Origin of the sequence: Mycolicibacterium confluentis, from assembly GCF_010729895.1 — a bacterium.
Lineage (GTDB): Bacteria > Actinomycetota > Actinomycetes > Mycobacteriales > Mycobacteriaceae > Mycobacterium > Mycobacterium confluentis.
On sequence record NZ_AP022612.1, the window covers coordinates 3,601,900 to 3,658,807 of the forward strand.

The window sequence follows — 56,908 nt, forward strand, 5'->3', positions numbered from 1 at the left end:
ATCGGTCATGGTGTTCAACTCCGACAAGCTGACGCACAAGTACACCGTCAACGCCGAGGAGAACATCGTCCCGCTGGGACCGGCGACCATCATGGCCGACAAGCTGCTCATCCCCGTCACCGGCGGGGTCGGCGTCTACGACGTGTCCGACGGGCACCTCGAACGCGTCATCGACGTCGAGCGCCGCGGCATGGAGTCCGGTGTCGGAGTGATTGTGCCCACCGTTGTCGGTGCGACGCTGCTCGAGCAGCGCGGACGCACCCTCGTCGCGCTCGGATAGGGCGCTCACACCTCCGGTGTGAAGGTCTCCAGCTTCTTGCCCGACTTCCAGTACTTGAGCAGGCTCGTGGCCAACTCGCGGTAGGCGTGAGCACCCTTGTTCTTGCGCCCGGCGATCACCGAGGACCCCGACGCCGTCGCCTCCGCGAAACGCACGGTGCGCGGGATGGGCGGTGCCAGCAGCGCCAGTCCGTAGCGGTCGACGACGTCGAACAGCACGTCGCGGCTGTGCGTGGTGCGTGAGTCGTACAGCGTCGGAAGCGCGCCGAGCAGGTTGAGGTCGGAATTGGTGATCTGCTGGACGTCGGAGACCGTCCGCAGGAACTGACCCACGCCACGATGCGCGAGCGTCTCGCACTGCAACGGCACGAGCACATCATCTGCCGCGGTCAACCCGTTGAGGGTGAGCACGCCCAGCGACGGCGGGCAGTCGATGATCACGACGTCGAAATCATCGGCGACCTTGGCCAGTGCGCGCTTGAGCGCATACTCGCGACCTGCGCGCATCAACAGCATCGCCTCGGCCCCCGCCAGGTCGATGTTGGCCGGCAGCAGCGTGATCCCCTCGCTGGTCTGCACCAGCGCGGCGTTCGGTTCAACCTCCCCCAGCAGAACCTCATGCACCGAGACCGGGAGCTTGTCCGGATCCTGGCCCAACGAGAACGTCAGACAGCCCTGCGGATCGAGATCCACAAGCAGGACGCGTCTGCCCGCCTCCACCATCGCAGCACCCAACGACGCCACCGTCGTCGTCTTGGCCACCCCGCCCTTCTGATTGGCCACCGCCAACACCTTTGTCCCCACGGCGCCATACTGTCACGTGCGGCATCCGCCCGCCCGGACGACTCCACGGCGTGGCTCCGGCGGCGTCAGGCAGAATCGTCAGTCGTGAGTGTTGGTGAGCATCGGCTGGTCCTGTTGCGCCACGGAGAGACCGAATGGTCGAAGTCAGGTCAGCACACCAGCACTACAGATCTCGATCTCACCGAATACGGCCGTGAGCAGGCCGGATTGGCGGCCCTGGCGGTCGCGCACCTGGGACTCGAGGACGCCGTGGTGTTCTCCAGCCCGCGACGTCGTGCACTGGCGACCGCCGAACTGGCGGGCCTGACGGTATCCGAGGTCCTGCCCGGACTCGCCGAATGGGATTACGGCGACTACGAGGGCCAAACGACGCATGACATCCGCACCCAGACCCCGGGCTGGCTGCTGTGGACTCACGGCTGCCCGGGCGGCGAATCGGTTTCCGACGTGAGCAGGCGTGCCGACGCGGCGATCGAACTGGCGCTGGACACCATGCGCGAACGCGATGTGGTGTTCGTCGGCCATGGCCACTTCTCCCGCTCGATTGTGACGCGCTGGGTTGAACAACCGTTGTCCGAGGGCGCGCGGTACGGCTTCGGCCCGGCGTCGCTGGCCGTGTGCGGCTTCGATTACGGCCTGCGCCAGCTCAAATCGCTGGGGTTGACCGCGCATCGTGTGAACACCGAGACGCCGTGACGCCTCCGTCCTTCGTCCTGAGCGGGCCCGCAGGCACCATCATCGGCTCCGGTGTGCGCACCCCGTTCTCCGAGATCGGTGCGGCGCAGCGCGCGCTGCGCTCCGGCGATGTGCCGATCGTGGTGGGCGCGCTGCCGTTCGACACCTCCGGTGTCGCCGCGTTGCACGAACCCGAGACCCTGTCGCGGGGTGACAGCCTGCCGTCCTGGCCGAGCATCCCCCTGCCCCGCGTCACGGACGTTGCGCCGGAACCGAATCCGGCGGTCCACCGGGATCGGGTGGTGGCCGCCATCGCCCGACTGACGGCCCCCGGCACGGAACTGCACAAGGTGGTGCTGGCCCGCGCGCTGCGGGTGAGCGCCGACGCACCGTGGGACGCCCCGACGGTGCTGCGCCGCCTGCGCGACGCCGACCGGGGTGGGTACGCCTACCTGGTGGACCTGTCCCCCGCCGGCGGCACCTACGCGGGCACGACATTCGTGGGCGCGAGCCCCGAACTGCTGGTCGCGCGCTCCGGCGACCGTGTGACGTGCCGGCCGTTCGCGGGTTCGGCGCCACGCTCGGCCGATCCCGACGTGGACCGCGCCAACGGCCGGGCGCTCGCGGAGTCCGCGAAGAACCGCCATGAGCATCAACTGGTGATCGACGTCATGCGCGCCGCGCTCGAACCGTTGTGCGTCGAGTTGGACATCGCCCCCGAACCCGAGCTGCACCACACTGACGCGCTGTGGCACCTGAACACCCCGATCTCGGCCCGGTTGCGCGAAAGGGACACCACAGCAATGGATCTGGCGTTGGCACTGCAGCCGACCCCGGCCGTCGGCGGGGTCCCGACCGCAGCCGCGAAAGCGCTGATCGCCGAACTCGAAGGCGACCGCGGGTTCTATGCTGGAGCCGTCGGCTGGTGCGACGCCCGCGGCGACGGCCGGTGGGTGGTGTCGATCAGATGCGCGCAGCTGTCGGCGGACGGCCGGACCGCCACGGCACACTCCGGCGGGGGCATCGTCGCCGAGTCCGATCCCGACGACGAGGTCGCCGAGACCACAACGAAGTTCAAGACGATCTTGGCCGGACTGGGAGCGACACCATGACACAGCACATTCGGCCCGCCCGCCCCGGCGATGAGGCGGCGATCACCGCGATGGTCCACCAACTCGCCGATTTCGAGAAGGCCGCGCACGAGGCCACGGTCACCGAGGAGCAGATGCGCACTGCGCTGTTCGGCGACCACCCGATCGCGTACGCCCACGTCGCCGAGGTCGACGGCACAGCCGCGGCCGTCGCGGTGTGGTTCGTGAACTTCTCCACCTGGGACGGGGTCGGCGGCATCTACCTCGAGGACCTGTTCGTGCGTCCGGAGTTCCGCCGTCGGGGCCTGGCCCGGGACCTGCTGGTGACCCTGGCGCGCGAATGCGTGCAACGCGGTTACTCGAGGCTGTCCTGGGCCGTGCTGAACTGGAACGTCAACGCGATCGCACTCTACGACGGCGTCGGCGGCCTGCCGATGAACGACTGGACCACCTATCGGGTGTCGGGGCTGAACCTCACCGCACTGGCCGGCGAGCCGGTGGTGGACCAGCCCTGAGTCAGTCCCGTCGCGAAACCCACTGCACCGCAGAGGGACTGAACAGAAGCCCGAGCGCCACGAGCGCAACGAGGGCCACCGGGACGGCATAGGTGAGCTGGTGGGAGCTGTAGATGTACCAGGCCACCGGGAGCAGCAGCAGGTTGATGAACACCGCGATGCCGCGGCCCCAACGCCGCTCGGTGAGCAGCGCCCACCCGCCGGCCGTCACGCCGCCGCCGACCAACAGGAACCAGATGGCGGTGCCGTACCCGCTGACGATGTGCTGGTCGGCGCCCAGGACCGCACGCACCACCAGCACGGCGGCCACGATCAGCATCAGGATGCCCTCGGCCAGCACGACGAATCCGGCGTAGCGCACTGCCGGCGGCGGAGCCTCGCTCACTTCGCGAGCCTCTCGGCCAGCCAGTCCACCGCGAACCGATAGCCCAGAGGACCGGCGCCGGCGATCACCACTTCGGCGACGGCCGAGGTGAAGGAGTGGTGCCGGAACTCCTCACGGCGGTGGATGTTGCTCAGGTGCACCTCGACGACGGGCAGGTCGGCGGCGCGCAGGGCGTCGGCGATCGCCACCGAGGTGTGGCTGTAGGCGGCCGGGTTGATGATGATGCCCAGGCAGTCCTTGCGTGCCAACTGGATGGCGTCGATCAACGCCCCCTCGTGATTGCTGTGCACCGCGCGCACCACGAAGCCGTGTTCCGCGGCGGCATCGGAGGTCAGCTGCTCGATCTGCACCAGCGTGGTGGTGCCGTAGATCTCGGGCTGACGCGTGCCCAGCAGGTTCAGATTGGGCCCGTTGACGAGGAGCAGACGGCGTTCGGTCACCCCAGTACGGTACCCACGCTGCGACGGCATCGGGCCAGGCACACCGGGACACTGTCATAGGGTGTGTGCGGGCCGGGAGCGAAGGAGGCTGCGGATGTCCGCCAAGGCGTTGATGGCTGCCGCGGGCATCGCGGCCGCGGCCACCCTGGGGGTCCCGATGGCGCGCGCCGACGATGGCGTGGTGACGTTGTCTCCGTTCGACGTCGGGAATCCGGCCGTCGGCGGACTTCAGCCCGAACTGTTGTCGGCGGTCCAGACCGCCGCGAACGCCGCGGCCGCCGAGGGCGTCACGATGACCGTCACCTCGGGGTGGCGCTCGCCGGAGTTCCAGCAGCAACTGCTCGACGACGCCGTGCTCACCTACGGCAGTTATGCCGCCGCTCGGCAATATGTGCAGACCCCGACCGCGTCCAAGCATGTGCTCGGCGAAGCGGTCGACATCGGCGGTCTGGGCGCAGACGAATGGCTCATCGCCAACGGCCCGCGCTTCGGCCTGTGCCAGATCTACGCCAACGAACTGTGGCACTTCGAGCTGGCGGACCCGATGAGCGGCTGTCCCGCGCTGCTGCCCAACGCCGCGGCCTGAACCCGCACGGCGGTTAGGCTCGGAACTCGTGCGTGCCGTGCTGATCGTGAACCCCAATGCCACCTCCACCACCCCTGCGGGCCGCGACCTTCTGGCGCACGCTCTGGAAAGCCGGGTGCGGCTGACCGTCGAGCACACGAATCATCGTGGCCACGCGAGCGAGATCGCCGAGAAGGCCGCCGCCGACGGCGTGGACGTGGTGATCATTCACGGGGGCGACGGCACCGTGAACGAGGTGGTCAACGGCATGCTGGGCAAGCCGGGGCCGCTGCCGCCGCTGCGCCGTGTCCCTGCGGTGGCGGTGGTTCCCGGAGGCTCGGCCAACGTCTTCGCCCGGTCGCTGGGCATCCCTTCCGACCCCGTCGAGGCGACGAACATGCTGGTGGACCTGCTCAGCGAGCACGGCCGCGAACGCAGTTGGCGTCGCATCAACCTGATGGACTGCGGTGAGCGCTGGGCGGTCTTCACCGCCGGGTTGGGCGTCGACGGTGAAGTGGTGGCGGCAGTGGAGGCCCACCGGTCGGGTAAACGCAGCGGTAAAGGCGTCTCGGCGAGCCGCTACATCAGGGTCGCGGTGCCCGCGGTGTTGCGCAGCGCCCGACGGGAGCCCAAGCTCACGCTGCACCTGCAGGACCGCGAGCCCGTCTCGGGCGTGCACTTCGTCTTCGTGTCGAACTCCAGCCCGTGGACATACGCCAACAAGAGGCCCGTCTGGACCAACCCGGACTGCCGCTTCGAAGGCGGCCTGGGTGTGTTCGCGACCACAAGCATGAATGTGTGGCGCAATCTCGGTCTGGTCCGCCAGATGCTGTCAAAGCGCCCGAAGATTGCTGCCAAGCATCTGATTCGCGACGACAACGTGTCCTGGGTCCGAGTGACGAGCGACACGCCGGTTGCGACCCAAATTGACGGTGATTATCTCGGCGAGCGCGAAACTATGACGTTTACGTCAGTCTCTGACGCTTTGAGTGTGGTGGCCCCGCCTGCCGAAACCGCCCCTGAACTGTGATGATGATTTCACTTGCGTTGATTTAGGGCGCAGCTGAGTGTGAGTGTAGTACAACGGGGTGAGGGCGAGGGAAACCGGCCCCGGCAGTGACATTGCCCACGTGTTAACTGAGTCCTATTGACATCTGTCCAGCCTCTGGAACGATCAGATGCAACAGTGCAGAAACATTCGGTGCACGTGTTGACAGCCGAACACAAAAAGATTGGCGCGTTTTGCTGCGCGCCCAAGTAAGGAGTAATTGCCATGGATTGGCGTCACAATGCGGTCTGTCGTGATGAGGATCCGGAACTGTTCTTCCCGGTTGGGAACAGCGGTCCCGCGCTCGCTCAGATCGCCGACGCGAAGCTCGTCTGCAACCGCTGTCCCGTGACCACCGAGTGCCTGAGCTGGGCGCTTGAGTCGGGCCAGGACGCCGGTGTGTGGGGCGGCATGAGTGAAGACGAGCGTCGCGCCCTCAAGCGACGCAACGCGCGCACCCGGACCCGTACTGGGGTCTGACCAGCGCGAACATGACAAAGGGCCCCGGCAGCGCCGGGGCCTTCGTCATGTCCAGGGCGGTGCGCTTTTCGTGTCACCGCATGGGTCACTGCGACAGCCGGGACCGTCGTCCGATCGGCACCCGCAGCGTGACGTCGGTACCCCCGTCGGGCACGTCATGCATGCCCAGTGACCCGTCGAGTTCCGCGGACACCAGGGTCCGCACGATCTGAAGGCCGAGGCGGTCGGACTTCTCCAGGCTGAAACCGGCTGGCAGGCCGCGGCCGTCGTCATGCACCACGACATCGAGCCAGCGGGCCGACCGCTCCGCGCGAATGGTGACCGAACCGCGCGCCGCCCCCGCATCGAAGGCATGTTCCAGGGCGTTCTGCACCAATTCGGTGACCACCATGATCAGCGCCGTCGCACGGTCGGCGTCGAGCACTCCGAGCGCGCCCTCACGGGTGATCTTGATCGGCGCGTCCACCGACGCCACGTCGTTCATGATCGGCAGGATGCGGTCGATCACCTGGTCGAGGTTGACCTCCTCGTCGACCGACATCGACAACGCGTCGTGCACCAGAGCGATCGAGGAGACCCGGCGCACCGACTCCATCAGGGCTTCCCGACTCTCGGCATTGTTGGTCCGACGGGCCTGCAAGCGCAGCAGCGCCGCGACCGTCTGCAGGTTGTTCTTGACCCGGTGGTGGATCTCGCGGATCGTGGCGTCCTTGCTCAGCAGCGCGCGATCCCGTCGCTTGACCTCGGTCACGTCGCGGATCAGCACCGCTGCCCCCGCCGGAGCACCATGGGCGACCAACGGGATGGTGCGCAACAGCACGGCCGCACCACCGGCGTCGACCTCCATGCGCATGCTCGAACCGCCCGCGATCGAGTCGCGGACGTGCTCGGCGAGTTCCTGCGCCTCGAACGGGTCGGAGATCAGCGGCCGGGTGATGGCGACCAGGTTGTGGCCCTCCAACTCCGAGGTGAGCCCCATCCGGTGGTATGCCGACAGCGCGTTGGGGCTGGCGAACGCGATGTCCCCGTTGCCGTCCAGCCGGATGAACCCGTCCCCCACGCGGGGACTCGACCGCGACATGGCCAGGTCACCGACGTTCGGGAACGTGCCCTCCGACAGCATGAGCACCAGATCGCCGGCACAGTCCAGATAGGCCTGCTCCAGCGGACTGGACAGCCGCATCGCTGCCAACGCCGTCTGGTGCGTCAGCACGGCCACCACGGCCTCGCCGTGTTTGACCGGCACGGCCTCGATGTTGAGGCCCATCGGTCGCACGGACAGCGACGGACCAGGGTCGTCCTCGCGGCCGATCACCCCGGACTGAAACGCCGCGACCACCAGCGGAAGCTCGTGGGCCGACGCCGTCGTGCCGACGGCGTCGCTGAGCAGGACGGTCGGTGCGGTGTTCGGCCGGCACTGAGCCACGCACACCAGGTCGCCGTCGTCGCGGCGCACCCACATCAGGTAGTCGGCGAACGACAGATCCGCCAGAAGCTGCCATTCACTGACCACGGCGTGCAGATGATCGACCGCGCCGCCAGGCAGGACGGTGTGCTCGGCAAGAAGCTCACCGAGTGTGGACATGCCTCGGGCTAGCTGATCACGGCGATGAGGTCGCCGGCCTGGATGACGTCACCCACGGCCACGTTGACCTTCGTGACGGTGCCTGCGGCTTCCGCCAGAACTGGGATCTCCATCTTCATGGACTCCAGCAGCACCACGGTGTCGCCCTCGCTGATCTGGTCGCCCTCGCTCACCACCACTTCGAGCACGCTGGCAACGATCTCTGCGCGAACATCCTCGGCCATCTCCACCTCATCACCGATCCAGGGCTGTTGACGCTTTATCGAACCACAACACCGCAGCCGACCGCCTGACACCTGCCCTTGTGTTGCCCGCGGGACAAAGCATCCTCCCCGACATGAGACAATGAGACCAACACTGTTCGGGCCCGGCCCGGATTGGACATCGACACCGGAGGTAATGACATGGCCAAGCGTGGCCGGAAGAAGCGCGACCGCAAGCACAGCAAGGCCAACCACGGCAAGCGTCCCAACGCCTGAGCCTGCTCATATGCAGACCGCCCGAGCTCTTTGAGCCGGGCGGTCTTTTCTATTGCGGGACGTCTGCGGGCCCCTGCGGGGGCAGCAACGCCCCAGCCCGGCGTTGGCACCGGGACTAGGTCACTGCCACGCACTGGTCGTCCCAGTGGGCGCGTAGGCGGCGTTGGGGGCCTCTGAGGCCGTCAGCCGCGGCGGATGATCGTGGTGCGGCTGATCTCCAGCCGCAGTCGCTGACGCAGGCCCTCGGGAGCCTTCTCCCCGCTGCACTTGGTCGCGACGAGCTTTTTGATCCGATCCTCGACGCCGTAATAGCGCAGGCATGCGGGGCACTCGTCGAGATGATGCTGGAGCTTCTCGCGGGTGTCCTCGGTGCATTCGCCGTCGAGCAGCGTCCACACCTCGGCGATCACCGCGGCGCATTCGGGATGCTCAGGGTCGACGGGGCCCACTGGGGGCTGCCAGCGGTCGTTCTCGTCGGCGCTCATGACGACACCTCCTCGGCCTCGTCGAGTTGATGGCCCCGGATGAAACCACGGTCCTTTGCGACATCGGTCAGCAGTTCCCGCAGTTGGCGACGTCCGCGGTGCAGCCGCGACATCACCGTTCCGATCGGCGTATCCATGATCTCCGCGATCTCCTTGTACGGGAAACCTTCGACGTCGGCATAGTAAACCGCCATTCGGAAATCTTCAGGCAGAGCCTGCAGCGCCGCCTTGATCTCGGTGTCGGGCAGCGATTCAAGGGCCTCCACCTCAGCCGAACGCAGCCCCGTCGAGGTGTGCTCGGCGTTGGCCGCCAACTGCCAGTCGGTGATCTCGTCGGTCGGATACTCCGCGGGCTGGCGCTGCTTCTTGCGATAGCTGTTGATGTAGGTGTTGGTCAGAATGCGGTACAGCCAGGCCTTCAGGTTGGTGCCCTCACGGAATGACCGGAAACCCGCATACGCCTTGACCATGGTCTCCTGCAGGAGGTCCTCGGCGTCGGCGGGATTGCGCGTCATCCGCAGCGCACCGCCGTAGAGCTGGTCGAGCAGCGGAATCGCGTCGCGCTCGAACCGCGCGGTCAGTTCGGCGTCGGTCTCCTCGTGCACCGCCGCCGTGCCCGTGCCGTCCACGTCATCCAAGTCGGTCATCGTGCCTGACACAGTCCCTTCCACCGCCGCGTACCCACTGATCCCCACCGGCTCCAATGACCCGAACGTCGCAGTCAACTGTGCCGCTGTCGGAGTATCCAGGCATTGCAATGCCACCAGACTCCCCTATCTGCCCAATCCTAGGGCCGTGTACCGACAAACTCGCCCTTTGCGGGCGGGACTGCAGGTGGGAACAGTATTTTCCGCCGCGATATTTCCGCAGCGGGCCCACCGCTAGCCTTGCGCCGTGGCCAAAGCAGCAACCCCCGCGATCGCGGCCCTTGTGAAGGCCGGCATCCCCCACGAGGTGCTCACCTATCACCACGACCCGCGCACCACGAATTTCGGCGCCGAGGCGGTCGCCGAACTCGCCAAGTCGCACGGCGTGGTTCCCCAGCAGGTCTTCAAGACGCTGGTCATCGCGCTGCCCAAGGGCCTGGCCGTCGCCGTGCTCCCGGTGCCCGCCACGCTGTCGCTGAAAGCCGCGGCGGCCGCGCTGGGGGTGCCCAAGGCCGCGATGGCCGACACCGCCGAGGCTCAGCGGAGCACGGGCTACGTCGTGGGCGGCATCTCCCCGCTGGGCCAGCGCAAGAGGCTGCCGACCGTCGTTGACGCCTCGGCGCTGGAGTGGGATCAGATCCTGTGCAGCGCGGGCCGGCGTGGGCTGGACCTGGCGTTGGCGCCGCGCGACCTGGTCGAGATGACTCAAGCCCTGGTTGCCGACATCCGTACTGGCTAGGGTCTGAACACATGGCTGAGGATCGCCCGCTGCAGGGCAAGACCATGTTCATCTCGGGTGCCAGTCGCGGCATCGGCCTGGCGATCGCCAAGAAGGTCGCCGCCGACGGTGCCAACATCGCGTTGGTGGCCAAAACCGCCGAACCCCACCCCAAACTGCCGGGCACCATCTACACCGCCGCCAAGGAGATCGAGGAGGTCGGCGGGCAGGCGCTGCCGATCGTCGGCGACGTCCGTGACGGGGACTCGGTGGACGCCGCGGTGGCCGCGGCCGTCGCTCAGTTCGGCGGCATCGACATCTGCGTCAACAACGCATCGGCCATCAATCTCGGCTCCATCGAGGAGGTCCCGCTCAAACGCTTCGACCTCATGAACGGCATCCAGGTCCGCGGCACGTACGCGGTGTCGCAGGCCTGCATCCCGCATATGAAGGGCCGCCAGAACCCACACATCCTGACGCTGTCACCGCCGATCCTGCTCGAGTCCAAGTGGCTGCGGCCCACGCCCTACATGATGGCCAAGTTCGGTATGACGTTGTGCGCGTTGGGAATCGCCGAAGAGATGCGCGAGGCCGGCATCGCCTCCAACACGCTGTGGCCCCGCACCATGGTGGCCACCGCAGCCGTGCAGAACCTGCTCGGCGGCGACGAGTCGATGGCCCGCTCCCGAAAGCCCGAGGTGTACGCCGACGCCGCCTACGCGGTCCTGACGAAGCCCGCGAGTTTCACCGGCCACACGCTGCTGTGCGAGGACGTCCTGCTGGACTCCGGTGTCACCGACCTCTCGGTGTACGACTGCATCCCGGGATCCGAACTCGGCGTTGACTTCTGGGTCGAAGGCGCCAATCCCCCCGGCTACACCGGACCCTGAGCCCACCCATGACGTTGTGGGCACAGGGCCGCTATGAGTCGGTGGCCGAACACATCTCCGACATCGCGGTGCAGACCGTCGAGGCCGCAGACCGACGTTCACCGCTGGCCGGCGCCGCGGTGGTGGACCTGGCCTGCGGCACCGGGAGCGCCGCACTGGCCGCGGCCGCGCGGGGCGCTCGGGTCACGGGCGTGGACCTGACACCGGAACTCCTGGATCTCGCCAAGGCCAAGGCCAACGGCACGGACGTGGACATAAGGTGGGTGGCCGCCGACGCGGCCGACACGGGCCTGCCCAGCGCGGCCTTCGACGTCGTCGTGTCGAATATGGGCATCATCTTCGTCGAACCCGACGGGCAGGTCGCCGAGCTGAGGCGCCTCCTCAAACCCGATGGCGTACTGGCCTTCTCAGCGTGGGTTCGCGTGACCGGCAACCCGCTGTCCGACCCGATCGCGGCGGTGTTCGCAGGCGCGCCGGTCCCGGCGTTCACCCCCGACCAATGGGGTGACCCCGAGCAGATTGAACGCCGCCTGGCGGCCGGGTTCGGTGAGCTCACGATCGACACCGGGGTCTACACATGGCGATTCGAGAATCTCGACGCCGCGCTGCGGTTCGTCCAGTATGAGTCACCTCTGCACCTCGCGGCATTCGCCCGCTGTGATACCGCGCAGCGCGAAGCCCTCGCCGAGGCGTTCGCGGCGGCACTGCGGGAGCACATCGACGCCGACGGTGCGGTGCGGTTCGACTCGCCCTACGCGGTGGTCACCGCGCGCCGCGGGGCTTGATCCCCAGACGACGCCAACCGCGGGCCGACATCGCCCGCATCGCGCCGAGCGCGAACTGACGCTTGCGCTTCGAGGCCGGGTACCACAGCAGTTCACTCTTCTGCGTCGGAATCCGCGGCGCCGTGATGGCCTGCTGGCGGCAGTATTTGCGGATTCCGTGCGGCCCACCGGCCCGGTAGCCGACGCCGGACTCCTTCCAACCGCCCATCGGCAGCGTCGGGCAGAACACGTTGGCCAGGGCGTCGTTGACGTTGACGGCCCCCACCTCCAGGCGCCGCGCGATGCGTTCGCCGCGATGGGGATCGCCAGTCCACACCGTGGCCGACAACCCGTAGGTGGAGTCGTTGGCCAGCCGGATCGCCTCGTTCTCGTCGGCCACCTTGATGACCGGGATGGTCGGCCCGAACGTCTCGTCGGTCATGCAGGCCATGGTCTGGTCGACGTCGGCCAGGACCGTGGGTGCGAAGAACGTCCCGACGCCCGTGGGTTTGCCGCCCGTGAGCACCTTGGCGCCCGCCGCGGTCGCGGCGTCGACATGCCTGGCCACGAGGTCGCGTTGCGCTTCGGTGGCCATGGCGCCGGTGTCGTGGTCGGCGCCCTGGCTGACGGCTCGGACCTTGGCCGCAAGTTTGTCGACGAACTCGTCGTACACCGGAGCCTCGACGTAGACGCGTTCCACCGACACACACACCTGGCCCGAGTTGAACAACCCGCCCCAGGCGATGCCGTTGGCCGCGCGCTCCAGATCGGCGTCGGCCAGCACGATCGCGGGATCCTTGCCGCCCAGTTCCAGGCTGTAGGGGATCAACCGCTGCGCGCACGCCACCGCAACCCTGCGACCCGTTGCGGTCGATCCGGTGAACTGGACGTAGTCGACGTTGTCGATGAGCGCGGCGCCGGTGTCGCCGTAGCCGGTGACCAGTCCGAGCACCGGCGGCGCACCGATCTCGGTCCACCCGCGGGCGAATTCGACCGCCGAAAGCGGGGTCACCTCAGAGGGTTTCAACAGCACCGCGGCGCCCGCCGCCAACGCGGGCGGGACGTCCATACCCGGCATCGCCAACGGGAAGTTCCACGGCGTGATCACCCCGACCAGGGGCTGCGGGCGGTAGACCGTGGTGAACCGCTTCACGCGGTACAGCGGGCTGTGCGCCTTGGGGTGCCCGTCGGACAGGTACTCCTCGGCGTGGGTCGCCCAGAAGTTCACGTTGTCGCCCGTGGCGACCGGTTCCAGGCTGGCGTCGTTGCGGGACTTGCCCGTCTCGGACATCAGCACCTCGGTGAGGTGGTCGGCGTTGTCGAGCAGCCAGTTCTGGAACTCCAGCAGCCAGCGTTTCCGCCCGCGCGGCCCCATGGCCTCCCACTCCGGTTGCGCCGCGCGCAGTTCCTCGGCCCTCTTCGCCACGGTGTCGGCATCGTGGATGGGCACGCTGCCCGACACCTGCCCCGTCGCGGGATTGCGGACGGTGATGTCGGTTTCGGTCCTCGGCTGTGTCGCGGTCATGGCCACCCCCTGTGAGTCACCTCACAGCATGGCATCACCGTCAGGACAGCGCTAGCGAGCCTCGTACAGGATCCCCCGGCCGATGCCCTCCCGCACCACGGGCAGCGCTGCCTGCGCCAACGCGTCGGAATCGACGCCATGGTGCGCCGCCAACAGTTGCAGCAGGGTGCCCAGTGCGACCTCGCCACGGCAGCCCGCGAGCAGCGCCTTGGACACCTCGTCGACTCCCAGCACCGCGGCCGGGCCGCCGGGCCTGCGCACCGCGGCGCCGATCTGCTGCCAGCCCTCTGCCCCCGGCAGTGAGTGCTCCTCGAGCAGCACCGGAGCCGTCGACAGCCTGGCCGCCAGCAGAGCCTCGTCACTGGTCTCGCGCAGGTAGGCGCGGCGGGCCAGGAACGCCTCGACCTCCGGGCCCGTCAACGCCTCGTCGGCGCCGGTGATCTCCTCGAGCACCTGATCGCAGGGGCCAGTCTCCCCCGGCCGCCGCGCGCGCAGCGTGATGGTGCCCATTCCGACGCCGCTGATGTCCTCCGCGGCGAACCAGTCGAGCCAGGCCCCGCCGCGCTGCGCGGTCTGCTCCGGGGTCTCCCCCGCATCGGAAGTCCACAGCGCGACGTAGCTGACCGGGTCGGCCAGTTCACGCTGGACCACCCAGGCGTGCAGGTCGGTGCAGGCCAGCCAGCCCTGCACCCGCTCGCGCCAATCGGCACCGGGCCGCACGATCCAGTTGGCCATGATCTGCGCGGTGCCGCCGGGCGCGAGGTGCTCGCCGACCTGTTCGATCAGGCTCTGCGACAACGCATCTCCGGCCATTCCGGAGTCCCGGTAGATGTAGTCGGTGGATCCGGCGCCGACGACGAACGGCGGGTTGGACACAATCAGATCGAACCGCTCCCCGGCGACCGGTTCGAACAGGCTGCCGCAGCGCAGATCCCACGTCATACCGTTGAGCCGGGCTGTCGCCGCGGCCAGGGCCAGCGCCCGCTCGTTGGTGTCGGTCGCGACGATCTGCTCGCAGTGCCCGTCGAGATGCAGGGCCTGGATGCCACAGCCTGTGCCGAGGTCCAGCGCGCGTGTCACCGGCGTGCGGATCACCGCGCGGGCCAACGACATCGATGCGCCGCCGATTCCCAGCACGTGGTCCCGCCGGACCGGACCCGGCCGCATCGCGGCGTCCTGATCGGAGACGACGAGGAAATCGCGCGCGCCGTCACTGTGCGGGCGGATGTCCAGCGCCGCGCGCACAGTCTCCGGCGCGGCGGTCTCGAGCACACCTTGGGATATCAGTGTCCCGACGCCGGTGCCGGGCAGCGCGCGCTGAACCGCGTCGCGGGACTCCTCGGAGCCCAGCAGGAACATCCGGACCAGCAGCGCCAGGGACTGGTGTTCCGCGGACGCGGCGCGGGTGGCCCGCAACGCGGGCCACCACAGCCCACGGTGCAGCGCGGCATCGACCTGCTCGCCGAGCAGTGCGGCCACCCCGTCTGTGCTGTAGCCCGCGGCGCGCAGATCCCTGCCGATCGCATCGATGACGCCGGCGTCGACCAGTGGGGCGCTCAAAACAGTTCGGTCTGCTCGGCCTGCGGATCGACCGCGGCGATCAACTCGGGACCGTTGTTGCGCACGCTGTTGACCAACGTCGAGACCTCGCGGATCGCGATGCGGTCCAGGTCGCCGTGGCCCCGCAGCAGTCCCTCGTCGATCGGGGCATCGGGATCCATCCAACGGTCCCAGTCCGGTGCGCTGATGGTCAGCGGCATCCGGTCGTGGACCTCGGCCAGCGGGCCGACCGCATCGGTGGTGATGATCGTGCAGCTGAGCAGGGGCGCGGCGTCCTTCGGGGCGCCCTTGGGCCGCCATGTGGTCCACAGCCCGGCCATGAACAGCGGCTCGCCGTCGGAGGCGTGCAGGTAGAAGGGGGTCTTCTTGCCCTTCTCACCACGCCATTCGTACCAGCCATCCATGGGCACCAGGCACCTCTTGTTCTTGGCCGAGTTGCGGAACGCAGGCGATTCGGTGACCTTCTCGGCGCGCGCGTTGATCAGCAGCGGGCCTTTGGCGTCGGGGCGGCCGTCGGCCCCGGCTTTGGTCCACGGGGGCACCAGACCCCAGCGCATCGAGCGGAGGCGCCGCGTGGAGTCGTCGTCGGGTTCGGTGTGCCGTTTGACGACGGTGCTGATGGTCGTCGTGGGGGCCACGTTGTAATTCGCGCTCGAGCCCTTGTCCGAAGCCTCGTCAGGGGCCTTGCCCGAAGCCGCCGCCGTCTCGTCCAGGGCTTGGATCTTCTGGGCCAGCAGCGCGGGGTCGGTGGTCACTGCAAACCGTCCACACATAACCTCCATGGTTCCAGAAGCCGCCGACAGGGCAGGATGGAGCCGTGCCGCACCACGAAAGCTGGTCTGCCCCGCAGGCCGGCAGCCCGATCCACGCCACCGTCACCATCCCGGGGTCCAAGTCGCTGACCAACCGCACCCTGGTGCTCTCAGCCGTGGCCGCCGCGCAGGGCTCGGGCTCATCGACCATCAGCGGCGCACTTCGCAGCCGCGACACCGACCTGATGATCGGCGCGCTTCGCACCCTCGGGCTGCAGGTCGACGGCGACGCATCGGAGCTGACGGTGTCGGGCGCGGTGGCCCCCGAATCCGCGGCACGGATCGACTGCGGCCTGGCAGGCACGGTGCTGAGGTTCGTGCCGCCGTTGGCCGCGCTCGGTCACGTGGCGGTGCAGTTCGACGGCGACGAGCAGGCCCGGTCGCGGCCCATCGCCCCGCTGCTGGCCGGACTGCGCACCCTCGGCGTCGACATCGACGCCGACGCGATGCCGTTCCGGGTCGCCGGCGCGGGGTCGGTCAAGGGCGGCACGGTGGCCATCGACGCCTCGGCGTCCTCGCAGTTCGTCTCCGGGCTGCTGCTGTGCGGTGCGGCCTTCGACAACGGTGTGACGGTCGAGCACACCGGAAGCTCGGTGCCGTCGGCGCCGCACGTGACGATGACCGTCGAGATGCTGCGCCTGGCCGGGGTCCAGGTCGACGATTCGACACCGAATCGGTGGCGCGTCGAACCGGGACAGGTGCGGGCCCGACACTGGGCGGTGGAACCCGACCTGTCGAACGCCGTGCCGTTCCTGTCGGCGGCCGCCGTGACCGGAGGCACGGTGCGCATCGCGGGCTGGCCCACCCCCAGCCTGCAGCCCGCCGACACCATCCTGGGCATCCTGGCGATGACCAACGCCGCCGTCTCGCAGACCGACACCTATCTGGAGGTGCACGGGTCCGCCGAGTACACCGGCTTCGACGTCGACCTCCACGACGTCGGCGAACTCGCCCCCGCGGTGGCGGCCCTGGCGGCACTGGCCAGCCCTGGGTCGGTGTCGCATCTGCGCGGTATCGCGCACCTGCGTGGGCACGAGACCGACCGACTCGCGGCACTGACCGCTGAGATCAACGGCCTCGGCGGGCAGTGCGAGGAGACCCCGGACGGCCTGACCATCACCGCGGCCCCACTTCACGGCGGAACGTGGCACTCGTATGCGGACCATCGGATGGCGACCGCGGGCGCGATCATCGGCCTGCGGGTTCCCGATGTCGAGGTCGAGGACATCGCGACGACGGCCAAGACGCTGCCCGACTTCCCGCACATGTGGGCGGACATGCTGGCGGGCCAGGACTGAGCGCCGTGGCGGGCCGCACGTACGACGAGTCGGACGTCCGTATCCGTCCTGGAAAAGGGTCTCGACCCCGGACCAAGATTCGGCCCGACCACGCCGACGCCGAAGCCGCGATGGTTGTGACAGTGGACCGCGGGCGCTGGGGCTGCGTGCTCGGCGGGGACCCCGAACAACCCGTCACGGCCATGCGCGCCCGGGAACTGGGCCGCACCCCGATCGTCGTCGGCGACGAGGTCGACGTGGTCGGTGATCTGTCGGGCCGGCCCGACAGCCTGGCCCGCATCGTGCGCCGCGGTGAGAGGCGAACGGTGTTGCGGCGCACCGCCGATGACACCGATCCGACCGAGCGTGTGGTGGTGGCCAACGCCGACCAGCTGCTGATTGTGGTGGCGCTGGCCGACCCGCCGCCGCGCACTGGCTTCGTCGAACGGGCGTTGATCGCGGCCTACGCCGGCGGGCTGACGCCGATCCTGTGCCTGACCAAATCGGATCTGGCGCCGCCCGAACCGTTCGCCGCCCAGTTCGCGGGCCTCGACCTGCAGGTGCTGACCGCGGGCCGCGACGATCCCCTCGACGTCGTCGAACCGGTGCTGAACGGCAGGCTGACGGTGCTGCTCGGACATTCCGGGGTCGGGAAGTCGACTCTGGTGAATCGACTTGTGCCGCAAGCGGATCGCGCCATCGGCGAGGTGTCGGGCGTGGGCAAGGGCAAGCACACGTCCACACAGTCGGTGGCGCTGCCGCTGCGCGGCGGAGGTTGGGTGATCGACACTCCTGGAATCCGCTCGTTCGGCCTGGCGCACATCGAACCCGACGGCGTGCTGATGGCGTTCTCCGACCTGGCCGAGGCCGTCGAGGACTGTCCGCGCGGGTGCGGACACATGGGCCCGCCAGCCGATCCGGAGTGCGCGCTGGACCTGCTGACCGGCCCGGCCGCGGGCCGGGTCGCCGCCGCGCGGCATCTGCTCGGGGTGCTGCGCGAGGCCGCGGTGTAGCACCGCTGACCGACATACGCGAGCGCCCGGGCCTGCACAACGCCATGCGGCGTGTTGCGTGCAGACCCGGGCGCTCGCGGGTGAAGACTAGGCGGCCAGTTCGGCCTGACCGTCAGCGATCCGCTTGTCGCGGCGCGCATTTCGTGCCGCACGCACCTTGGCGATCGCGCTCTTGAGCCCACGCTTGCGGCCGGTGGTCGGGTCGGTGACCGCGAACTCCGCACCGAGGTCGGCGAACATCCGCTCGCTGCGGGTCTCCGGAGCGTTGTCCGCGGTGTCCCGAAGGTACTTGTCGGGCAGCGACAGCTTGGCGATGGTCCGCCAGGACTTGCCGTACTGCCCCAGGAACGAACCCGTGGTGTACGGCAGGTCGTACTTGTCGCACACCTCGCGCACGCGGAACGAGATCTCGTGCAGGCGGCTGCTCGGCAGGTCCGGGTACAGGTGGTGCTCGATCTGATGGCACAGGTTGCCGCTCATGAAGCGCAGCAGCCATCCGCCCTCGAAGTTCGCGCTGCCCAGCATCTGGCGCAGGTACCACTGGCCCCTGGATTCGCCGACCATGTCGGTCTTGGTGAACTTCTCTGCGCCGTCCGGGAAGTGGCCGCAGAAGATGACGGCGTTGGACCAGACGTTGCGGATGACGTTGGCCACCGCGTTGGCCGTCAGGGTGGACCTGAAGGTCGCCCGCGGCGACAGCGCCGTCAGAGCCGGGTAGGCGACGTAGTCCTTGGCCAGCTGCGCACCGGCCTTGATCGCGAACTCACGGGCGCGGACCTTGCTCTCGTCGCGGTTGTCCCTGCCTTTGAAGATCTTGCCGAGCTCAACGTGCTGCAGCCCCACGCCCCACTCGAAGCCGAGCGCGAGAATGGTGTTGTACAACAGGTTTCCGAGGTTGAACGGCTTCCACTTCTGGTCGCGCGTGACGCGGATCAGCCCGTAGCCGATGTCGTCGTCCATGCCCAGGATGTTGGTGTACTTGTGGTGCATGAAGTTGTGGGTGAACCGCCAGTGCTTGGACGCGCCGCCCATGTCCCACTCCCAGGTGGTGGAGTGGATCTCGGGATCGTTCATCCAATCCCACTGGCCGTGCATGACGTTGTGGCCGATCTCCATGTTCTCGATGATCTTGGCCGCGCCCAGAGTGGCGGTGCCCGCCCACCAGAACGAACGCTTTGAACTCCCAGCCAGCATCAGTCGCCCAGCCAACTCCAAGGCGCGCTGCGCGGCGATCGTGCGGCGAATGTAACGCGCGTCGCGCTCGCCGAGGGAGTCTTCGATGTCCTGCCGGATGGCATCGAATTCGATGCCGAGGTTTTCGATCTCCGTTTCGGTGAGGTGCGCGAACGCCGGAACGTCGGTCACTGCCATCGTTCTCTCTCCCTTCGTCGTACCTACGCTAACGTAACCTACGAACTCGTAGGTTACCAGTCAGTAAATGTTTTAAACGTCGACGACGCAGTCGCCGGATGCCGCCGACACACAGGTCTGAATGCGCGTCCCCGGTTCGTGCTCGTCACCTGTGCGCAGATCCCGTACGTGGCCCTCGACCAGGCTGACCACACACGACTGGCAGATGCCCATTCGGCACCCGAACGGCATCCGGACTCCGGCCTGCTCCCCCGCATCCATGAGGGACGTCGCGCCATCGACTGTCGCCGTCTTACCGGTGCGCCCAAACGTAACCGTGCCACCGGCGCCGCGGGCCGCGGCCCGCGACACCGCGAACTTCTCCTGATGCAGACGGGTACCCACGCCCGCGGCCGACCACACGCGCTCGGCGTCGGCCAGCATCGCCTCCGGACCACAAGCCCAGGTCTGACGCTCACGCCAGTCCGGCACCTCGTCGTCGAGGCGGTCCAAGTCCAGACGGCCCTCCGTGCGCGTGGCACGCAGCCGCAAACGGTAGCTCGGATGGGCCGAGGCGAGTTCGGCGAGTTCCGCCCGGAACAGCGCGTCGTCCTCGGTGGGCGCGGAGTGCAGATGCTCGATGTCGGTGATCTGCTCGCGGCGGGCCAGCGTGCGCAGCATCGACATCACCGGAGTGATACCCGACCCGGCCGTGATGAACAGGACCTTCGGCGGCGCGGGGTTGGGCATGACGAACTCACCCTGGGGCGCGGCCAACCGGACGATGGCGCCCGACTCGACCCCGGACACCAGATGGGTCGACAGGAAGCCTTCGGGCATGGCCTTGACCGTGATGGTGATGGTGCGCGAACCCTTGAGCGCCGGCGAGGTCAGCGAATACGACCGCCAGCGCCACCGGCCGTCGACGAGCACACCGATGCCGATGTACTGGCCGGGCTCGTAGTCGAACGAGAAACCCCAGCCGGGCTTGATGACAAGCGTTGCGCTGTCTTCCGTTTCCCGCCGGATCTCCACGATCCGGCCGCGCAGTTCACGCGCCGACCACAACGGGTTGGCCAACTGGAGGTAGTCGTCCGGAAGCAGCGGGGTGGTGATGCGGGAGACGACGTTGCGCAGCAGATTGAGGCGAGGGTGCTTCTCGGCACCCGCGACCTGGGCCCGCACCGTGTCGACGACGTTGGCACTGACCTTGATCTCGCTCTTGGCCACTTGACGAGCTCCTGCCATGGACGGGCGTATGGGTTGCCCCAACCTGGGACACTGAAACCTACGGTACCGTAACCTACGCTGCCGTATCCACTTTTGCGAAGGGAACTACAGGAGTTCCAGCAGGAACGGAAGTTCCTGGCTCGCATACCAGGCCAGATCGTGGTCCTGCGCGTCGCCGACGGTCAGCTCGGCGTCCTCATCGCCCAGATCCGCATCGTCGATGACCGCCACCGCGGCCTTGACCGCGGATTCCGCGGACGCGTTGTCGACATAGACCGCCACGATGTCCGGTGTCGTCACGGCCGCGCCGACCTTCACCACGGCGTCATCGAGGTCGGGCCGCGGTTTCACCGGTTCGACGTCGGCGACGATCACCGCGCGGCGCAGCGGCAACCCGTCCGCCGGATCCTCGTCACCGGCCAGCAGCCGCATCGACGCCAGCGCGGCTTCGGTGATCGCGACCTCGGCGAGTTCGTCGTCGTCCCCCTCGGCGTAGGACTCGCGCAGCCTGGGGGTGACCGCGAAAGCGGTCCCACCGACCGGAAAGAGTTCTCCCTCGGCGACGAGCTGGCGCAGCATGGCCAGCGTGGCCGGGATGTAGACCCGCATCAGGGCAGACTAGCGATGCGACGGCGGGAACTACTCACGATCCCCGAGCAGAGTCGCCACGTGGTCGTCGACATAGGTGGAATGATCCCGCGGCGGCCGCTGGTAACCGGCGGCCTCCACGGGGCGCTTCGGCAGGTGCACAGTGGGCCGCGCGACGTCGTGGTAGGGAATCGTCGAGAGCAGGTGGCTCATCATGTTCAGCCGCGCGTGCTTCTTGACGTCGGACTCGACGACGTACCAGGGGCTGACCACGGTGTCGGTGTGCGCCATCATCTCGTCCTTGGCGCGGGAGTAGTCCTCCCACCGGTACACCGACTCCAGGTCCATCGTGGACAGCTTCCACTGCCGCACCGGGTCGTGCAGACGCTTGCGGAACCGGCGCAACTGCTCCTCCTCGGACACCGAGAACCAGTACTTGCGCAGCAGGACGCCGTCGTCGATGAGCATCTGCTCGAACATGGGCGCCTGATGCAGGAACAGCGCCCGCTCCTCCGGTGTGCAGAACCCCATCACGGTCTCGACGCCGGCCCGGTTGTACCAGGAGCGGTCGAACAGGACGATCTCGCCTCGGGTCGGCAGGTGTTCGACGTAGCGCTGGAAGTACCACTGGCCGCGTTCCCGTCCGGTGGGTGCGGGCAGCGCCGCGATGCGCGCGACACGAGGGCTCAGGTATTCCGTGATGCGCTTGATCGTGCCGCCCTTGCCCGCGGCGTCCCGCCCTTCGAACACCACCACGATTCGAGCGCCGGTGTGCTTCACCCACTCCTGCAGCTTCACGAATTCGGTTTGCAGGCGGAAGATCTCGGCCTCATAGACATCGTTGGGGATCCGGCCCGATGCCGAGCGGCCGGCGGACTTCCTGGCTTTCGACGCTTTCGAACCCTTGCCCACCGTCGAATCGTACTGCGGCCGCTCAGGATCGCGCGGCGTCGAGCAGTTCGTCCAGCGACTCGCGCAGCAGTCCGGGCAACTCGTCGACGTCGCTCATCGCCTCTCGGTCGGCGTTGATGCCGAAGTGCAGGTTGCCGCAGTACGACGTCACGCCGATGGCCAGCACCTGGTTGTGCAGCAGCGGGGGCACCGCGTAGGTCTCGAGCAGCTTGGTGCCCGCGATGTACATCTGCGACTGGGCGCCGGGCACATTGGTGATCAGCAGATTGAACTGTCTGGCCGGGAAACTGCTGGCCACCCGTGTGCCCATCGCGTGCAGTGTGGGCGGCGCGAACCCCGACAGCGTGACGATGGTGCGCGCGTCCACCAGACTCGCCGCGGTCGAATGGGATTCCGTGGCGTGCGCGATCTGCGACAGGCGGACCACCGCGTTGCCCTCCCCCACCGGCAGGTCGACGAGGAACGGTGTCACCTCACTGATCGCCTGCCCCGCGGACGCGGCGCCGTCTGCGCCGAGTTCGGGATAGACCGACATCGGGGCCATCGCGCGGACCGTCGCCGTGGGTGTCACCGGTTCACCGCGCGACAGCAGCCAGTTTCGCAGGGCCCCCGCGATGACGGCCAGCACGACGTCGTTGACGTCGCAGTCGTAGCTCGCCCGGACCTGGCGGTAGTCCTCGAGGCTGCCGCCGGCCACCGTGAATCGGCGGTTACGCGACACCGTGGCGTTCAACGGACTGCTCGGGGCGGTGCCACGCGCGAACGTGCGTGCCGCGTCGGCGATTCGATGAGCCGTGTCGATCAGCTGGCCCGAGTTGGTGACGGCCCCGGTGACCGCGGATCGCACCGCGCCCAACTGCTGGCGCGGACCGGAGAACCAGTCGCCGACGGCGCCCAGCACCAATGAGGTCGTACCCGGTTCCCGCGCGGGGATCCAGATGTCCTCCCCGAACGCCGGCGGCTTCTGGGTCCGGTCGGCGATCACGTGACCCATCTCGAGTGCCGCCATGCCGTTGACCAACGCCTGATGGGACTTGGTGAAGAGGGCGATACGGTTCTTGGCCAGCCCTTCGACCAGGTACATCTCCCACAGCGGCCGAGACTTGTCCAGCGGCCGGGAGCCGATGCGGGCGATCAGGTCGTGCAGTTGGGCGTCGGTGCCCGGAGACGGCAGCGCGGAACGCCGGATGTGGTAGGTGATGTCGAAGTCGCGGTCGTCGATCCACACCGGGCGGGCCAACCCGAGCTTCACCTCACGGACCTTCTGGCGGTAGCGGGGCACTTGGGGCAACCGCTCTTCGACTGTCGCAAGCAGGGTTTCGTAGCTCAGCCCCGAGCGCGGCCTGCGCAGGATCGACAGTGAGCCGACGTACATGGGCGTGGCCGAGTTCTCGAGCTGATAGAACGACGCATCCGATGCCGACAGTCTAGTCACCATTCGCGCAGCCGTCCCCTCGCCTGACATCCACTGCACGCCACGTTAACCGCCCAAACACCCATCGTGCACAACGGGTGTACACACGCGGGGCACGGGTTGTGTCAGGATCGGCCTCGTCGGGTCCGCCACTCTCCAGCGGGCGAAGTGTTTCGGCCGCGCCTACGGAGGGTTGAGTTTTGACAGCTGCACGATCGACGGCCGTCACCCGCGTCGTCGACTACGAACCAGAGGTCGGCGCCGAACCCGACGTGCCACCGTCACGGCCACGGCGTCCCGCCGCGCTGCGGATCGTCGCGCCACGGCCCGCCGACGGGCCGTCGGCGAGGTTCCGAGAGGCCGCCGCGTTCGCCGACGCCGCATTGCGCACAGTACTGGAGGTGATCGACCGCCGGCGGCCACCGACCCAGCTGCGGCCCCTGATGCCGACTGGGTTGGCCGACACCGTCACCGCGCGCGCCCGGGTCGCACCGGCCGGGCGCGCCGCGGCTGTCCTCCGCGCGACGCGGGTTCAGGCCTGCGGTCGCTGCGAGGATGCGTTCGAGGTCGCCGCGACCTTCTCGCGGCACACCCGTTGGCACGCCATGGCGTGCCGGGTGGAACTGCTCGGGACCCGATGGCAGGTCGTCGCCCTGCACATCGGGTGACCTCGGCTAGTTCTTGCGGGCCGACTTGGCCGCCTTGCGCGCGGCTTCGCGGCGTTCCTTGCGGGTCGAACCGGACGTGTCTGCCTGCGGGCCCGACGAACCGTGCCGCTGCACCTCGGCGTTGCCGTCCTCGGACGGGCCGGTGTACGTCAGCGCGGGCGCCTTGTCGGAGTCGTCGATTCCCTTGGCGCGCAGAGCCGACGGTGCGGCATGACGGCCGCTCGGCGTGGCATCGCCCTGCTCCTCGGCCCCCTTGCGCGCCGCGGCTGCCGCGGCGAACTCAGCCAGACCCTCGGGCGCGGCGACCGGAGCAACGGCGGGCTGCTGCGGCGTGGCCTCGACCTGGACGTTGAACAGGAACCCGACGGACTCCTCCTTCAACCCCTCGAGCATCGCGCGGAACATGTCATAGCCCTCGCGCTGGTACTCGACCACCGGGTCACGCTGGGCCATGGCCCGCAGGCCGATGCCCTCCCGCAGGTAGTCCATCTCGTAGAGGTGCTCGCGCCACTTGCGGTCGATCACGTTGAGCAGCACGTTGCGCTCAAGCTGGCGCATGGCGCCTTCGCCCGCGAGTTCCTCGAGTTCCGCCTCACGCTTGGCGTAGGCCTTCTCGGCGTCCTCGACAAGGGCCGCGAGCAGTTCCTCGCGCGTGAGCTCGCCGGGTTCGCCGACGGCGTCGGAGTCCAGCAGGTCCTGATGGGCGATTCCGACCGGGTAGAGCGCCCGCAGCGCCTCCCACAGCTTCTCCAGGTCCCAGTCCTCGGAGTAGCCCTCGGCGGTGGCACCGTCGACGTAGGCCGTGATGACGTCGACCAGCATGTCGTGCGCCTGCTGCTGCAGGTCCTCACCCTCAAGGATGCGCTTGCGCTCCTTGTAGATGACCTTGCGCTGCTGGTTCATCACCTCGTCGTACTTGAGGACGTTCTTGCGAATCTCGAAGTTCTGCTGCTCGACCTGGGTCTGGGCGCTCTTGATCGCCCGGCTGACCATCTTGGCCTCGATCGGCACATCCTCGGGCAGGTTGATCCTGGTCAGCAGCGACTCCAGCGCGGCCCCATTGAAACGGCGCATCAACTCGTCACCCAGCGACAGGTAGAACCGGGACTCGCCGGGATCGCCCTGACGGCCCGAGCGACCGCGCAGCTGGTTGTCGATACGACGCGACTCGTGGCGCTCGGTGCCGAGCACGTACAGCCCGCCGGCGGCACGAACCTCCTCAGCCTCCTTCTCCACCTCGGCCTTGACCTGCTCGAGCACCTCGTCCCAGGCAGCCTCGTACTCGTCAGGGGTCTCGACGGGATCAAGGCCCTTATCGCGCAGGCGCTTGTCAGCCAGGAAGTCGACGTTGCCGCCCAGCACGATGTCGGTGCCGCGGCCGGCCATGTTGGTGGCGACGGTGATCGCGCCGCGCCTGCCGGCCTCGGCGATGATGTTCGCCTCCTGCTCGTGGTACTTCGCATTCAGCACGTTGTGCGGGATCCGCCGCTTCTGGAACTGCCGCGACAGGTATTCCGACCGCTCGACGCTGGTGGTGCCGATCAGGACCGGCTGGCCCTTTTCGTACCGCTCCACGACGTCGTCGACGACCGCGATGTACTTGGCCTCTTCGGTCTTGTAGATCAGGTCGGACTGATCCTTGCGGACCATGGGTCGGTTGGTCGGGATCGGCACCACGCCCAGCTTGTAGATCTCGTGCAGCTCGGCGGCCTCGGTCTCGGCGGTGCCGGTCATACCGGACAGCTTGTTGTAGAGGCGGAAGTAGTTCTGCAGCGTGATGGTCGCCAGCGTCTGGTTCTCGGCCTTGATCTCGACGCGTTCCTTGGCCTCGATGGCCTGGTGCATGCCCTCGTTGTAGCGCCGGCCGACCAGCACACGGCCGGTGAACTCGTCGACGATCACCACTTCGCCGTTGCGGACGATGTAGTCCTTGTCACGCTGGAACAGCTCCTTGGCCTTGATGGCGTTGTTCAGGTAGCTGACCAGCGGCGAGTTGGCCGCCTCGTAGAGGTTTTCGATACCGAGCTGATCCTCGACGAACTCCACCCCGAGTTCGTGCACGCCGATGGTCCGTTTGCGCAGGTCCACCTCGTAGTGGACGTCCTTCTCCATCATCGGAGCCAACCGGGCGAACTCGGCGTACCAGTTCGAGGCGCCGTCGGCGGGGCCGGAGATGATCAACGGGGTACGGGCCTCGTCGATCAGGATGGAGTCGACCTCGTCCACGACGGCGAAGTTGTGGCCGCGCTGCACCATCTCCTGCACCGAGTGCGCCATGTTGTCGCGCAGATAGTCGAACCCGAACTCGTTGTTGGTGCCGTAGGTGATGTCGGCCGCGTACGCCGTGCGCCGCTGATCCGGCGTCATCTGGGACAGGATCACCCCGACGTCGAGGCCGAGGAAACGGTGCACGCGCCCCATCCACTCGCTGTCGCGCCTGGCCAGGTAGTCGTTGACCGTGACAACGTGCACACCCTTGCCGGACAGCGCGTTGAGGTAGGCGGGCAGCACACAGGTGAGCGTCTTGCCCTCACCGGTCTTCATCTCCGCCACGTTGCCGAAGTGCAGGGCCGCACCGCCCATGATCTGGACGTCGAAGGGGCGCTGCGAGAGCACGCGCCACGAGGCCTCACGGGCCACCGCGAACGCCTCGGGCAGCAGGTCATCGAGGGTTTCGCCCTTGTCGATCCGCTCTTTGAACTCGTCGGTCTTGGCACGCAACTCGCCGTCGGAGAGCTTCTCGACGTCGCCGGACAAGGTGTTGACGTAGTCAGCCACCCCTCTGAGGCGTTTGACCATGCGACCTTCACCAAGGCGCAGCAGCTTAGACAGCACTGATATATCCCCTACAGGATTGGAGTCTTTTCGCGCTCCATCGTAGGTGACGCCTGATCATGCACGGTCCCGGAAACGACTTGTGGAGCCTGGGCGGCGTGCCGCGCCGCCCCAGGCTCCACAATTCGACAGAGGGTCAGGACAAGCGGATCAGGCCGTAATCGAACGCGTGCCTGCGATAGACGACCGATGGTTTGTCGGTCTCCTTGTCATGGAACAGGAAGAAATCGTGGCCGACGAGTTCCATCTCATAGAGCGCGTCGTCGACCGTCATCGGCCGGGATTCGTGCTCCTTGATGCGGACCACCCGACCCGGTTCGTGGTCGTCGACCACCGTTTCGGATGGGCGGGACGACTCCGCGGGGGGCACGAACGCGTCAGGCACAACGGCAGTGGCCTCAGCCAGCGACACCGGGGTCTTGTCCCCGTAGTGGATCTTGCGCCTGTCCTTCTGCCGGCGTAACCGGGCCTCAAGCTTGGCCGTGGCAGATTCAAACGCGGCATAGAAGCTGTCGGCGCAGCCCTCACCACGCACCACCGGGCCACGACCACGCGCGGTGATCTCGACGTGCTGACAGCTCTTGCGCTGACGGCGGTTGCGTTCATGGTCGAGTTCGACATCGAACATGTAGATGGTTTTGTCCAACCGCTCAAGGCGGGCGAGCTTTTCCGAGACATAGATGCGGAAGTGGTCGGGAACTTCGACGTTGCGGCCCTTGACCACCACTTCGGCATGCGACGAGGCGGACTCGTCGCGTTCTGCCAACAGCTGGCCTGAATCCACGGATTGACTTGACATGCTTGACAACTCATTTCTGTCGCGTCGAACGCGCGCATGCGCGTGTGGCCTGTTGAGACGTGCGCTGCGGGGGTCGTTCAGATCCGCGCCACCCCGCGGCGCCAGGGGTCAGATATCACCTCCTACGCACCGGGGTTCCAGTTGAAACCGGGTGGCGGGCCTCGTTGCTGAAGCCCGTCGTGGCAACCTGCGGTGTGCTCACGATGTTGTCACCGAAGGTAGTCCGAGTTCACCTGAACGTGCCACCCTTTTCGCGCACCTGTTGCCAGAACTTTCGACCCTCGTTACGAGGACCTGGGTCCCTTGTGGGGTTTCAGGCGTGCGCGAGCGCCAGAATCGCGACGACGTCCACGCCCGCGGCGCGCAGCACACCCACCGATTCCCGCGCGGTCGCCCCAGTGGTGACGATGTCGTCAATCAACAGCGCGGGCGTTCTGGGCGGCACCGTCCGCAGCCGCACCCGGCCCGCAACGTTGCGCTCGCGGCCACGGCTGTCCAGGCCGACGGAGTCGCGGACGAACGCCCGCATGGCCAGCGCGGGCACGACGGCGACCCCACTGTGGCCCGCAACGGCCGCCCTGGCCAGGCGCGTCACCGGATCACCGCCGCGCCGGCGCGCCGAGGACCGGCGGGTGGGGGCAGGCACCAGAGACAGCGGTTCCGGCACCACGCCCCACCTGATGAGCCGGTGCACCCCGAACGCCAGCGCGCGCGCCAGCGGCGCGCACAGGTCGGTGCGACCGTGTTCCTTGAGCGCGACGATGGCCTGCCTGCGCGGCCCGGCATAGCGGCCGAGAGCAAACGCCGGGACGCCCGGGTCCAGGCGCGGTGTGAGGACGTGGGGCGCGCCCTCGCCGACCTCCAGCGCGGCCGCGCAGGCGGCACACCAGGGGGTCGCGGGTGCGCCGCATCCGCCGCACTGCAGCGGCAGGATCAGATCGAGCATGTCAGGAGTGTGCCGCCGGGCACTGACACATCGTGTCCCGCGGCGGGCGAGATCGGGGTCAGCCCGGCAGCACCGGCACGGCGCCGGGAACGTTGAAGGCCCGCACCTCCGCCCACACCCGGTCGGCGGCACCGGAGCCCGACAGTTGCTGCACACCGCCCTGGTCGGCCACGTACACCGTCGAGGGGTTCGCCGCGACCGTCCCGACGGGCATCCGCAGGCCCCGGCTGGGCCCGTCGGAGTTGACGCCGTCGAGGTTGACGTAGGACACGGGATGCGCGGGATCGTTGCGGCTGACGACGATGTCGTCACCGGTCCGCCATGACAGCGACACCACCGAGGAGCCCAGCCCGAAGCCGAGCCGCCGGGGATACGTCAGCGCGAACTCCCCGCCCGGTGTCTGCTCCACGCCGGCGAGGATGACCTGTCCTTCGATGACCATCGCGGCGCGGGTGCCGTCACGGGACAACTGCAGTTCGCTGATCGCCCCAGGGAACCGGTTGGTCACGGTGATGGGATCGACGGGGACACTGGCGGGTTGACCTGTGGCGGCCTCCTGGGTCACGCGCAGCACCACGTTGCCGTCCACCACGACCCACACCGCGCCGTCGAGCCCCCACGTCGGCCGGCTCATGCTCCGCCCGTCGGCAGCCTCGACCGCGTCCTGCCCGTTGTTGCCGATCCAGAGTTTGGCCGCCATATCCGGGGCGCCTGCGCGTTCGGTGACCACCGAGGCCACGCCGTGTCCGTCGCGGGACAGCGCGGCCGCGGTCTGACCGGGCATCGACCCGAACGCCCCCGGCACACGGGTCGAGCGCTGGCCGTCGAGGAACACCAGTGACCCGCCGACCAGGGCGTGCACGCCGGCCGAGGCGCCGTCGGCCACACCCGGGTCCGTGGCCGCGACATCGGAGGCCTCCCAGCCGTCGGCGAACCGTTCGTCGAGCGGCAGTCCGTCGGCGTTGATGACGTACGGTCCGCGGATGTCGGCTCGGGCCAACGTCCAGACGATCTGCGCGGCAAGCAGAGCCCGGCTCTGCGGATCGGCGGTCTGAAGGTTCTCCAGCTCGATGCGGGCTCCGCCATATCCCTGGCCGACGCCGGTCTTGCCCCCGTCGGCACGCGTCACCGGTCCGCGCAACCGCACCGGCGGGCCCAGCATGTTGCGCACCGAGTTGGCCAGTTCGGGACGTGGTCCGGTGATCAGTTTGGAGACCAGTTCGGTGGCCAACTGATCGGCTTCGGCGACCGCGACGTAACGCGGATCGGGCACCGTGGTCTTACCCGACGGCGACACGAAGTACAGCGGGTGCCGCTTGTAGGTCTCCTGAAACTGCTTCCAGTCCAGGAAGACTCCGTTGGGAAGCTTGTCGATCCGCCAGCCCTCAGAGGTCTTGACCAACTCGATCGGACCCGGGTCGGGCAGCGCCCCCTCGGCCGTCTCGAACACCCCGAGATCAGACAGCGAGCCGAGGATGTCGGCCCGCATCACCGCCGTCACCCGGTTCGCGCTGCGCGTCTCGGTGAACACCACGCGGTCGATCAACAGCGCAGAGCCCGCGTCATCCCATGCGCGCGAGGCGGATTCGGTGAGGAACTGACGAGCCGCCAGATGCCGGTTGGCCGGGTCGGCGGTGGCCTTCAGGAACTCCCGCAGCAGCAGATCCGGCTCCATGCCGGGAGTGGGCTTGGGCAGGTTCTGCGGAGCGGGCCGCTCGACGGTGCCGATCGCCTGCGGCGCAGAGGAATTGGGCACCCCGGCGCAGCCAGACACCAGGGCCGCGGCCATCGTGAGCACCGAGAGCAGCGCACCGAGGCGTTTCACGCATTCTCCCCGGCGTGTTCACGCTGACGGGCCTGCTGCTGCCGGTCCCGACTCTCGGCGCCGACCGGTTTCAGGGGCAGCGGACTGGTGGTGACCTTGTGGCCTCGCACCAACGGCAGCGTCAGCCGGAAGCAGGATCCCTTGCCGGGTTCACCCCACGCCTCCAATCGGCCCTGGTGCAGGCGCGCGTCCTCGATGCTGATCGCCAGGCCAAGGCCGGTGCCGCCCGAACGACGCACGCGGGACGGATCGGACCGCCAGAACCGGCTGAACACGAGCTTCTCCTCGCCGGGTCGCAGGCCGACACCGTAGTCGCGGACCGTGACCGCCACGGTGTCCTCGTCGGCGGCCATCCGAATCCGCACGGGTTTGTGCTCGGCGTGGTCGATGGCGTTGGCGATCAGGTTGCGCAGAATCCGCTCCACGCGGCGGGGGTCGACCTCGGCGATCACCCCGTCGGCAGGCATGTCGACCAGCAGTTCGATGCCCGCGTCGTCGGCCAGATGCCCCACGTTGTCCAGGGCGCTGTTCACGGTGGACCGCAGGTCCACGGCCTCGACCGACAACTCGGCGACACCCGCGTCGTGCCGCGAGATTTCGAGCAGGTCGCCCAGCAGCGACTCGAACCGGTCGAGTTCGTTGACCATGAGTTCGGTCGACCGGCGCAACGCCGGATCGAGTTCGTCGCTGTTGTCGTGGATCAGGTCGGCCGCCATCCGCACCGTGGTCAGCGGTGTGCGCAGTTCGTGGCTGACGTCGGAGGTGAACCGGCGCTGCAGGTTGCCGAACTCCTCGAGTTGGGTGATCTGCCGGCTCAGGCTCTCGGCCATGTCGTTGAACGACACCGCCAGGCGCGCCATGTCGTCCTCGCCGCGCACCGGCATCCGCTCGGTCAGATGCCCCTCGGCGAACCGTTCCGCGATCCGCGAGGCCGACCGCACAGGCTGCACGACCTGACGGGACACCAGCCACGCCACGCCGGTCAACAGCAGCAGCAGCACGATGCCGCCGGTGGCCATCGTGCCGCGCACCAACGAGATCGTGCTCTCCTCGCTGGTCAGCGGAAAGATCAGATACAGCTCGAGGTTGGTCACGCGCGAGGACGTCGGACTGCCGATGATCAGTGCCGGACCCGAGAAACCATCGGTGTGCACGGTCGCGTACTGGTAGCTGACCTGCCCGGCCTTGACGAACTCCCGCAGCGCCGCGGGCACCTCGTCGACGGGTCCGGCCGCGGTCGCGGCACGCGGGCCGTCACCCGGCACGACGAGCACCGCATCGAAGGTGCCGGCCAGCCCAGCCCCGGCGCGCGGATCGGTCTTCGACGTCAGGGTGTTGCGGGCCAACTGCAGGCTGCTGTCGAGCGAGCGGGTCTCCTCACCGCCGACGATGCCCGCGACGGTCGTGCGCGCGCGTTCCATCTCCTCGCTGGCGGCCCGCACCTTCACATCAAGGACGCGGTCGGCGATCTGGCTGGTCAGCACGAAGCCGAGCACCAGAATGACGGCCAGCGACAGCCCGAGCGTCAGCACGACGACCCTCAGTTGCAGCGACCGCCGCCACACCACGCCGACCGCTCGACTCAACGCCCGAAGACCGCGCAACAGCGGCCCCGTTCCACCCCAGCGGCCCCGAATGCGCCGCTTGGAGCGCAGGATCATCGGTGCCGCTCCTCCACGGTGCTACAGCGCGAGGCCGCCGCGCCGCGGCGCAGAATCACGCCGTTACGGCGCAAGATCACGGCGGTCCGGCCTTGTAACCCACTCCTCGAACGGTGAGCACCACCTGCGGGTTCTCCGGGTCCTTCTCGACCTTGGCGCGCAGGCGCTGGACATGCACGTTCACCAGGCGGGTGTCCGCCGGGTGGCGATAGCCCCACACCTGTTCGAGCAGCACATCCCGAGTAAACACCTGCCGCGGTTTGCGGGCCAGCGCGACCAGCAGGTCGAACTCCAGCGGGGTCAGCGACATCTGCTCACCCTGGCGGGTGACCTTGTGCGCGGGCACGTCGATCTCGACATCGCCGATCGACAGCATCTCGGCCGGCTCGTCCTCATTGCGGCGCAGGCGGGCACGCACGCGCGCCACCAGCTCCTTGGGTTTGAACGGCTTCATGACGTAGTCGTCGGCGCCCGACTCCAGGCCCAGCACCACGTCGACGGTGTCGGTCTTGGCAGTCAGCATCACGATCGGAACGCCGGAGTCGGCGCGCAGCACACGGCACACGTCGATGCCGTTCATCCCGGGCAGCATCAGGTCGAGCAGCACCAGGTCTGGACGCAGTTCTCGCACGGCAGTCAGCGCCTGGGTGCCATCCCCGATGACCGCGGTGTCGAAACCTTCGTTGCGCAAGACGATCGTGAGCATCTCTGCCAACGAAGCGTCGTCATCGACGACAAGGATCCTTTGCCTCATGACACTCAATGGTGTCACCACTGGGCGGCAAAACAGCGCTGCCACACGCAGCCGTGTCCGGGTAATCCTGGCGAAAAGGTCACACCGGCCGAACTTGCTGCCGGAAGACCGCCGCCCGCGGGCTTAGGATTCTGCTGGACGACACAGTGCGCAGCAAAGAGTCTAGGGGGGACATGGCGCATCCGGACCACCTGTCGATGTCGACGTCCGACGTCATCTACTCGGCCGACCACCTCGACTCGATCGCGTTCCGGGCCTCGGCGGAGCGGCGCGCGCTCGCCGTCGAACTGTCCGGGATGGCGCAAGCGTGGCAATCCGAGGGCAGGCCCGGATTCGTCGCGTTCACCGAGGCCGTGCACCGACAGTCGCAGCGGATCCAGGATGAGGTGACCGACGTCGCCGACAAGCTGAGGCACGCCGCGCGCGAGTACACCGCCACGGCAGGCGAAGGCGCCGGGCTTCTCCGCTACCACCACAGCGGGCCCCCGATCCCGTGACGATGTGGCTGCGCCAGATCGAGTCCTGGGACGTCGGTGCGCTCCGCTCGATCGCCGAGGAACTCGACACCGAACTCGAAGCGGCACGCAGCGCGGCCGACGAACTCGCCCACGTCGCGCTCCTGCCGGGCTGGGACTCCCCCGCCGCAGACATCGCGCGCGAACGGGTCCGGACCGCGCGGGCCAACGTCCTCGACGACGCGGCCGTCATCGGCGCCGTCGCGCAGTTGGCCGACGAGACGGCCCAGTCGGTCGCCGAACTGCAGCGCGAGTTGGTCGGCATCCGCGCCGACATCGCCGCCAGCGACGGGCATCTGCTGCTGTCGGATTCGGGTGAGGTGACCGTCATCGGCTCCGCGGGAGAGATCGCGCAGTGGCGAGACGACGCCGAGGAGATCGAGGCCCGCGCGAAGGCGCTGCTGCGACAGGCCGACGACATCGACGCCGACTGTCGCGAGGTGTTCGCCAACATCGCCAAGGGCGAGGTGACCGCGCAGGGCGCCTCGGACCCCGTGGGCGCCCGCCGTGCGGGTGAACAGCAGTCCGGTCTGTCGGCGCCGTACCCGCCCGAGGGCGACGGCACCCGCCCGGTCGACGTCACCGCGTGGTGGGAGGCGCTGACGCCCGAGGAGCAGCAGAAGGTCACCCTCGAACACCCCGACTGGCTCGGCAACCGCGACGGGGTGCCCGTGGCTATCCGCGACAGCGTGAACCGCGGCCTCCTCGACCAGGAGATCGCGGCCGCGCAGGCCGGCGTCGACACCATCCCGACCCGCGAGGAGTACCGGCAGCAGCATCCCGGGATGAACGCCGCACAGTTCAACAGCGCGTACTCCGCTCTGGTCTCGGACCGCAGGAGACGCCTGGACGAGGCGCTGGGCGTCAAGTCCGCGATGTCCTCGCTGGGCCAACTCGACAAGGGCTACGACGACAACCGCTATCTCGTGATGTTCCGGCCGACCGACACCGAACTGCTGGCCGCGGTCGCGATCGGCAACCCCGACACCGCCACGCATGTCGCCGTCACCACGCCGGGCATGAACACGCATGCCACCTCGCTGCCGGGGATGGCGGCCGAGGCCGTGGCGCTGCGCGCCGAGGCCCACTTCCAACTCAGCAAGACCGGTTTCGGTGACGAGTCGGTCGCGACGATCGCCTGGTTCGGCTACGACCCGCCCGACGTCGACGAGACCGTCGGCGGGGCGGCCCTGGAGAACCGCGCCAACGCGGGCGCGGTGGACCTCGCGCAGTTCTACCGCGGCATCAACGCCACCAACGTCAACGGATCCGATGTGCACCTCTCGGCCTTCGGCCATTCCTACGGTTCCACCACCACCGCCCAGGCGCTCAACGAACTCGGTGCCTCCGGCGTAGTCGACGACGCCGCGTTCTACGGATCCCCGGGCCTGGGCTACGCCAACGAATCGATTCTGGGTATGCCCGCGCTCATCGTCGACGAGGCCCAGCTGCATGTGTCCGACGGGCATGCGTACGTCATGTCGGCCGACGGCGACGCGGTGTCCGAGGAGGTCCAGACATGGGGTGTCACCCTCCCGTTCTCGATCGCCGATCTCGGTGGGCATGGTCCGAATCCGACGTCGCTGCCGCTGGAAAGGCTCTCCACCGACGCCTCCTCCCCCACCTTCGGCGGTCCACGCGAGGCCGCGACCGGTCATTCCGAATACCCTCGGCTGGGGACCAACGGCCAACTGCGAACCCCCGGCTACAACCTGGCGATCGTCGCGTCGGGACTGGCCGATCGACGGCCGGAACTGCTCATCCGAGAAGGAGAATGACGGTGCTGGGTCCAGGACTGCGCACAGTAGTCGCGGCGGGCACCGCCCTGGCCGTGCTCACCGCCTGCGGTGAGCCCGACTCACCGATACTCAACAAGGACGCAATCCCCATGGATCTCAGCACGCTGCCGACCCTGAAGCAGACGCAGAACCAGATGCTCGGTCTGATCGACCAGGTCCGCCTGCGGATCACCGCGGAGGCCCCGCAGGCCGGTGCATGGCACTGGGCCCACGACTGGTCCGGTTCGGGCTGTGAGGACGACGCCGGAGGTTCGGGAATCGCGCTGTACTTCCCGGACCTGACGGCGCAGTACGGCCTGAGCACCGAGGAATGGGATCGCGTGCTTCCCGCCGTCACGGCACTGGCCGCCGACGCAGGCCTGACCGACATCGCGATGCCGCAGAACAGCGACACCAATCACGACGCGCGGTTCACCAGTGGCGACGGGCGCGAACTGCTCGTCGGGTCATCGGTCGCGACAGTCATCACCGCGAGGATCTCGTGCCGGCGCGAGGGTGGGGAACCCATCGACGTCGACGGCGTCATCCCGATGCCGCCCGATCCAGCGTGATCGCGAGGTCGCGCGCGTCGGTGTCGGGCAGGATGCGCCGCCAGGGCCCGGCCCAGTTCGCGTCGGCCAGTTGCGAGTACACCGCGCCCGTGCGCTGCTGCAGATCGTCGTCGCGCTCGTAGGCGTCGCGCGCCCGCCCGGCCTCGTGCTGGGCGCGATGACGCGCCCGCTGCGCCGCGAGCTCCACCGGAACATCAAGCAGCAGTTGAAGATCCGGCGCTGGAAGCCTGAAGCGGCCGAACTCCAGGCGGTGCACCCAGTCCACCACCTCGCCGTCGGCGCCCTGCCGCAGACGGGCCGCACTGTAGGCCGCGTTGGACGCCACGTAGCGGTCCAGGATCAGCACGTCGTGACTCGCGCGCACCTCGGCGATCTGCTCGAGCGCACCGGCGCGGTCCAGCGCGAACAGCATCGCCATCGCGTAGACCGACTCCGCGAGGTCACCGTGCTCACCGTGCAGGGCCTCGGCCGCGACGTCGGCGTGCACGGACTGGCCATATCTCGGAAACGCCAACGTGGCCACCGATTTTCCGGACTCTTCGAAACCGGCCCGCAGACCCTGTGCCAGCGTGCGCTTGCCCGCGCCGTCAAGGCCCTCAATGACGATCAACACGGGCGCAAGCTTAGAACTGCCCGCAGTTCGGCGCGGTCGGCACACCGTTGAACCGGTCGGCGATCCACTGCATGGCCGGTTCGCCGTCGACGAGCATGGGCAGTCCGTGGTTGACGATGGCCTTGTTCAGGAATGGTGGCTGCTCGTTGGTGCGGAACTCGACGTCGACCCCCATGGCGCACCAGTCCCGACCGAGTTGGTTCGCTGCCGTCCACGGCACCAGGGGGTCGAATCGGTTGATGTTGATCAGCACCGGGGAGTTCGGCCGCAGCGTGCCGATTCGCTGCAGTTCGAACAGTCCACGGAAGGGCTCCTGCCGCATCATCTCATCGACCGGCTCGGTGAAGTAGGGCTGCAGATGCCGAAACATGAACTTGGTCAACGTTTCCGCGACACACTGGTTCTTGGTCTTGTACAGCAGGTCCTCACCGCGCGGCGTGAGCTTCGACCGGATCGCGGCCTCGGCCTCGGGGTAGGTCTGGATGACGCTGTTCAGCGCGTACCCCACCGCACCCACCAAGGCGCTGCCGTCGGCGTAGGGCATCATCTCGGCCAGATTCGCCGGGGGCGCGCCCGCGTAACTGCCGACGATGTTGAGTTCCGGCGCGTAACTGGGCGCCAGTTCCGCGGCCGACGCCGACGCCCCACCACCCTGTGAGTAACCCCAGAACGCCGTCGGCCCGTCGGGCGTCAACGACGTGTCCGGAAGCAGTCGCGCGGCGCGCGCCGCGTCGAGCATCGCGTGCCCCTGCGACAGTCGGTTGACGTAGGTGTGGACGGTGCCGAGCGTGCCCAGGCCCTCGTAGTCGGTCATCAGGATCGCGAAACCGCGCGCCACCATGGTCGAGACGAACAGTTCCTCGTAGTTGAAGGCGATGTCCAGGTACGGCGACCAGTGGATGCCCTGGTTGAACTGCCGCGACGGCGCGCACTGGTCGCCCTGGCCCTGCGTGCCGGGCCCGTACACGATCAGCGGACGCGGCCCCTGCCCCGGCCAGTCGTTGAAGGGCTCGAAATACGTTCCGGTGACGGCGTTCGCGTTGCCGCGCGCGTCGGTGCTGCGGTACATGACCCGGGTTCCCGTGGCCATGATCATCCCGAGTTCTCCGGAGGGTTCCAGCACCAACCGTGAGGGTTCGGTCCGGATCAGCTCCCCCGGCCGGCTCTCCGGCAACGGATTCGGTGGCGTGTAGAACTCGGTGTACTCGTCCTCGTTGTAGTACGGATACCAGTCCCGGTCAGCCGATGCGAGTGGGAAACCCGTTGCCGTACAACCGATGACCATCCAGAGGAAAAGACCACTGACGGCCGCCCCAACTCGTCGCATCCGCGGACAGTACCAAACAGTATGGGAAGCCCGCGGGGCACCGACGAATTCCGTAGGCCAAAACAGAACGGGCCCGCACCTGATCGGTGCGGGCCCGCTCTGTGAAAAGTGCTCAGTACCGGTAGTGCTCCGGCTTGTACGGGCCCTCGACGTCGACGCCGATGTACTCGGCCTGCTCCTTGGTGAGCCGGGTGAGCGTGCCACCGAGCGCTTCGACGTGGATCTTGGCGACCTTCTCGTCGAGGTGCTTGGCGAGGCGGTACACCTCGTTGTCGTACTCGTCGTTCTTGGTCCACAGCTCGATCTGGGCGATCACCTGGTTGGAGAAGCTGTTGCTCATCACGAACGAGGGGTGCCCGGTGGCATTGCCCAGGTTCAGCAGGCGTCCCTCGGACAGCAGGATGATCGACTTGCCGGTGTCACCGAACGTCCACTCGTCGACCTGCGGCTTGATGTTGATCCGGGTGGCACCGGACCGCTCCAGGGCGGCGATGTCGATCTCGTTGTCGAAGTGGCCGATGTTGCCCAGGATGGAGTGATCCTTCATCGCCTTCATGTGCTCGAGGGTGATGATGTCCTTGTTACCGGTCGAGGTGATCACGATGTCGGCGTTACCGATCGCCTGCTCGACGGTCACCACGTCGTAGCCGTCCATCATCGCCTGCAGCGCGTTGATCGGGTCGATCTCGGTGACCTGCACGCGCGCGCCCTGGCCGGCCAGCGACTCCGCGCAGCCCTTGCCGACGTCGCCGTAGCCGCAGATCAGCACCTTCTTGCCACCGATGAGGGCGTCGGTGCCGCGGTTGATGCCGTCGATCAGCGAGTGCCGGGTGCCGTACTTGTTGTCGAACTTGCTCTTGGTGACGGAGTCGTTGACGTTGATCGCCGGGAACGACAGCTCACCGGCCGCGGCGAACTGGTACAGCCGCAGCACACCGGTCGTGGTCTCCTCGGTGACGCCCTTGACCGACTCGGCGATCTTGGTCCACTTGTCCTTCTCGGACTCGAACCGCTCGCGCAGGACGGACAGGAAGACCTTCCACTCGGCGGGATCGTCGTCCTCGGCGGGGGGCACCACGCCGGCCTTCTCGTACTGCGCACCGCGCAGGACCATCATGGTGGCGTCGCCACCGTCGTCGAGGATCATGTTGGCGGGCTCGCCCTCCCACGTGAGCATCTGCTCGGCGGCCCACCAGTACTCCTCCAGCGTTTCGCCCTTCCAGGCGAACACCGGCACACCCTGCGGCTCCTCGACGGTGCCGTGCGGGCCGACGACCACCGCGGCGGCCGCGTGGTCCTGGGTGGAGAAGATGTTGCACGAGGCCCAACGGACCTCGGCACCGAGGCTCACGAGCGTCTCGATGAGCACTGCGGTCTGGACGGTCATGTGCAGCGACCCGGAGACGCGCGCGCCCTTGAGCGGAGCCACCTCCGCGTATTCGCGGCGCAGCGCCATCAGGCCGGGCATCTCGTGCTCGGCGAGACGGATCTCCTTGCGGCCGAATTCGGCCAGAGACAGGTCGGCGACCTTGAAATCGATGCCGTTGCGGCTATCGGCGGTCAGCGTCATACGGAATGGTTTCCTTACAGGTCCGGTTTGCTCAGCGTGTTACACGTTAGACCGCCCCCGACGCGCGTCGGGGCGGAGGCCACGCGGTGGCCAGCACCTACGCACGGTCAATCGGTCTGAATGACACCGTACCGTTCGGCGAACGGCGTCATGAGCCTTGCCAGATCTCCGGCCACATCGTGGTCGGACTCCGGCGGCATCGAGACGTAGCTCAGGGCCAGACGCACGATGGCGCGCGCCAGCACGCCAGCGTTCTCCTCCGAGGTCTTGATCCAGCTGTTGAGGAAGATCTCGGACAGCTTGGTCGAGGCACGAGTGATGATCGGCGCGCTGTCGGTGGTGATGATCTGCAGCAGGTCCGGCTTGGCCACGCCGCTGAGCAGGGAGATCACCAGCGGGTCGGCGGCGGATTCGGTGAAGAAGGAGCGGAATCCCTCGTGGAACGCGGTGTTCACCTGCCCGATGTTGTTGTCCACCGCATCGCCCACGGCGTCGACCAGGCGATCGGCCAGTCGCAGTGCGTACCCCTGCGCCAGGCCCTGCCGGGAGCCGAACTCGTTGTAGATGGTCTGCCGGCTGACCCCGGCCGCCTTGGCGACGTCAGAGAGCGTGATCGATGACCAGTCGTTGATCAGCAGCAGATCGCGCATGGCGTCGAGCACCATGTCGCGCAGCAGACCACGGGAGGCCTCGGCATAGGGGACGCGCGCCGATCCATCCCGTCGGCTGCCGGGCCGGCGCGAAATACTGCTCACCTGGGCGAGACTAGTCAAGATCCTGCCGTTTCGGTTCGCTCACGCCGTCATGTCGGTCACGACCTGGCGACTTCGACCATCTCGAAGTCCGACTTGGCCGCGCCGCAGTCGGGGCAGCTCCAGTCGTCGGGGATGTCGTCCCACCGGGTTCCCGGCGCGATGCCGTCCTCGGGCCAGCCCTTGGCCTCGTCGTACTCGAATCCGCACTGCACGCACACGAACAGCCTGTAGTCGTTCACTGGGTCACCCCTGTCAGTTCGAAATCGATCTTCTCGCGCACCCCGCAGTCGGGGCAGGTCCAGTCGTCGGGAATCGCGTCCCACGTCGTCCCGGGCGGAAAGCCCTCCCGCGCAGCACCTTCGGCCTCGTCGTAGACGTAGTCACAGACAGGGCAGCGGTAACTGCTCATACCGTCGCCTCGGACCGCCCGTACTTCGCCAGCACCGCCTCGCGCACGCGCGGGTGGATGTTGACCCGGCTCAGGTCGCCTTCGTAGTGCGCGAGCACGCGCTGGTCCATGACGCGGCGCCACAGCGGCGGGAAGTAGGTCAGCGCGATCATCGACGCATATCCGCTGGGAAGGTTCGGGGCGCCGTCCATGCTGCGCAGCGTCTGGTAGCGCCGGGTCGGATTGGCGTGGTGATCGCTGTGCCGCTGCAGGTGGTAGAGGAACAGGTTGGTCACGATGTGATCGGAGTTCCAGCTGTGCTCAGGGGTGCAGCGCTCGTAGCGCCCGCTGGCGGTCTTCTGGCGCAGCAGGCCGTAGTGCTCGAGGTAGTTCACGGTTTCCAGCAGCGTGAATCCGAAGACCGCCGAGATGACGATGTACGGAATCAGAGCCAGGCCGAACACCGCGATCAGCGCGCCGTAGAGCACCACCGACATCACCCACGCGTTGAGCACGTCGTTGGACCAGTGCCACGTGCTCTTGCCGGCCCGGTCCAGGCGCTTGGCCTCCAACTCCCACGACGACTTGAGGCTGCCCCACACGCTGCGCGGCAGAAACTCCCAGAACGTCTCACCGAAGCGCGCGGACGCCGGGTCTTCCGGGGTGGCGACGCGCACGTGGTGGCCGCGGTTGTGCTCGATGTAGAAGTGGCCGTAGCAGGTCTGCGCCAGGGTGATCTTCGACAGCCAGCGCTCCAGCGAGTCCTTCTTGTGTCCCAGTTCGTGCGCGGTGTTGATGCCGATGCCGCCCAGCACACCGACCGAGAGCGCCAGGCCGATCTTGGTGGCCCAGTTCAGCCCGCCGTCAAAGCCCAGCCAACCCAGGTCCGACGCGGTGAACAGGTAGGCGCCGAAGATCACGCTGGCGTACTGGAACGGGATGTAGACGTAGGTGCAGTACCGGTAGTACTTGTCGTTCTCCAGTCGCTCCATCACCTCGTCCGGCGGGTTCTGGCCGTCGGGGCCGAACTTGAGGTCCAGCAGTGGCAGCAGGACGTAGAGCAGGATCGGGCCAATCCAGAACGGGACCATGGCCGCGACGTGCCAGCCCGCATTGTTGAGCGCCCACACCAGCGGCAGCATCACGAACAGTGCGGTGGGCGCGATCAGGCCCATCAGCCATAGGTGGCGTTTCTTGTCGCGCCAGACTTCGGGATTGGCTTCCAGCGATGTCACGGGGCACCTCCTTGTGAGAGCGGTCACGTCGATACCTGGACTATATGCGGTTGTTTGTCGCCTGTCTAGACATTGGATGCCTTTTTGTAAACCCGATGCAGGCATGACGGGGCGTGAGCTGGGTGTTTCTTGCATTGCAGAGCCTGTCAGGCCGTGTGCTTGGCAGGGAGCACAGCCGTTTCCCGCCCACCGTGCAGCCACGTACACATTTCGGGCCCCAACCCGTACGTCAGTGCACGCTGGGTGTCGCGCGCCCCAGCCGCAGGAACTACTGCGGCGGCACCTCACCGGAGGCCAACCGCTTCCCCAGCACCGAGTTCCGCCGCGAGTAGGCGAAGTAGATGACCACGCCGAGCGCCATCCAGATCAGGAAGCGAATCCAGGTCAGCGCGGTCAGGTTGAGCATCAGCCACAGGCAGGCCACGATCGAGATGATGGGCAGCACCGGCACCCACGGCACCCGGAACCCGCGCTTGAGATCGGGCCTGGTCCGACGCAGCACGATCACGCCGGCCGACACGAGCACGAACGCGAACAGCGTCCCGACGTTGACCATCTCCTCGAGCTTGTCGATCGGGAACACCGATGCGGCGACCGCGATCAGGACCGCCACGATCACGGTGATGCGCACCGGGGTTCCGTGCGGGCCGGTCTTGGCCAACTGCCGCGGCAGCAGGCCATCCCGCGCCATCGCGAAGATCACGCGCGACTGGCCGAGCACCAGCACCATGACGACGGTGGTCAACCCGGCGAGCGCGCCGATCGAGATCACCGTGGCCGCCCAGTCCACGCCATTGGCGGCGAACGCCGTCGCCAGGTTGGCCTGCCCGTGCTCCCCCGACTTCAACTCGGTGTAGGGCACCATCCCGGTCAGCACCACCGACACGGCGACGTAGAAGACCGTGACGATGGCCAGCGTCGCCAGGATGCCCCGGGCCACGTCACGTTGCGGGTTCTTGGTCTCCTCAGCGGTCGTCGCGACGACGTCGAAGCCGATGAACGCGAAGAACACGATCGACGCGCCGGCCAACAGCCCGTACCAGCCGTAGTGGCTGCTCTCGGCCCCGGTCAGCAGTGAGAACAGCGACTGGTTGACACCCGAACCGGACTCCCCGCCTGCCTCCGCGGGCGGGATGAATGGCGTGTAGTTGGCGGCCTTGATGTAGAACGCGCCGACCACCACGACGAGCAGCACCACCGCGACCTTGATCGCGGTGACGGCGGCCGAGAAGTTCGATGACAGCTTGGTGCCCAGTCCCAGCAGCGTCGCGACCACCGCCACGATCAGCAGCGCGCCCCAGTCCACGTTCACGGGACCCACCGGGGTGACGCCGCCCGAGAAACCGAACACCGTGCCCAGATACGACGACCATCCCTTGGCCACCACGGCCGCACCGATCGCGAACTCGAGAATCAGATCCCATCCGATGATCCACGCGACAAACTCACCGAAGGTCGCATAGGAGAACGTGTAGGCACTGCCCGCAACGGGCAGCGTGGAGGCGAATTCGGCGTAGCACAGCGCCGCCAGCCCGCACGTCACGGCGGCAAGGAGGAACGACACGGAGATGGCCGGTCCCGTGATGTTGCCAGCGGTGGACGCGGTGACCGTGAAGATGCCCGCGCCGACAACCACGGCGACACCAAAAACTGTGAGATCCCACCAGCTCAGATCACGGCGAAGCCGGGTACCCGGTTCGTCGGTGTCCGCGATCGACTGCTCGACAGACTTTGTTCGCCAGCGCGTCGTCACAGGTTCGTCACCTCTCGAATTGGCCCGGTTTCGGCAATCTACCCACTACGGTGGCCATCGATGACCAGGACACCCAAACTCCAGCCGAAGCATGTAGTGATCATCGGCGGGAGCATCGCCGGACTGTGCGCCGCCCGTGTCCTGTCCGACCACTGCGATCGCGTGACACTCTTCGAACGCGACGAACTGCCCGACCAACCCGTCAACCGCAGCGCGATCCCGCAGGGCCAGCATGTGCATCTGCTGATGGCGCGCGGCGGCGAGGAACTCGAGAAGCTGTTCCCAGGAATCCTCGACGAGATGGTGGCCGCGGGCGTGCCCGTCGTGCGCAACGATCCCGACTCGATCCACTTCTCGGCGGCCGGCCACGTGCTCGGCACCGGCAGGACCCTGGAGTCGACGTACACCGCCTACGTGCCCAGCCGTGCTCAGCTGGAATGGCAGATCCGCCGCCGCGCCACCGAGCTGCCCCAGGTCGAACTCGTCAACCGCGGCGTGGCCCATCCGCGGTTCGACCAGGCCGCCGGTCGGGTCACGGGTGTCGTGCTCGACGACGGTGAGACCATCGACGCCGATCTTGTGGTGGACGCCTCCGGCCGCGGCAGCCGACTTCCGGTGTGGTTGCAGGAGTGGGGTTTCGAACGTCCTCGTGAAGACTCCGTCAAGATCGGCGTCACCTACGCCTCGCATCGCGTGCGCATCCCCGACGGCATGATGTCCGAGAAGATGGTCCTGATGAGCGCCGGCCACGACCGACCGCTCGGCATGGGCATGCTGTTCCACGAGGACGGCGTCTGGACCGTGACGGCCTTCGGTGTGGGTAAGGCCGAACCGCCCAAGGACCTCGATGGCATCCACGAATTGGCGGACACGGTGCTGCCACCGCACATCAGCACTGCGCTGCGCGCCGGAGAACCGGTGGGCGAGATGAACTTTCACCGCTACCCCGTCAGCAGGTGGCGGCGCTACGACAAACTCGACCGCATGCCCGAGGGCATCTTCCCCTTCGGCGATGCCGTGGTCAGCATGAACCCGACCTACGGGCAGGGAGTCACCCTGAGCACCATTCAAGCCGCGAACCTGCGGTCCGTGCTCGCCAGCGGCGGCGATGTGGTCAACAGATTGGCGCGCAGCACCGCGCGGAGCACGTTCCCGGTGTGGACCATGAACGCCGTCGCCGACTACGTCGGCCACAATGCCGAGGGTGAGCATCCGCGCTGGTACGGGCCGATGTTCGGGCTGTTCGACCAGTTCCTCGGCGCTGCCGAGACCGATCCCGTTCTCGCCGAGTGGTTCCTGCGGCGCACCAGCCTGCTCGACAGCCTCTACCTGCGCCCGTCTCCCCGACTGGTGGGGCGTGCGGTGCGGCACAACATGCGCGCGTGGATGGCCGAGCGCCGCAATCGACCCGCAGACGTGCCCGTCGCCGTCGCCGACGGCGGCTAGATCCCCACCGTCGCGCGGAACAGCGTCGCGGCGCGGGCGGCAACCAGCCGGATGGGTCCCTCGTCCGCCGACACCCAAGCCGCAGAGCCACGTTCGAGCGTCAACTCACCCGACTTGGCGACCACGTCCACTTCGCCCTGCGAGCAGATGAGGATCTGTGGGCCCTCGTGCGGGCAGGGAGCATCCACCTCGTGTCCGAGGTCGGCGCCGTCGAGGTGCAGGACTGACACCGCGAACTCATCGGCCGGGGTCAGATAGCTGCACTCGATCCCATCCCGCTCGATTCCAGGATGCAGATCGTCGGCAGTGGCCGGAGTGAAGTTCAGTACGCGCAGCAGTTCCGGGACGTCGACGTGCTTGGGCGTCAATCCACCGCGAAGGACGTTGTCCGAGTTGGCCATCACCTCAACACCCACGCCCCGCAGATAACTGTGCAGATTGCCCGCCGGCAGGTAGATGGCCTCACCGGCTTCGAGGTGGACGCAGTTCAGCAGCAGCGCCGCAAGCACCCCGGCGTCTCCGGGATACCGTTCACCGAGTTCCAGGATCGCTCTGGCCTCGGCGACGAATTCCGTTGCGCCCGACTGGACGTAGTTGATCGCACCCTCGAGGACCGCAGGCACCAGGACGTCGAGTTCGGGCTGCGGCAGCGTGATCCAGGTGGTGAACAGTGCGCGCAGGCCGTCGGACTCGGCACCCCCGGACAGAAGCGCCACGTACGGATCGAGTTCGGAGACCGCCAGTGCGCGCAGCAGTTCGATGGTCTGGGCCGCCGGCCGGAAACCTGCCATCGCGTCGAAAGGCTCAAGGGCGATCAGGATCTCGGGTTTGTGGCTTCGGTCGCGGTAATTGCGCACGGGCGAGTTGACCGGCACGCCGAGCCGGTCCTCACGGGCGAACCCCTCGACGGCCTGTTCGGTGCTCGGATGCGCCTGCAGCGACAGCGGTTCATCGGCGGCCAGCACCTTCACCAGAAAGGGCAGCACATCGCCGAAGCGCGACCGCACCGCGGACCCGAGTTGTCCCTCCGGGTCCGCACGCAGCGCATCCAACAGGCTGTGCTCTCCGTCGGGTGTCTGCACCCAGGCCGGGTCGGCCGGATGCGCACCCAGCCACAGTTCGGCCTCAGGATGGGGCGCCGGCACCGGCCGGCCCGTGAAGTCCGCGATTGCGGTTCTCGATCCCCATGCGTATGTCCGTATCGCCCCGCGCAACAGGTCCACTACTCGATCCCCTGTGTCTTCTCAGTCCCCATCTGGTGTCCTCAGCCCCCAGCCAGACGCAGATACACGGCTGCCATCTCCAGCCGAACGGCGAGCGTAGCCAGCTGCTGTTCTGGTCTGCCATGGGCCAGTGCGGTGGGATCGCCAGCCAGGTCCGGCACGTCCTGTGCGCCGACGACGTCGACGTCGTCGAATCCCGCGACCCGGGCGACCACGGCCGACCGCTCCGCGCCCAGCGTCAGCGCCACGATCCGCAGACGCGCGGGCAGCGGCCCGTCGAGTTCCTCGTCGTGGAACAAGGCGTCGACGGGGTCGGCGCCGCCGCCCGTCGCCGCGGCCGAACGCAGTGCCACCAACCCATCCGCGAGTCCACCGGAAGCCACCGGTTCTCCCGTCACCCGCAGGAAGAACGAAGCGGCGTGGCGGGCCAGCGCCAACGTCGCAGGACTGTCGCCCACGAACGCCGTACCGCGGCCGCCGATCCGATCCGCAAGGGACTTCGCGGCGTTGGTGACGATCTCTCGCGCCGCGCTGTTGCGCAGCGCTTCTGCGTCCAAGTCGTCGGCCAGCGCCGCGAGATCGACATGGACGGCGGGGTCGACGGCCTGGGCGATGGCCAGGCCCGCGGCCAGATACCGGCACAGGCCGAACTCGTCAGGTACCCAGACGCGCGGGGACAGCGCCACCGCGCGCCCGGCGGATGCGTCCCGAAGCGGCCCCTCCGCGGGCGCGACGACGACCACCCGGGCGCCGCGACGCACGCCTGTCGCGGCGGCCGCGACCAGCACCGGGTCCGCGGGGTCGTCACCGGCTACCACCAGCACATCGAGGGGTCCGATCCACGGCGGCACCTCGTACACAGGCACGATCGGCTCGGCGGTGACACCGGCGAGGACGGCCGCAAGCATCACCCCCGCAGACTCAGCGGTGCCGCGGCCCGAGACCCAGATCAGGGAGCGGGGGCGCTCGCCGCGCAGTGGATCGAGCACGCCCTCCTCGACGGCCGCGGCAGTCGCCCGCACCTGAGCACCCGCCATCGACGCCGCACGCAGCAGACCGTCGCGGTCGGCGGCGATCAGGCCGGATGCGTCGTCGAGGTCGACGGAGGCGCGGGTGGCGTTCACGGAACCGCCTCAGCCGCTGACTCGAGTGCCGCGATTTCGGCGTCCACGTCGCTGACGATCGCGGCGACCTCGTCGGCAGTGCGGGCTTCGACGTTGAGGCGCAGCAGCGGTTCGGTGTTGGAGGTGCGCAGGTTGAACCAGGCCCCTTCTCCGAGATCGACTGTCACACCATCGAGATGGTCGATCGACTGGATGCGCGTGCCGAACGTCGTGAGCACCGCCTCCACGCAGGCGGGCGCATCGCGGACGGTGAAGTTGATCTCGCCGGAAGCCTCGTAGCGCTGGTAGTCGGCGGTCAGCTCCGACAGCGGGCGATCTGAACGTCCAAGCGCAGCAAGGACATACAGTGCCGCAAGCATGCCGGAGTCGGCACCCCAGAAGTCCCGGAAGTAGTAATGCGCGGAATGCTCCCCACCGAATATCGCCCCGGTCTCGGCCATCAGCGCCTTGATGTAGGAGTGGCCGACGCGCGAACGGACCGGTGTGCCACCACGTTCGACGATCAGTTCGGGCACTGCCCGCGACGTGATCAGGTTGTGGATGACCGTGGCGCCGATCTCGCGGCCGAGTTCACCCGCGGCCACCAGGGCCGTGACCGCCGAGGGCGACACCGGGCGGCCCCGTTCGTCGACGACGAAGCACCGGTCCGCGTCCCCGTCGAACGCCAGGCCGATGTCGGCACCCTGAGCGACGACGAACCCTTGGAGATCGACCAGGTTCGCGGGGTCCAAGGGGTTGGCCTCGTGATTGGGGAACGTGCCATCGAGTTCGAAGTAGAGCGGCAGCACGGTGAGCGCGTCGATCGCGTCGAGCGTGGCCGGCACGGTGTGGCCCGCCATACCGTTGCCCGCGTCCACCGCCACCCGCAGGGGGCGCAGTCCGGTGACGTCGACGATCGAGCGCAGGAACGCGCTGTAGTCGGCGAGCACGTCGCGGTCGGAGACCGTTCCCGCGGGCCCGTCGTACCCCAGCACGCCGGCGATGAGGTCGTCGCGGATGGCGGCAAGCCCGGTGTCCTGCCCGACCGGCTTGGCCCCCGCGCGGCACAGCTTGATGCCGTTGTATGCGGCCGGGTTGTGGCTCGCGGTGAACATCGCGCCCGGACAGTCCAGCAGCCCGGAGGCGAAGTAGAGCTGATCGGTGGATGCCAGTCCGATCCGCACGACGTCCAGACCCTGCCCCATGACTCCGTCGGCGAACGCCGCGGCCAACTCGGGCGAACTCGCCCGCATGTCGTATCCGATCACGACCTGAGTGGAGTCACCCCGCACCAACCGCGCGAATGCCGCGCCGACCGCACCCACGAACTCCGCGTTCAGCTGTTCCCCCACCAGCCCCCGAACGTCGTACGCCTTGATGACGCTGTTGACCGCGTCCGCGGCGAAACCGGGGGAACCCGACATGGAGAACTCCTGACAGAACACGACGGCTGTGACGCCGCCTACGAAAACCAGAACGTTGTCTGCCAGCCTAGCGGTCGCGGCGCAGTGCGACTCGGCTGTCGAATCGCGTGCGGGCCGCGACTTCAGTCGCTGGGATCGGGCAGAACGCGCAGGTGTCCACGCCGGCGCCCGACACCGGTCGCGCGGTGCGGAGGCGGAGCCAGGACGGCTCCGGTGTGCGAGGCGGACTGGTGCCCGGTGGGTTCGGAGAACCCTGCGACGGGCACCGTCCGGGCCGGGGCTTCGCGTCCTTCGCGGACAGCGTCGGCCAAGGCCACCAGGTCGTCTTCGTCGGGAAAATCGGGCTGCGCTGGCAGGGGTCCCGAATGCCGGACCAACTCCCACCCCCGGGGCGCGGTGATGCGCCCGGCATGGGAGACGCAGAGATCCCACGAGTGCGGCTCGCGCACAGTGGCCAGCGGCCCCACGACGGCTGTCGAATCGGCATAGACGAACGTCAACGTCGCCACCGCATAATGGGGGCACCCGGGCCGGCAGCAGCGACGGGGAACATTCACTCCGTGAGGCTATCGTGCGGATTCCGTTCGGTCGCGTCGGACACGCGCACACGACGCGGCGCTGCCGAACCGTTACCCGACCACTTCTGCGCGCCCGATAACATCAGCCGATGGCCGATTCCCGCAGTTCTGGGCGTAGCCGGTCACGCCGACGATCGACGCGGCATGGCCGGGAAGTGCGCGGTCCGTTGCTGCCACCGACGGTTCCGGGCTGGCGCAGTCGGGCCGAACGCTTCGACATGGCCGTCCTCGAGGCCTATGAGCCCATCGAGCGCACGTGGCAGGAGCGCCTGACGGCGCTGGACATCGCGGTCGACGAGATTCCGCGCATCTCACCACGGGATCCCGAGAACGTTCAGTTCCCGCCCGAGGTCATCGCCGACGGCCCGATCGCGCTGGCCAGGCTCATGCCGGCTGGTGTCGACGTCCGCGGAAACGCCACCCGCGCGCGAATCGTGTTGTTCCGCAAGCCGATAGAACGTCGCGCCAAGGACACCACTGAACTCGGTGACGTACTGCACGAGATCCTGGTGGCCCAAGTCGCCACCTATCTGGGGGTGGAACCGTCGGTCATCGACCCGTCTTTCGACGAGGATTGACGTCTCGGTCGCTGCACATCGGTCCTGAACAGCGAAACGCCCGCCTCAGGCGCCACGTTCCGCCGGTGTGAATGGTCACAGCGGGATTCGTGCCGAGACGGGCGAGCAGAAACTGACCCCCAATCGACCCGCGATCCGCGGGCCGACCTCTCAAAGTTTGCTAGATGATGCCGCGCTTGAGCCGTCGACGCTCACGCTCGGACAGACCGCCCCAGATGCCGAAGCGTTCATCGTTGGCCAACGCGTACTCGAGGCACGCATCGCGCACCTCGCAGCCCAAGCAGATGCGCTTGGCTTCGCGGGTGGATCCGCCCTTCTCCGGGAAGAAGGCCTCTGGATCCGTCTGCGCACAGAGCGCCCGCTCCTGCCACTCATCGTCCTCGGTAGCCGGTGCCGACGCGAAATCGTCTGGCACCAAACTCAAGTGAGGACGGCCCGCCGCGCCCACCGAGACCGAGTCCGTGTTGGTGTGCGGTGCACTTCCCAATGAGCCGTAGAGGTGCTCATAGGACATGTTCCGCCTCCTCACCTTTTGTTCGTCAATTCGTGAAATGTCGCCCACTGTTGTTCTGTGGCCATTCCATTCGAACATACGATCGAATCTCGGTCTGCGACACCGGAACCGGCCGGCCAACCTTGAAATGACACTGATGTGATTAGACACGTGTTAGCTGCTGGGGTCAAGCGCTGAGGTCGAAATTCATACCACCAATTTCCGGGAATTCGGCGTGGCGTTGCCTGGGCGTGTCGTGTGAGTAATCGCACTGAGATTTCTGCGTGTCAAACGGCACACACCAGTTGGGTGCCAGCTCGGGTACACCGCCTAGTCTCGTTCGATGTGAGGATCACCGTACTGGTTGGCGGAGTGGGCGGCGCCCGCTTCCTGTTGGGCGTTCAGCGATTGCTGGGCTTGGGGCAGTTTGCGGACGGCGAATCACCGGCCCATGAACTCACCGCGGTGGTCAACATCGGCGACGACGCCTGGATGCACGGCGTGCGGATCTGCCCGGACCTCGACACCTGCATGTACACCCTCGGCGGCGGCATCGACCCCGAGCGGGGCTGGGGGCATCGCAACGAGACCTGGAACGCCAAGGAGGAGCTTGCGGCCTACGGCGTGCAGCCCGACTGGTTCGGCTTGGGCGACCGCGACCTCGCGACCCACCTGGTACGCACCCAGATGCTGCGGGCCGGGTATCCGCTGTCCGACGTCACCGAAGCGCTGTGCGTGCGCTGGCAGCCCGGCGCGCGCCTGCTGCCGGCCTCCGACGACCGCTGCGAGACCCACGTCGTGATCACCGACCCCGAGTCCGGAGATCGGCGTGCCATCCACTTCCAGGAGTGGTGGGTGCGCTACCGGGCAGGAGTGCCCACACACAGCTTCGCGTTCGTCGGCGCAGAGAAGGCCGCGGCCACCACCGCCGTCAGCGAGGCCATCGCCGACGCCGACGTGGTGTTCCTGGCCCCTTCCAACCCCGTCGTCAGCATCGGCGCAATCCTCGCGATCCCCGGCGTCCGCGGGGCGCTGCGCTCCACCTCCGCCCCGGTCGTCGGATACTCCCCCATCATCGGCGGAAAGCCGTTGCGCGGTATGGCTGACGAGTGCCTGTCGGTGATCGGCGTCGAGTCCACCTCTCAGGCGGTCGGAGAGCACTACGGCGCCCGGTCCGGCACCGGCATCCTCGACGGCTGGCTGGTGCACGAGGGCGACCACGCGGCGCTCGACGGAGTCACCGTGCGGTCGGTTCCGCTGCTGATGACCAACCCCGACGCCACCGCGGCGATGGTCCGCGCGGGCCTGGAACTCGTCGGTTTGGACGCGCCGTGACCGTCGAGCACGGCGCGGCCGCTGCCGTCGAGATCCTTCCCGTCGCAGGCCTTCCCGACTTCCGCCCGGGCGACGACCTCGCGGCGGCCATCGCGAACTCGGCACCGTGGCTGCGCGGCGGCGACATTGTGGTCGTCACCAGCAAGGTGGTCTCGAAGTGCGAGGGCCGCATCGTGCCGGCACCCACGGATCCCGACGAGCGAGACGCGCTGCGGCGCAGGCTGATCGACGCCGAAGCCGTCCGGGTCCTCGCGCGTAAGGGCCGCACCCTGATCACCGAGAACGCCTACGGACTGGTCCAGGCGGCCGCGGGCGTGGACGGCTCGAACATCGGCAGCGACGAGTTGGCTCTCCTGCCCGTCGATCCCGACGCGAGCGCGGCCAGGCTGCGCACCGCGCTGAGTGAACGACTGGGCGTGACCGTCGGCGTGGTCATCACCGACACCATGGGCCGGGCGTGGCGCAACGGTCAGACCGATGTCGCCATCGGCTCGGCCGGGCTGTCGGTGCTGTACGGCTATGCGGGCGCCAACGACACCCACGGAAACGAACTCCTGGTCACCGAGGTCGCCGTCGCCGACGAGGTCGCCGCGGCGGCAGACCTGGTGAAGGGCAAGCTGACCGCCATCCCGGTCGCCGTGGTGCGCGGCCTGAATCTGGCCGACGACGGGTCCACGGGGCGCCGACTGGTGCGTGCGGGTGAGGAGGACCTGTTCTGGCTCGGCACGGCCGAGGCCATCGATCTGGGCCGCCGCCAGGCCCAACTGCTGCGACGTTCGGTGCGGGCGTTCGCCGACGATCCCGTCGACCCCGAACTCATCGAGAGCGCGGTCGCCGAGGCACTCACCGCACCCGCACCGCATCACACGCGTCCCGTGCGGTTCGTCTGGTTGCGGGACGCCGAGCGGCGCACCGCCCTGCTGGACCGGCTCGGTCAACGATGGCGCGCGGATCTGACCGCCGACGGCCGCGATCCCGACTCTGTCGAACGTCGTGTTGCCCGCGGCCAGATCCTCTATGACGCACCCGAAGTCGTCATCCCGTTCATGGTCCCCGACGGCGCGCACCAGTACCCCGACGCTGCCCGCACCGCCGCCGAGCACACCATGTTCACGGTCGCGGTCGGCGCGGCTGTGCAGGCGCTGCTCGTCGCACTGGCGGTGCGTGGGGTCGGCAGCTGTTGGATCGGGTCGACGATCTTCGCCGCCGACGACGTGCGCGCTGAACTCGATCTGCCCGCCGACTGGGAGCCGTTGGGCGCCATCGCGATCGGCCATCATCCCGACGAGGAGCCGCCCGGGCCCCGCGAACCCGTCCCCACCGACGACCTGCTGGTGCAGCGATGACGCTGCGAGAGTCCGTTATTGCGACGCTGACCGATTGGGCCGCACCCGATCCCGCACAGGACACGCTGCGGCACGCGGTGCTTGCATTCGTGTTGGCGCGGGAGGACGCGTGCCAGCGTGCGTGCGCACCCGGGCACATCACGGCCTCGGTGGCGGTGCTGGATCACGCCCGCGAGCACGTGCTGCTCACGCTGCATCCCCGACTGGGGCGCTGGGTGCAGTTGGGCGGACACTGTGAGGCAGGCGACGCCGACATCGTCGCGGCCGCACTGCGCGAGGGCACCGAAGAGTCCGGCATGCCGGGCCTGCACATCGACCCGAATCTCACCGCGCTGCACGTCCATCCGCTGACCTGCTCGCTGGGCGTGCCCACCAGGCATCTGGACATGCAGTTCACTGCCTACGCGCCGGCAGGGGCCACGCCGGCAATCAGTGACGAGTCATTGGATCTGCAGTGGTGGCCCGTCGATGCGCTGCCGCCCGGCACCGACGACGCGCTGACGCATCTGGTGTCCCGCGCCCGAGCGCTGGGCTAGTTTGAGCGGCCCGTTCCCAACCGGTGAGCGCCCGCATTGGTACGCGACACGCCGCGAAAACCCGTACAGACACGGGCGGTCGCGGGAAAGCTAGACGTCGCTGGAGTAGCGAATCCCGCAGTCGGGCAACACCACCCCGGGCCACACCCGAGCACCGCGCAGCAGCTCACAACGGGCACCAATCACCGCGCCGTCGCCGATCACGCCGTCACGGATCAATGCCCGCGGTCCGATATGCGCGCCGAAACCGATGATCGACCGTTCGATCATCGACCCCGCCTCGACCCGCGCGCCGTCGAAGATCACCGCGCCGTCGAGTCGCACACCCGGGCCGATTTCGGCGCCACGGCCCACGACCGTACCGCCGACCAGCACCGCACCCGGCGCCACCGAAGCACCGTCGTGCACAAGGCTTTCCCCGCGATGGCCGCCCAGTGCCGGCGACGGCGCCAGCCCGCGGACCAGATCCGAGGAGCCACGCACGAAATCCTCGGGCGTGCCCATGTCCCGCCAGTAGGAGGCGTCGACGTAACCGCAGATCTTCACGTCATCGGCGAGCAGCGCCGGGAAGACCTCGCGCTCCACCGAGACCTCGCGGCCACGCGGGATTCGATCGATGATCTCGCGGTCGAAAACGTAACAGCCCGCGTTGATCTGATCGGTCGGCGGATCATCGGTCTTCTCGAGGAAGGCCGTGACCCGGCCGTCGGAGTCGGTCGGCACCGACCCGAAGGCCCGCGGATCGCTCACTCGCACAAGGTGCATCGACACCTGTGCGTCATGGTTGTGATGGAACTGCAGAAGCTCACCGAGATCCGCGCCCGACAGCACGTCGCCGTTGAACACCACGGCGGTGTCGTGGCGCAGCTTCTCGGACACGTTGGCGATGCCGCCGCCGGTGCCCAGGGGTTCGGGTTCGAAGACGTACTCGATCTGCAGACCCAGCTTGGACCCGTCACCGAACTCGTTCTCGAACACGGCAGCCTTGTAAGACGTGCCCAGCACCACATGTTCGATGCCCGCCGCCGCGATTCGCGAGAGCAGGTGCGTGAGAAACGGGAAGCCCGCGGTGGGCAGCATCGGTTTGGGCAACGACAGCGTCAACGGCCGAAGCCGGGTGCCCTTGCCACCGACGAGGACGACGGCATCCACCTTCTTGGGATCGAAGTCGCTCATGTGTTCCGCCTCCTCATCTCTCGCCGTGAGCGGCGCACGACGAGCCCTGATCGTACGGTGAGCGCGCTGCGCATCGCCCACCTCAGCGGTGCATTCCGCCACCCCGTGTGCCTGTCGGACAGATAGGTCCACGTGCTGTCGTGGTGCGCCGCCAGATTCCGGGCCGGGTCGCGGCCCGTCGAATGCCCCTTGGCGTGCAGAATCTCGGCCGACGGCGCGTACACGTTGAGCCATCCGGCCCGACCGAGGCGGTCACCGAGGTCGACGTCCTCCATGTACATGAAGTAGCGCTCGTCGAAGCCGCCGATGTCCTCGAACGCCGATCGGCGCACCAGCAGGCACGATCCCGAAAGCCAGCCGACCGCGCGTTCGCTCGGCGTTTCGTGGTCCTGCCGGTAGGCGGCCGTCCACGGGTTGTTCTTCCAGAACGGTCCCACGACGGCGTGCATACCGCCGCGGATGATGCTGGGCAGGTGCCGCGCCGACGGGTACACCGAGCCGTCGGGGTCGCGGATCAGCGGTCCCACCGCACCGGCCCTGGGCCAGCGTCGCGCGACCTCGATCAGGCTGTCGATGCTGCCCGGCGACCACACCACGTCGGGGTTGGCGATCACGATGAACTCGCCGGCCTGCGAGCCGAACTCCGTGACTCCGCGGTTGACCGCGGTGCCGTAACCCAGGTTGCCGCCCGTGTGCAGCAGGCGCGCATTGGGATAGCGCTCGACGGCGGCCTCAGGGGCCCCGTCATCCGAACCGTTGTCGGCGATCACGACCTGCACGGGTCGGTCGGTGGCCACGGTCAGCGAAGACAGGAACCGCTCGAGATGCGTACCCGGTGAATAGGTCACCGTCACCACGGGCAGTTCGTCGGTCACGGCAGAAAGGGTAGCTGGCGAACGGTCATGCCTCGGCGAGAGCCTGAGCGACGGCCTCTGGCCAGGGCTGCAGCGCCGTGAGCCCCGCCGCGGTGGACAGCCGGGAGCCCAGCACTGAATAGGCAGGCCGGGCCGCGGGCCGCGGAAACCGGTCGGTGCTGACCGGACGCACCAGATCGGGGTCCGCCCCCACCGCGGCGTAGACCGCGCGGGCCTGCTCATATCGACTGGTCGCGCCCGCGTTGGCCGCGTGCAGCACGCGGGCGTCCAGACGGTCGTCGATGATCTGCAGCAGGGCTGTGACCAGGTCCCCGGTGTAGGTCGGCGAGCCGATCTGGTCGTCGACGACCTCTGCTGCTTCGCCAGCCCGCGCCCGGCGCGCCATCACCGCCGCGAAGTCCGGTCCGTCGGCGCCGGTGTACACCCACGACGTCCGCACCACCGTGGCCGTCGGCACCGCTTCGAGCACCGCGTGCTCTCCCGCGAGCTTGCTGTGCCCGTAGACCGACAGTGGAGACACCGCGTCATCCGGTTCGTAGGGCCGAGGGGCGGCACCGCCGAAGTCGCCACTGAAGACGTAGTCGGTGGAGATGTGCACCACACGCGCACCGACCCGCGCGCACGCCCCCGCGACGTGGCCCGCACCGGCGGCGTTGACCGCGAAGGCCCGGTCCGGGTCACCCTCCGCGGCGTCCACGTTGGTCATGGCCGCACAGTTGATCACCACATCATCGCTGGTCAGTGCGGGCGCGCAGGACGGGTCGGTGATGTCCCACTGGGCCGAGGTCAACGCCAGAACCCGTCGTCCCAGATGCTCTGCGCGCCGCGCGAGGAAGCGGCCGACCTGGCCTCCGGCACCTGTGATGACAATCCGCTCCGACACAACAGAAGAGTCTGGCACGCCGACACCGGCTACCGCCGTCTGCCAGCATCCGCAAGTAGCCTGAGCGAATGCCAGTCCGGGTCAGTCGCGTCATCGCGTCCGTGATCGCCGTCGCCATCGTGCTCGGCACCGGCGTGGCCTGGGCCAAGATCCGCTCGTTTGAGGGCGGGATCAACCACATCAGCACCGCCGCACTCGGCGGCGGCGGTGAGGACGGCGCGATCGACATCCTGCTCGTGGGCGTCGACAGCCGCACCGACGCGCACGGCAACCCGCTGTCGGCCGAGGAACTCGCGGCCCTGCGCGTGGGCAATGACGTCGCGACCAACACCGACACCATCATCCTGGTCCGCATCCCCAACAACGGAAAGTCCGCGACCGCGATCT

Annotated in this window: 60 protein-coding genes (2 of these 60 running past the window's edge); 23 read left to right on the plus strand and 37 right to left on the minus strand. The window is 68.0% G+C overall.

Annotated features, from left to right (window positions below; translation table 11 throughout):
- A protein-coding gene (locus G6N34_RS16935; protein WP_085148701.1) for an Rv3212 family protein crosses the window boundary here: on the plus strand, positions 1-280 show its end. It extends 953 nt beyond the left edge of the window; 280 of the gene's 1,233 nt are visible here — the last part of the coding sequence; its start codon lies off the left edge, out of view; it ends in the stop codon at positions 278-280.
- Positions 281-285: 5 nt separating this feature from the next.
- On the opposite strand, the gene G6N34_RS16940 is transcribed toward G6N34_RS16935, so the two are convergent.
- A complete protein-coding gene (locus tag G6N34_RS16940; protein ID WP_085148704.1) occupies positions 286-1,083 on the minus strand; it encodes a ParA family protein in 798 nt (265 codons plus the stop codon).
- Between the two features lie 84 nt (positions 1,084-1,167).
- Between G6N34_RS16940 and G6N34_RS16945 the strand changes: the two genes are divergently transcribed.
- From G6N34_RS16945 to G6N34_RS16955, 3 genes are read left to right on the plus strand one after another with little or no spacing between them, the layout of a single operon-like run.
- Positions 1,168-1,779 (plus strand): acid phosphatase, encoded by a 612-nt coding sequence (locus G6N34_RS16945; RefSeq protein WP_085148706.1) that lies wholly within the window; start codon positions 1,168-1,170, stop codon positions 1,777-1,779.
- Positions 1,776-2,870, plus strand: a complete 1,095-nt coding sequence (locus G6N34_RS16950; protein WP_085148708.1) for an isochorismate synthase — start codon at positions 1,776-1,778, stop codon at positions 2,868-2,870. The genes G6N34_RS16945 and G6N34_RS16950 overlap by 4 nt, the downstream gene beginning before the upstream one ends.
- On the plus strand, positions 2,867-3,364 hold the full coding sequence (locus G6N34_RS16955; protein ID WP_085148710.1) for a GNAT family N-acetyltransferase: 498 nt from the start codon (positions 2,867-2,869) through the stop codon (positions 3,362-3,364). The genes G6N34_RS16950 and G6N34_RS16955 overlap by 4 nt, the downstream gene beginning before the upstream one ends.
- 1 nt (position 3,365) lies before the next feature.
- Here the strand turns inward: G6N34_RS16955 and G6N34_RS16960 are convergent, their stop codons facing one another.
- Together G6N34_RS16960 and aroQ are read right to left on the minus strand one after the other, a co-directional pair.
- Entirely contained in the window at positions 3,366-3,683 is a 318-nt protein-coding gene (locus tag G6N34_RS16960; protein WP_234812775.1) for a hypothetical protein, read from the minus strand.
- A gap of 62 nt (positions 3,684-3,745) precedes the next feature.
- Positions 3,746-4,189, minus strand: coding sequence for a type II 3-dehydroquinate dehydratase (gene aroQ, locus G6N34_RS16965; RefSeq protein WP_085148716.1), 444 nt, complete (start codon positions 4,187-4,189; stop codon positions 3,746-3,748).
- A gap of 157 nt (positions 4,190-4,346) precedes the next feature.
- Between aroQ and G6N34_RS16970 the strand changes: the two genes are divergently transcribed.
- From G6N34_RS16970 to G6N34_RS16980, 3 genes are all read left to right on the plus strand, one after another.
- Positions 4,347-4,775 (plus strand): M15 family metallopeptidase, encoded by a 429-nt coding sequence (locus G6N34_RS16970; RefSeq protein WP_407663276.1) that lies wholly within the window; start codon positions 4,347-4,349, stop codon positions 4,773-4,775.
- A 28-nt stretch (positions 4,776-4,803) separates the two neighbouring features.
- Entirely contained in the window at positions 4,804-5,784 is a 981-nt protein-coding gene (locus G6N34_RS16975) for a diacylglycerol/lipid kinase family protein (protein ID WP_085148722.1), read from the plus strand.
- A gap of 243 nt (positions 5,785-6,027) precedes the next feature.
- A complete protein-coding gene (locus tag G6N34_RS16980; RefSeq protein WP_085148725.1) occupies positions 6,028-6,282 on the plus strand; it encodes a WhiB family transcriptional regulator in 255 nt (84 codons plus the stop codon).
- Positions 6,283-6,367: 85 nt separating this feature from the next.
- On the opposite strand, the gene G6N34_RS16985 is transcribed toward G6N34_RS16980, so the two are convergent.
- Together G6N34_RS16985 and G6N34_RS16990 are read right to left on the minus strand one after the other, a co-directional pair.
- A complete protein-coding gene (locus tag G6N34_RS16985; RefSeq protein ID WP_085148728.1) occupies positions 6,368-7,867 on the minus strand; it encodes a two-component system sensor histidine kinase PdtaS in 1,500 nt (499 codons plus the stop codon).
- 8 nt (positions 7,868-7,875) lie between these two features.
- Positions 7,876-8,091, minus strand: a complete 216-nt coding sequence (locus G6N34_RS16990) for a biotin/lipoyl-binding carrier protein (protein ID WP_068245366.1) — start codon at positions 8,089-8,091, stop codon at positions 7,876-7,878.
- A 180-nt stretch (positions 8,092-8,271) separates the two neighbouring features.
- Between G6N34_RS16990 and G6N34_RS28505 the strand changes: the two genes are divergently transcribed.
- Positions 8,272-8,346 carry a 50S ribosomal protein bL37 gene (locus tag G6N34_RS28505; RefSeq protein ID WP_011728008.1) on the plus strand — a complete coding sequence of 25 codons (75 nt, stop codon included), beginning with the start codon at positions 8,272-8,274 and terminating at the stop codon, positions 8,344-8,346.
- Between the two features lie 182 nt (positions 8,347-8,528).
- On the opposite strand, the gene rsrA is transcribed toward G6N34_RS28505, so the two are convergent.
- Positions 8,529-8,831 carry a mycothiol system anti-sigma-R factor gene (gene rsrA / locus G6N34_RS16995; RefSeq protein ID WP_085148731.1) on the minus strand — a complete coding sequence of 101 codons (303 nt, stop codon included), beginning with the start codon at positions 8,829-8,831 and terminating at the stop codon, positions 8,529-8,531.
- The gene (locus G6N34_RS17000) at positions 8,828-9,478 is read right to left on the minus strand and encodes a sigma-70 family RNA polymerase sigma factor (RefSeq protein WP_085149981.1); all 651 of its coding nucleotides are present in this window, start codon (positions 9,476-9,478) and stop codon (positions 8,828-8,830) included. The genes rsrA and G6N34_RS17000 overlap by 4 nt, the downstream gene beginning before the upstream one ends.
- 247 nt (positions 9,479-9,725) lie before the next feature.
- Here G6N34_RS17000 and ybaK point away from each other — a divergent pair, with 247 nt between their 5' ends.
- The 3 genes from ybaK to G6N34_RS17015 are packed head-to-tail and all read left to right on the plus strand — an operon-like array spanning position 9,726 to position 11,871.
- Positions 9,726-10,217 carry a Cys-tRNA(Pro) deacylase gene (gene ybaK / locus G6N34_RS17005; RefSeq protein ID WP_085148734.1) on the plus strand — a complete coding sequence of 164 codons (492 nt, stop codon included), beginning with the start codon at positions 9,726-9,728 and terminating at the stop codon, positions 10,215-10,217.
- An 11-nt stretch (positions 10,218-10,228) separates the two neighbouring features.
- Positions 10,229-11,086: an SDR family oxidoreductase gene (locus tag G6N34_RS17010; RefSeq protein WP_085148737.1), complete on the plus strand. Its 858-nt coding sequence runs from the start codon at positions 10,229-10,231 to the stop codon at positions 11,084-11,086.
- An 8-nt stretch (positions 11,087-11,094) separates the two neighbouring features.
- A complete protein-coding gene (locus G6N34_RS17015) occupies positions 11,095-11,871 on the plus strand; it encodes a class I SAM-dependent methyltransferase (protein ID WP_109788285.1) in 777 nt (258 codons plus the stop codon).
- Here the strand turns inward: G6N34_RS17015 and G6N34_RS17020 are convergent.
- The 3 genes from G6N34_RS17020 to G6N34_RS17030 are packed head-to-tail and all read right to left on the minus strand — an operon-like array spanning position 11,849 to position 15,708.
- Entirely contained in the window at positions 11,849-13,375 is a 1,527-nt protein-coding gene (locus tag G6N34_RS17020) for an aldehyde dehydrogenase family protein (protein ID WP_085148744.1), read from the minus strand. The two genes, G6N34_RS17015 and G6N34_RS17020, sit on opposite strands and share 23 nt — an antisense overlap.
- A 51-nt stretch (positions 13,376-13,426) precedes the next feature.
- A complete protein-coding gene (locus tag G6N34_RS17025) occupies positions 13,427-14,935 on the minus strand; it encodes a DUF7782 domain-containing protein (protein ID WP_109788286.1) in 1,509 nt (502 codons plus the stop codon).
- On the minus strand, positions 14,932-15,708 hold the full coding sequence (locus G6N34_RS17030; protein ID WP_197746688.1) for an SOS response-associated peptidase: 777 nt from the start codon (positions 15,706-15,708) through the stop codon (positions 14,932-14,934). Before G6N34_RS17030 ends, G6N34_RS17025 begins: the two co-directional genes overlap by 4 nt.
- A 44-nt stretch (positions 15,709-15,752) precedes the next feature.
- Here G6N34_RS17030 and aroA point away from each other — a divergent pair, with 44 nt between their 5' ends.
- The gene (gene aroA, locus G6N34_RS17035) at positions 15,753-17,045 is read left to right on the plus strand and encodes a 3-phosphoshikimate 1-carboxyvinyltransferase (RefSeq protein WP_085148749.1); all 1,293 of its coding nucleotides are present in this window, start codon (positions 15,753-15,755) and stop codon (positions 17,043-17,045) included.
- Between the two features lie 5 nt (positions 17,046-17,050).
- Complete coding sequence (rsgA, locus tag G6N34_RS17040) at positions 17,051-18,037, plus strand: ribosome small subunit-dependent GTPase A (protein WP_085148752.1); 987 nt, start codon at positions 17,051-17,053, stop codon at positions 18,035-18,037.
- A gap of 87 nt (positions 18,038-18,124) precedes the next feature.
- Here the strand turns inward: rsgA and G6N34_RS17045 are convergent, their stop codons facing one another.
- From G6N34_RS17045 to G6N34_RS17065, 5 genes are all read right to left on the minus strand, one after another.
- Positions 18,125-19,408 (minus strand): fatty acid desaturase family protein, encoded by a 1,284-nt coding sequence (locus G6N34_RS17045; protein WP_085148755.1) that lies wholly within the window; start codon positions 19,406-19,408, stop codon positions 18,125-18,127.
- 72 nt (positions 19,409-19,480) lie between these two features.
- Positions 19,481-20,617 carry a ferredoxin reductase gene (locus G6N34_RS17050; RefSeq protein WP_085148757.1) on the minus strand — a complete coding sequence of 379 codons (1,137 nt, stop codon included), beginning with the start codon at positions 20,615-20,617 and terminating at the stop codon, positions 19,481-19,483.
- Positions 20,618-20,722: 105 nt separating this feature from the next.
- A complete protein-coding gene (locus tag G6N34_RS17055) occupies positions 20,723-21,229 on the minus strand; it encodes a DUF6912 family protein (protein WP_234812776.1) in 507 nt (168 codons plus the stop codon).
- A gap of 27 nt (positions 21,230-21,256) precedes the next feature.
- Positions 21,257-22,054 (minus strand): polyphosphate kinase 2, encoded by a 798-nt coding sequence (ppk2, locus tag G6N34_RS17060; protein ID WP_407663277.1) that lies wholly within the window; start codon positions 22,052-22,054, stop codon positions 21,257-21,259.
- 85 nt (positions 22,055-22,139) lie between these two features.
- Entirely contained in the window at positions 22,140-23,555 is a 1,416-nt protein-coding gene (locus G6N34_RS17065) for a WS/DGAT/MGAT family O-acyltransferase (RefSeq protein ID WP_085148766.1), read from the minus strand.
- A 176-nt stretch (positions 23,556-23,731) separates the two neighbouring features.
- Here G6N34_RS17065 and G6N34_RS17070 point away from each other — a divergent pair, with 176 nt between their 5' ends.
- Complete coding sequence (locus G6N34_RS17070; protein WP_085148769.1) at positions 23,732-24,199, plus strand: Rv3235 family protein; 468 nt, start codon at positions 23,732-23,734, stop codon at positions 24,197-24,199.
- 6 nt (positions 24,200-24,205) lie between these two features.
- On the opposite strand, the gene secA is transcribed toward G6N34_RS17070, so the two are convergent.
- The 6 genes from secA to mtrA form a co-directional block, all read right to left on the minus strand.
- The gene (secA, locus tag G6N34_RS17075) at positions 24,206-27,034 is read right to left on the minus strand and encodes a preprotein translocase subunit SecA (RefSeq protein WP_085148772.1); all 2,829 of its coding nucleotides are present in this window, start codon (positions 27,032-27,034) and stop codon (positions 24,206-24,208) included.
- Positions 27,035-27,170: 136 nt separating this feature from the next.
- Positions 27,171-27,833 carry a ribosome hibernation-promoting factor, HPF/YfiA family gene (hpf, locus tag G6N34_RS17080; protein ID WP_085148775.1) on the minus strand — a complete coding sequence of 221 codons (663 nt, stop codon included), beginning with the start codon at positions 27,831-27,833 and terminating at the stop codon, positions 27,171-27,173.
- A 313-nt stretch (positions 27,834-28,146) separates the two neighbouring features.
- Positions 28,147-28,779 carry a ComF family protein gene (locus G6N34_RS17085; RefSeq protein ID WP_085148778.1) on the minus strand — a complete coding sequence of 211 codons (633 nt, stop codon included), beginning with the start codon at positions 28,777-28,779 and terminating at the stop codon, positions 28,147-28,149.
- 58 nt (positions 28,780-28,837) lie between these two features.
- The gene (lpqB, locus tag G6N34_RS17090) at positions 28,838-30,586 is read right to left on the minus strand and encodes an MtrAB system accessory lipoprotein LpqB (RefSeq protein ID WP_264016744.1); all 1,749 of its coding nucleotides are present in this window, start codon (positions 30,584-30,586) and stop codon (positions 28,838-28,840) included.
- Between the two features lie 14 nt (positions 30,587-30,600).
- Positions 30,601-32,265, minus strand: coding sequence for an MtrAB system histidine kinase MtrB (mtrB, locus tag G6N34_RS17095; protein WP_085148786.1), 1,665 nt, complete (start codon positions 32,263-32,265; stop codon positions 30,601-30,603).
- A 76-nt stretch (positions 32,266-32,341) separates the two neighbouring features.
- Positions 32,342-33,028 (minus strand): two-component system response regulator MtrA, encoded by a 687-nt coding sequence (mtrA, locus tag G6N34_RS17100; protein ID WP_109788288.1) that lies wholly within the window; start codon positions 33,026-33,028, stop codon positions 32,342-32,344.
- 164 nt (positions 33,029-33,192) lie between these two features.
- Here mtrA and G6N34_RS17105 point away from each other — a divergent pair, with 164 nt between their 5' ends.
- From G6N34_RS17105 to G6N34_RS17115, 3 genes are read left to right on the plus strand one after another with little or no spacing between them, the layout of a single operon-like run.
- Positions 33,193-33,516: a type VII secretion target gene (locus tag G6N34_RS17105; protein ID WP_085148792.1), complete on the plus strand. Its 324-nt coding sequence runs from the start codon at positions 33,193-33,195 to the stop codon at positions 33,514-33,516.
- Positions 33,517-33,518: 2 nt separating this feature from the next.
- Entirely contained in the window at positions 33,519-35,312 is a 1,794-nt protein-coding gene (locus tag G6N34_RS17110; protein WP_085148795.1) for an alpha/beta hydrolase, read from the plus strand.
- Positions 35,313-35,314: 2 nt separating this feature from the next.
- A complete protein-coding gene (locus tag G6N34_RS17115; RefSeq protein WP_163645418.1) occupies positions 35,315-35,884 on the plus strand; it encodes an LppA family lipoprotein in 570 nt (189 codons plus the stop codon).
- Here G6N34_RS17115 and G6N34_RS17120 read toward each other — a convergent pair.
- From G6N34_RS17120 to G6N34_RS17155, 8 genes are all read right to left on the minus strand, one after another.
- The gene (locus tag G6N34_RS17120) at positions 35,856-36,497 is read right to left on the minus strand and encodes a dTMP kinase (protein WP_085148801.1); all 642 of its coding nucleotides are present in this window, start codon (positions 36,495-36,497) and stop codon (positions 35,856-35,858) included. The two genes, G6N34_RS17115 and G6N34_RS17120, sit on opposite strands and share 29 nt — an antisense overlap.
- Before the next feature lie 10 nt (positions 36,498-36,507).
- A complete protein-coding gene (locus G6N34_RS17125; protein ID WP_085148804.1) occupies positions 36,508-37,824 on the minus strand; it encodes a lipase family protein in 1,317 nt (438 codons plus the stop codon).
- A 112-nt stretch (positions 37,825-37,936) separates the two neighbouring features.
- Positions 37,937-39,394 (minus strand): adenosylhomocysteinase, encoded by a 1,458-nt coding sequence (gene ahcY / locus G6N34_RS17130; protein ID WP_085148806.1) that lies wholly within the window; start codon positions 39,392-39,394, stop codon positions 37,937-37,939.
- Between the two features lie 107 nt (positions 39,395-39,501).
- Positions 39,502-40,149 (minus strand): TetR family transcriptional regulator AlkX, encoded by a 648-nt coding sequence (gene alkX / locus G6N34_RS17135; RefSeq protein WP_234812728.1) that lies wholly within the window; start codon positions 40,147-40,149, stop codon positions 39,502-39,504.
- A gap of 56 nt (positions 40,150-40,205) precedes the next feature.
- Positions 40,206-40,388 carry a rubredoxin gene (locus G6N34_RS17140; RefSeq protein WP_085148809.1) on the minus strand — a complete coding sequence of 61 codons (183 nt, stop codon included), beginning with the start codon at positions 40,386-40,388 and terminating at the stop codon, positions 40,206-40,208.
- Positions 40,385-40,558: a rubredoxin gene (locus G6N34_RS17145; protein ID WP_085148811.1), complete on the minus strand. Its 174-nt coding sequence runs from the start codon at positions 40,556-40,558 to the stop codon at positions 40,385-40,387. Before G6N34_RS17145 ends, G6N34_RS17140 begins: the two co-directional genes overlap by 4 nt.
- On the minus strand, positions 40,555-41,712 hold the full coding sequence (locus G6N34_RS17150; protein WP_234812778.1) for an alkane 1-monooxygenase: 1,158 nt from the start codon (positions 41,710-41,712) through the stop codon (positions 40,555-40,557). Before G6N34_RS17150 ends, G6N34_RS17145 begins: the two co-directional genes overlap by 4 nt.
- Positions 41,713-42,040: 328 nt before the next feature.
- Entirely contained in the window at positions 42,041-43,525 is a 1,485-nt protein-coding gene (locus G6N34_RS17155) for an amino acid permease (RefSeq protein ID WP_085148817.1), read from the minus strand.
- A gap of 60 nt (positions 43,526-43,585) precedes the next feature.
- On the opposite strand from G6N34_RS17155, the gene G6N34_RS17160 reads away from it, so the two are divergent.
- Entirely contained in the window at positions 43,586-44,971 is a 1,386-nt protein-coding gene (locus G6N34_RS17160; protein WP_085148820.1) for an FAD-dependent oxidoreductase, read from the plus strand.
- Here the strand turns inward: G6N34_RS17160 and manA are convergent.
- The 4 genes from manA to G6N34_RS17180 all read right to left on the minus strand — a co-directional run bounded on the left by manA (position 44,968) and on the right by G6N34_RS17180 (position 49,278).
- A complete protein-coding gene (manA, locus tag G6N34_RS17165; protein WP_085148823.1) occupies positions 44,968-46,194 on the minus strand; it encodes a mannose-6-phosphate isomerase, class I in 1,227 nt (408 codons plus the stop codon). The genes G6N34_RS17160 and manA overlap by 4 nt on opposite strands.
- 41 nt (positions 46,195-46,235) lie before the next feature.
- Positions 46,236-47,318, minus strand: a complete 1,083-nt coding sequence (locus G6N34_RS17170) for a TobH protein (RefSeq protein WP_085148826.1) — start codon at positions 47,316-47,318, stop codon at positions 46,236-46,238.
- Positions 47,315-48,721, minus strand: a complete 1,407-nt coding sequence (locus tag G6N34_RS17175; RefSeq protein ID WP_085149985.1) for a phosphomannomutase/phosphoglucomutase — start codon at positions 48,719-48,721, stop codon at positions 47,315-47,317. Before G6N34_RS17175 ends, G6N34_RS17170 begins: the two co-directional genes overlap by 4 nt.
- Before the next feature lie 122 nt (positions 48,722-48,843).
- Complete coding sequence (locus G6N34_RS17180; protein WP_085148829.1) at positions 48,844-49,278, minus strand: DUF3499 domain-containing protein; 435 nt, start codon at positions 49,276-49,278, stop codon at positions 48,844-48,846.
- A 176-nt stretch (positions 49,279-49,454) separates the two neighbouring features.
- Here G6N34_RS17180 and G6N34_RS17185 point away from each other — a divergent pair, with 176 nt between their 5' ends.
- Positions 49,455-49,877, plus strand: a complete 423-nt coding sequence (locus G6N34_RS17185; protein ID WP_085148832.1) for a metallopeptidase family protein — start codon at positions 49,455-49,457, stop codon at positions 49,875-49,877.
- Between the two features lie 160 nt (positions 49,878-50,037).
- Here G6N34_RS17185 and G6N34_RS17190 read toward each other — a convergent pair whose 3' ends face one another.
- A complete protein-coding gene (locus G6N34_RS17190; RefSeq protein WP_085148835.1) occupies positions 50,038-50,391 on the minus strand; it encodes a WhiB family transcriptional regulator in 354 nt (117 codons plus the stop codon).
- Positions 50,392-50,715: 324 nt separating this feature from the next.
- Between G6N34_RS17190 and cofD the strand changes: the two genes are divergently transcribed.
- The 3 genes from cofD to G6N34_RS17205 are packed head-to-tail and all read left to right on the plus strand — an operon-like array spanning position 50,716 to position 53,587.
- Entirely contained in the window at positions 50,716-51,705 is a 990-nt protein-coding gene (gene cofD / locus G6N34_RS17195; RefSeq protein WP_085148838.1) for a 2-phospho-L-lactate transferase, read from the plus strand.
- Positions 51,702-53,051 (plus strand): coenzyme F420-0:L-glutamate ligase, encoded by a 1,350-nt coding sequence (locus tag G6N34_RS17200; protein WP_085148840.1) that lies wholly within the window; start codon positions 51,702-51,704, stop codon positions 53,049-53,051. Before cofD ends, G6N34_RS17200 begins: the two co-directional genes overlap by 4 nt.
- A complete protein-coding gene (locus tag G6N34_RS17205) occupies positions 53,048-53,587 on the plus strand; it encodes an NUDIX hydrolase (RefSeq protein WP_085148843.1) in 540 nt (179 codons plus the stop codon). Before G6N34_RS17200 ends, G6N34_RS17205 begins: the two co-directional genes overlap by 4 nt.
- Before the next feature lie 90 nt (positions 53,588-53,677).
- Here the strand turns inward: G6N34_RS17205 and manB are convergent, their stop codons facing one another.
- Genes manB through rfbD form a run of 3 tightly spaced genes read right to left on the minus strand, consistent with a single transcriptional unit; the run spans position 53,678 to position 56,521 of the window.
- Positions 53,678-54,763 (minus strand): mannose-1-phosphate guanylyltransferase ManB, encoded by a 1,086-nt coding sequence (manB, locus tag G6N34_RS17210; RefSeq protein WP_085148846.1) that lies wholly within the window; start codon positions 54,761-54,763, stop codon positions 53,678-53,680.
- On the minus strand, positions 54,760-55,638 hold the full coding sequence (locus G6N34_RS17215) for a glycosyltransferase family 2 protein (RefSeq protein WP_085148848.1): 879 nt from the start codon (positions 55,636-55,638) through the stop codon (positions 54,760-54,762). Before G6N34_RS17215 ends, manB begins: the two co-directional genes overlap by 4 nt.
- Before the next feature lie 25 nt (positions 55,639-55,663).
- Complete coding sequence (rfbD, locus tag G6N34_RS17220; protein WP_085148851.1) at positions 55,664-56,521, minus strand: dTDP-4-dehydrorhamnose reductase; 858 nt, start codon at positions 56,519-56,521, stop codon at positions 55,664-55,666.
- Positions 56,522-56,589: 68 nt separating this feature from the next.
- Here rfbD and G6N34_RS17225 point away from each other — a divergent pair, with 68 nt between their 5' ends.
- Positions 56,590-56,908, plus strand: partial view of an LCP family protein gene (locus G6N34_RS17225; protein WP_085148853.1) — the start only. The gene runs 1,142 nt beyond the window's last position; 319 of the gene's 1,461 nt are visible here — the first part of the coding sequence; it begins with the start codon at positions 56,590-56,592; its stop codon lies beyond the right edge, outside the window.

Coding starts and splice junctions, on each gene's coding strand:
- G6N34_RS16955 (WP_085148710.1), top strand. CDS start 2,867: ATGACACAGCACATTCGGCCCGCCCGCCCCGGCGATGAGGCGGCGATC.
- G6N34_RS16960 (WP_234812775.1), bottom strand. CDS start 3,683: ATGCTGATCGTGGCCGCCGTGCTGGTGGTGCGTGCGGTCCTGGGCGCC.
- G6N34_RS16970 (WP_407663276.1), top strand. CDS start 4,347: ATGGCGCGCGCCGACGATGGCGTGGTGACGTTGTCTCCGTTCGACGTC.
- G6N34_RS16980 (WP_085148725.1), top strand. CDS start 6,028: ATGGATTGGCGTCACAATGCGGTCTGTCGTGATGAGGATCCGGAACTG.
- G6N34_RS16985 (WP_085148728.1), bottom strand. CDS start 7,867: ATGTCCACACTCGGTGAGCTTCTTGCCGAGCACACCGTCCTGCCTGGC.
- G6N34_RS16990 (WP_068245366.1), bottom strand. CDS start 8,091: ATGGCCGAGGATGTTCGCGCAGAGATCGTTGCCAGCGTGCTCGAAGTG.
- rsrA (WP_085148731.1), bottom strand. CDS start 8,831: ATGAGCGCCGACGAGAACGACCGCTGGCAGCCCCCAGTGGGCCCCGTC.
- G6N34_RS17000 (WP_085149981.1), bottom strand. CDS start 9,478: ATGACCGACTTGGATGACGTGGACGGCACGGGCACGGCGGCGGTGCAC.
- G6N34_RS17010 (WP_085148737.1), top strand. CDS start 10,229: ATGGCTGAGGATCGCCCGCTGCAGGGCAAGACCATGTTCATCTCGGGT.
- G6N34_RS17015 (WP_109788285.1), top strand. CDS start 11,095: ATGACGTTGTGGGCACAGGGCCGCTATGAGTCGGTGGCCGAACACATC.
- G6N34_RS17020 (WP_085148744.1), bottom strand. CDS start 13,375: ATGACCGCGACACAGCCGAGGACCGAAACCGACATCACCGTCCGCAAT.
- G6N34_RS17030 (WP_197746688.1), bottom strand. CDS start 15,708: ATGTGTGGACGGTTTGCAGTGACCACCGACCCCGCGCTGCTGGCCCAG.
- G6N34_RS17045 (WP_085148755.1), bottom strand. CDS start 19,408: ATGGCAGTGACCGACGTTCCGGCGTTCGCGCACCTCACCGAAACGGAG.
- G6N34_RS17065 (WP_085148766.1), bottom strand. CDS start 23,555: ATGGTGACTAGACTGTCGGCATCGGATGCGTCGTTCTATCAGCTCGAG.
- hpf (WP_085148775.1), bottom strand. CDS start 27,833: ATGTCAAGTCAATCCGTGGATTCAGGCCAGCTGTTGGCAGAACGCGAC.
- G6N34_RS17085 (WP_085148778.1), bottom strand. CDS start 28,779: ATGCTCGATCTGATCCTGCCGCTGCAGTGCGGCGGATGCGGCGCACCC.
- mtrB (WP_085148786.1), bottom strand. CDS start 32,265: ATGATCCTGCGCTCCAAGCGGCGCATTCGGGGCCGCTGGGGTGGAACG.
- G6N34_RS17105 (WP_085148792.1), top strand. CDS start 33,193: ATGGCGCATCCGGACCACCTGTCGATGTCGACGTCCGACGTCATCTAC.
- G6N34_RS17110 (WP_085148795.1), top strand. CDS start 33,519: ATGTGGCTGCGCCAGATCGAGTCCTGGGACGTCGGTGCGCTCCGCTCG.
- G6N34_RS17125 (WP_085148804.1), bottom strand. CDS start 37,824: ATGCGACGAGTTGGGGCGGCCGTCAGTGGTCTTTTCCTCTGGATGGTC.
- ahcY (WP_085148806.1), bottom strand. CDS start 39,394: ATGACGCTGACCGCCGATAGCCGCAACGGCATCGATTTCAAGGTCGCC.
- G6N34_RS17145 (WP_085148811.1), bottom strand. CDS start 40,558: ATGAGCAGTTACCGCTGCCCTGTCTGTGACTACGTCTACGACGAGGCC.
- G6N34_RS17150 (WP_234812778.1), bottom strand. CDS start 41,712: ATGGGCCTGATCGCGCCCACCGCACTGTTCGTGATGCTGCCGCTGGTG.
- G6N34_RS17160 (WP_085148820.1), top strand. CDS start 43,586: ATGACCAGGACACCCAAACTCCAGCCGAAGCATGTAGTGATCATCGGC.
- G6N34_RS17175 (WP_085149985.1), bottom strand. CDS start 48,721: ATGTCGGGTTCCCCCGGTTTCGCCGCGGACGCGGTCAACAGCGTCATC.
- G6N34_RS17190 (WP_085148835.1), bottom strand. CDS start 50,391: ATGTCCTATGAGCACCTCTACGGCTCATTGGGAAGTGCACCGCACACC.
- G6N34_RS17205 (WP_085148843.1), top strand. CDS start 53,048: ATGACGCTGCGAGAGTCCGTTATTGCGACGCTGACCGATTGGGCCGCA.
- manB (WP_085148846.1), bottom strand. CDS start 54,763: ATGAGCGACTTCGATCCCAAGAAGGTGGATGCCGTCGTCCTCGTCGGT.